Origin of the sequence: Novosphingobium sp. (assembly GCF_039595395.1) — a bacterium.
Lineage (GTDB): Bacteria > Pseudomonadota > Alphaproteobacteria > Sphingomonadales > Sphingomonadaceae > Novosphingobium.
Genome location: NZ_JBCNLP010000006.1, coordinates 5,001 through 62,671, shown reverse-complemented (window position 1 = coordinate 62,671; position 57,671 = coordinate 5,001). Strand labels below are relative to the sequence as shown.

The following is a 57,671-nucleotide window of genomic DNA, read 5'->3' as shown; positions in this document are numbered from 1 at the left end:
TGTGCTCTATGGCATGGGTTTTCAGACCGCCTGCGCCCCCGCCACACTTGCCCGGCGGGACGCGGCCATGGATGCCTTCGCGCAGAACACGGCGATGAAGCGCAAGCTGGCCAGCATGATGCCCACCAACCGCGCGCTGCTCAACAAGCTGCGCGACTACCGCTTCCCTCCGCTGTGAAAGGCCGGCCTTGACCATCGAAACCCTGACCCGACAGGCCCACGCCCATCTGCGCATCGACCCGGCCAGGGCCGCAACAGCCGCCGCTTCGGTGCATCTGGTGCCGCTGGTCGCCAGTGAGATCAGGACCGTGGCCAGCCAGTTCCCCATTTTCTTCGCCAAGGATGGGGAAACCGGGCAGTTCTATCCTGCCGCGCTGATGGGGCTGGCGCCGCACGAAAACCTGTTCTGGAACGGTGAGACGCTCGATGGCGATCATCTGCCGCTCAACCTGTTGCGGCTGCCCTTCTTTGTCGGTGAGGGCGGCGCGGTCTGCATTGATACGGCCAGCCCGGCGATCACGCCCGATGGGCCCTGCACCATCACGGCGGCCGATGGCAGCGACAGTGACTACTTTGCCGCCATTCAGGCCATGCTGGCGCGCTTGCTGCAGGGGCAACAGCCCACCCGCAGCCTGATCGACCTTGCCCTGGCCCGCAAGCTCATCACCGAGGTCAAGCTGGACCTCACCTTCAACGATGGCTCCACCAGCCTGCTGACGGGCCTGTACAATGTGGATGAAAACGCTCTGGCCCGCGCTCATCACGAGATCGAGGATTTCGCCACGGTGATGGATCTGGCCGCGATCGCCCTGTCGCTGAACCATGTGTCGGGGCTGGTCCGGCGCAAAAACGCGCGGCTGGCGGCCCATTCGCAATGGTTCACGGTCGCCGCGAGCTGAATTATGCCTGCCGCCACCTGCCTGCGCATGGGGAACGAAGGGGTGCCGCTCTGGCTGATCGATGACGCGCATCCTCACCCGGCACAATTGGTCGAACACGCGCTCGATCAGACCTTTGCGAAGGCCGAGGGAGACCTCTATCCCGGCATCCGCGCCGAGACACCGCCCGCCTATCCGAACTGGCTGCATGACCTGCTGACGCCCATTCTGAACGCGCAAACCATACAGATCCTGCGGACCAGCTTCGCCGTGACGACCTGCGCCCCGGCAAGCCTGCTGGCCATCCAGCGCATCCCCCATTTCGACACCGTGGACAGCTCGATCCTGGCTGCCGTTCATTACCTGTGCGAGCCGCCCCACCAAGGCACCAGCTTTTACCGCCACCGCGCGACCGGCTTCGAAACCATGAGTTCCGCCAGAACGGCAGCATGGCAGGGGTCTCTGGCGGCGGATGCCGCACGCCATGGCATGCCCCCGGCCCGCTATCACGCCGCCAGCACCGCCAGTTTCGAGCAGATCGGGGCAGCCGATCTGCGCTACAACCGGCTGGTGCTCTACCCTGCCAATTGCCTGCATTGCGGCGATATCGGTGAGTCATGGTCGCGCGATACCCTCAGCGAGGCGAGGCTGACGATCACCTCCCTGATCCGCCTGTAAAGCCTGTCATTCCCGCATGATCCGGCTGACCAGCGCTTCCATGGCCTCCTCGATGCCGATCCGGCCCTTGCGATGGTCCGGCTGGGTACCGGTGAAGTCGATCCAGCCTTCGTTGAAGCCGTCGATCATCCGCATGCGCGGTTGCGGATTGGCCATACCCTCGGCGCGGAAGATGCCCTCCCACTCAACCTTGGGAACGGCCCGAACGCTCACCGGATGACCGATCGCCTTGGCCAGCGCCGCCGCAATGTCCTGCGGGGAGACGCGCTGCGCTGCCTCAAGCTCGACAATGCGGTGGCCCGCCCAATCCTCCAGCAGCAGATCGGCGGCGCAACGCCCCACATCATCGGTGGCGATCATGGCGATCTTGCGGTCGAGCGGTTGCAGATAGCTGGCGATCAGGCCCTTGTCCCGCGCCGCCGCCACATCCCACTGCGCATTTTCCATAAACCAGGCCGCGCGCAAAGAGGTGATCGGCAGATCGACATTGGCCAGCGCCTCTTCGAGCAGGCGCAGGGCGGTCAGCAGATTGGGCTCCATCGCATCCGCCCCGATGGTGGAGAGCACCACCACCTTGCCCGGCTTCGCGCGCAGCAGAGCCTCACGAAAGACAGCGATGCGCGCCTTCACATCGGAAAAATCCGGCGCCGGGTCGAAATTGGGCGGCAGCAGCAGGAACACGCCCTCGGCGCCCGACAAAGCTGCGGTCAGGGCATCGGCATCATCGGCATCGGCCAACGCCACCTCGGCACCGCGCGCGGCCCATGGCGCGCCCTTGGCCGCATCGCGCAGGATGGCGCGGACGGGCTGGCCCTGCTCCAGCAGCCGGTCGGCCAGTGCGCCGCCGACACGGCCGGTTATCGCGGTGATGGCATACATCGTCATTCTCCTGCTCGGGGGATTGGGGGCACGCTTCTGCCGAAGCGGCCTGCCCTTCCGGGATAGTCCCTTGCAGGTCCTGAATCGAACGCCATTTTGGATCGTCACTACGGACTCAAAATCAGAAATGCGGAGATGATCTGTGACACCCACTCGGACATGACGTTGGCCGAGGCGGACCGGGCCTATTTGAGCGACAGAAGATAATCGATCACCTGTCGGCGCTTCTCGGCATCGGCATAGCCGGCAAAGGGCATTTTCGTGCCGGGGACCTTCCTTTGCGGCGAGGTCAGCCAGCTATCCAGCTCCTCGCGCGTCCATGTCAGCCCGGAGGCCTTGAGGGCCGAACTATAGGCATAGCCGGGCAAACTTGCCGCCTTGCGCCCGCCGACACCCCGCAGATTGGGGCCAAAGGAAGTCTTGCCCGCCTCGGTACTGTGGCAGGCCGAGCAGACGCCGAAAGCCGGGGGCGGCGCCTCTGCCCGCGCGGAGAGAGGAAGCCCGGCGCAAAGCAGCACAAGGCCAGCGGCTGAAAAGCCGTTCTTCGTCATGCGGATATCCATGATCGCGGAATGTTGAGCCCACCGTCCCGGAAAGGGGGATCGGAACGGTGGGCTCCGGGAAGGACCGGAGGACGCTTAGAAGCGGTCGAGATCCATGACCTTGGTCCAGGCGGCGACAAAGTCCTTCACGAACATCTCGCGCGCATCATCCGAGGCATAGGTCTCGGCCACGGCGCGCAATTCGGAATTCGATCCGAAGATCAGATCCACCGGCGTCGCGGTCCATTTGGGCTTGCCGCTGGCACGGTCGAGGCCATCATACAGGCCCGCCGCCTTGTCCGATTTCTTCCAGGTGGTGTCCATGTCGAGCAGGTTGACGAAGAAGTCGTTGGTCAGCGCCTGCCGGGCCGCGGGGTGAACACGCCGTGCTGCGTGCCGCCGACGTTGGCACCGAGCACCCGCAGCCCGCCGACCAGCACCGTCATTTCCGGCGCGGTCAGGGTCAGCAGCTGCGCCTTGTCGACCAGCAGCGTTTCGGCCGGCACGCGGTATTTGCCCTTCAGGAAGTTGCGGAATCCGTCGGCGAGCGGCTCCATCGCTTCGAAAGAGTCCACGTCGGTCTGCTCCTGCGAAGCGTCCATGCGGCCCGGCGCGAACGGCACCGTCAGGGCCAAACCGGCGTTCTTCGCCGCCTGTTCCACGCCCGCGGCGCCGGCCAGCACGATCAGGTCGGCCAGAGAGACCTGCTTGCCGCCGGTCTGCGCATCGTTGAAGGTGCGTTGGATGCTCTCCAGCTTGGCCAGCACCTCGGCCAGCTGCGCCGGCTGGTTGACCGCCCAGTCCTTTTGCGGCGCCAGGCGAATGCGCGCGCCGTTGGCGCCGCCGCGCTTGTCGGAACCGCGGAAGGTCGAAGCCGAGGCCCAGGCGGTGGAGACCAGCGCCGACACCGGCAGGCCGGAAGCCAGCACGGCGTTTTTCAGCGCGGCGATGTCATGCTCGTCGATCAGCGGATGATCGACCGCCGGGATCGGATCCTGCCAGATCAGCTCTTCCTGCGGCACTTCCGGGCCGAGGTAGCGCGCACGCGGCCCCATGTCGCGGTGGGTCAGCTTGAACCAGGCGCGGGCGAAGGCGTCGGCCAGCTCCTCCGGGTGCTCATAGAAGCGGCGCGAAATCTTCTCGTAGGCCGGATCGAATCGCAGCGACAGGTCGGTGGTCAGCATGGTCGGGCGGCGTTTCTTGTTCGGATCGAAGGCGTCGGGAATGGTTTCACCGATGTCTTTCGCCACCCACTGATGCGCGCCGGCCGGGCTTTGGCTCAGCTCCCATTCGTATTCGAACAGGTGGCGGAAGAAGTCGTGGTTCCACTGGGTTGGGGGGGGTGGTGGTCCAGGTGACTTCCAGGCCGCTGGTGATGGCGTCTTTGCCGACGCCGGTGCCGAAGGTGCTGTGCCAGCCGAGGCCCTGCGACTCCAGCCCGGCCGCTTCAGGATCGGCGCCGACGTTAGACGCCGGGCCGGGCGCCGTGGGTCTTGCCGAAGGTGTGGCCGCCGGCGATCAGCGCCACGGTTTCTTCGTCGTTCATCGCCATGCGGGCGAAGGTCTCGACGAATGTCGCGCGCGGCGGCCACCGGATCGGGGTTGCCGTCCGGGCCTTCCGGGTTGACGTAGATCAGGCCCATCTGCACCGCCGCCAGCGGGTCTTCCAGGTCACGGTCGCCCGAGTAGCGGCTGTTTGGCCCGCCGCTCAGCTCCAGCCAGATCTTCTCCGAACCCCAGTAGACGTCGTCCGGCTCCCAGGTGTCGGCGCGGCCGCCGGCATAGCCGAAGGTCTTGAAGCCCATCGATTCCAGCGCCACGTTGCCGGTCAGGATAATCAGGTCGGCCCAGGAGATATTGCGGCCGTATTTCTGTTTGATTGGCCACAGCAGGCGGCGCGCCTTGTCGAGGCTGACGTTGTCCGGCCAGCTGTTGAGCGGGGCGAAGCGCTGCTGGCCTTCGCCCGCGCCGCCGCGGCCGTCGCCGATGCGGTAGGTGCCGGCGCTGTGCCAGGCCATGCGGATGAACAGGGGGCCGTAGTGGCCGAAGTCCGCCGGCCACCATGCCTGGGAGGTGTGAAGCACCTTGCGGATGTCGGCCTTCACCGCTGCCAGATCGAGCGTGCCAAAGGCCTTGGCGTAATCGAAGTCCGCGCCATAGGGATTGGCGCTGGCGTCATGCTGGCGCAGCGGCATGAGGTCGAGGCGACTGGGCCACCAATCCGCGTTGGACATGGCGCCGGGCTGGGCGGCATGCGCTGCCGCCGCATCCTGCGCGTGAAGCCGGGCAACCCCCAAGGGGCATGCTGCCAGGGCAAGGATGGCCGCGAGGGATGTTGAATGTTTGATCATGATGGCAAACCCCTGTCGTTCTATCTTGATATGCGGGGGTCTAACCAATGGGATGGAGGCACAGAAATTGATCGGCCTGATCACTGTGATCGACGTTTCCTTATAAACATCAGTAAAATCCCCGAAAATGCGATCAGCGCCGGGCATGCCGCATCAAGGCTGGGGTCGCACCTCTGCTTCGGCATCATCGGCCCATCCGGCCCGGCGCCCCAATCGGGGGACAAGGAACAGCACAGGCAGCTTCAGAAACAGCAATTCGGCGTGGATGAAGCCGTCGATCCTGCGCTCCCACCAGCTTGAAACATGCCGACCGCGCCGGGCCAGCCAGCCCTCGTAAGGCGCCCAGTGGCTGGGTTCATCCCGCTCGATCACCCGGAAGATGCGGATCAGCGTGGCATCGCTGCGCACAATTGGATGGCGCAGCAGGATCTCGACCTGACGGAAGCCGCGCCGCTCGGTCAGCGCGATCACCCGGCAGAGGCGTTCGAACAGGCGGTCATCGGCGATCAGTTGCGCCGTATCGAGGCCGTCGATGGTCGTGCCGAACATGAGTTCGACAAATCTGTCGATGTGGCCAAAGGTCCGGTCCACCGCATAGGGCATCACCCCGCGCCGCAGGAACCAGCGGCGAAACATCTCATAATGCCTGCGCTCATCGGCGCGGTGCTTTTCCAGCGTTGCGATAAAATCCCTGTCCTCGGGCGCCCGGCGACGGACGGCCTCGATCACCCGATCCAGCGCGGTGTAGCCGCGATGCTCGTTGTAGAGATAGATCGACCCCAGGATTTCGAGGTAGCGACGACAAAACCAGTTGAACATAACGTCCATCTTTCGACGATCGGAAGCGGAACGGCCCCTGCGTGGGGTGGTTCAGGGGCGGCCTTCCCTTGCGCCGCATGCCTCTTCCACCAGCCTCACTGTATGACACACATCGAAGACCTCATCGAGGCACTGTGAAGCCTGCGCCGCATGGTGAGCGTCCCCATTTCGGTCACTCAACCGCTCCAGCGCATCATGGAGGAGCTGCGGCGCGCCAAAGGGCACCGCCTCCCCCACACCGTAACGCCCCAGCAAGGCCGCCAGCATCTGCTCAAAACCGCGCCCCTCCACCCATTGCCCGTCGAAAACCGCAACCGGCGGCAACGGGCTGGTCTCGCACCAGATCGGGGTGACCAGCATGCGCTGGTCGGACTCGACCCGGTATCGTTCACGCAGAAAGCGGCATTGCCGGGCATGGTGCTGCTGCTCAAGCTGTCAGCCAGTCCGCCTGCCGGTGGGCGGCGTGCAGAATGCGCTGGTGCGCCAGTCGGCGGCGGCCCCGGACATGGATGCGCTGAGCCACACCTATCGCGCCGCTTTCACCATCTGGTGGCCGCCATGCTTCTGGCGCCGCCCATTGCCATGGCATCCGGGCTGATCTCGCATCTGCTGATCGGCGACGACAGCGCCTGGTCCACGGTGACGGCCATCGGCCTTGCCGCGCATCGGCTGGTCCATATGTTCCTGTCCGACGCCTATCTGCCCGCCATCCCGGCGATCCGCATCTATATGGTGGGCGACATGCTGTGCGTCTGGACGCTGATCGCCATGTACAGCGCCTTCGCGCGGGGCCAGCCGGTCCGCTATGCGCTGATCGAGATGGCCGCCCTGACCCTGATGCTGATGCTGGTTCCGCTGCTGAGCCCCGTGGCGGGGGCGAAAGCGCCCTATCTCGCCTATACGGCCAGCTTCGCGATCATGGCGGTCGCGATGGCCTGTGCATGGCTGCGGGATGGTGCCCCCGTTACAAGGGCGCATGATCCAGCGCGGGCAGAACATGCCGCGCGAACAGATCCGCCTCCGCCGCATGCGGATAGCCCGAAAGGATGAAGGCATCGATGCCCATCTCGCGATACATGGCGATCTTGGCCAGCACCTGATCGGGATCGCCGACAATCGCCGCGCCGCAGCCCGAGCGCGCCTGCCCGATCCCCGTCCAGAGATTGTCCTCCACATAGCCATCGACCGCCCGTTCCCGCAGCGCGGCCTGCGCCTGCACGCCCGCCGATTGCGAATCCAGAGATTTTGCGCGAATGGCCGCGCCTTGTGCCAGATCGAGCTTTGACAGCAGGCGGTCCGCGGCGGCGCGGGCCTCTTGCTCGGTTTCACGCACCACGACATGGACGCGGTAGCCGAAGCGCAGGGTGCGGCCATGGCGCTCCGCCCGCTCCTTCATGTCCGCGATGATCGCCGCGATCTCTCCCTGCGTACCGGGCCACATCAGATAGACGTCGCAGCCCTTGGCGGCGGTCTCGCGCGCATCGGGCGACAGGCCTCCGAAATAGAACAGCGGGGCCTTGCCCGAAACCGTGCGGATGCGCGGCGGATCGAGCTTCAGCTTCCAGAATTCGCCATCATGATCGATGGATTCGCCATTGAGCAGGCTGCGCAGGATGGTCATCGCCTCGCTCGTGCGGGCGTAGCGCTCACGCGAGCCCAGCGTCTCGCCCGGCATCTCCGAGGAAATGATGTTGACCTTCAGCCGCCCGCCCAGCATCCGGTCGATGGTGGCGATCTGCCGGGCCAGTTGCGGCGGCCAGCTTTCGCCGATGCGCACCGCCATCAGCAGGGCAAGGCGGCGCAGCATGGGGGCAATCCCGGCGGCAAAGGCCGTGGTGTCGATCCCCAGATTGTAACCCGAGGGCAGCAGGATGTTGTCGAAGCCCGCGCTTTCGGCCTGCAGCACGATGTCGCGGCAATGCTCCCAGCTCGATTGCAGGCGTTCATCAGGCACGCCGAGGAACTCGTAATCATCGTCGCACAGAGCTGAAAACCAGCTCACTTCGCAGGGGTTGCTCATGGTTTCTTCTCCGTGGCGGCGCGGGCTTCAGGGATGCAAGGCGCGATCATCTCCAGCGCGGCTCCCGGCAAAAGCACGGAGATCCCGCCGACAACATTTTCCGGCTTGCGCTCAGGCACCAGATGCATGGTAAGAGATGATGACATCGTTATCACCTATAGGATCACTAGTGATGGTAGAGCAAGTGCGTTACGGTCTCGTCGGCACCGGGATGATGGGGGCAGAACATATCACCAATCTTGCCATCACCCCCGGCGCGGTGGTGACCGCCATCGCCGATCCTGTGGAGACCTCGCTGGGCTGGGCACTCATGGCGCTGGGCGATAAAGCCGAGGGCGTAAAGGCTTTTTCGGACAGCGCGGCGCTGGCGCAAAGCGGGTTGGTCGATGCGGTGATCGTGGCCAGCCCCAACCACACCCACCGCCGCGTGCTGGAGCCTCTGTTCGATGCGGGGCTGGCCATTCTGTGCGAGAAACCGCTTGCGACAACGTTGGAGGATGCCCGCTGGGTGGTGGAGCAGGCCGAGGCCTCATCGCGGCCCTTCTGGACGGCCATGGAGTATCGCTACATGCCGCCCGCCGCCGCATTTATCGATCAGGTGCATGGCGGGCGCGTCGGCAAGCTGCAGATGCTCTCGATCCGCGAGCATCGCTTCCCCTTCCTGCCCAAGGTGGGCGACTGGAACCGCTTCAGCCGCAACACCGGCGGCACGATGGTCGAGAAATGCTGCCATTTCTTCGATCTGATGCGGCTGATCGTGCAATCCGAAGCGGTGCGCGTCTATTGCTCGGGCGCGATGGATGTGAACCATCTCGACGAACGCTATGATGGGCAGACGCCCGACATCATCGACAACAGCTTCACCACCGTCGATTTCGCCAATGGCGTGCGGGCCCTGCTGGACCTCTCGATGTTTGCCGAAGGCGCTGAAAATCAGGAGGAAGTCACCGCCGTGGGTGACAAGGCCCGGCTGGATGTGCTGATCCCGGAAGGCGCGCTGGTCTACAGCCCGCGCGTGGGCTTCCTCAACCCCAAGCAGGTCGAGCGAAGCGTGGTCGAGGTCGACAGGCAAGCCCTGCAGGCGGGCAGCCATCACGGCTCGACCTTCTATCAGCACCAGCGCTTTATCGCCGCCGTGCGGGGCGAGGGCCCGGTGGAGGTGAGCGCGCGCGATGGTCTGATGGCCGTGGCCATCGGCACGGCGGCGGAGATCAGCGCCCGCGAACACCGCGTGGTGGAGATGGCCGAACTGGGCTTTTAACGGCGCCCCTATCGACGCGGCGCACCACCCGTCGATTCCCGGCGGATCAGTTCGAAAGGCACCTCGCGTGAGGCTTTGTCCTGCGCCGGGGCCAGCAGCAGATCCGCCGCCTGAAAGCCCATCTGGCGAGTCGGCTGACGGATGGTGGTGAGCGGCGGCCAGACGAAGCTGGCCAGCGCATCGTCGCCAAAGCCCGCGACCGAAAGCGCGCCGGGCACCGCCATGCCGCGCCGATGCGCCACGCTCAGCACGCCCGCCGCCATCTCGTCATTCGAGGCGAAAATGGCGGTGGGGGCATCGGCCAGCGCCAGCAAAGCCTCCGCCGCCGCCGCGCCCGAGGCAAAATCATAACCACCCTCGCGCACCAGCTTCGGATCGGGCGTGCGGCCCGATTCCACCAGCGCCGCGACATAGCCGGCATGGCGCGCCACGCTGCCCGCATAGCTGGGATGGCCCATCACAAAGCCGATACGCTGATGGCCCAAAGCCAGCAGATGGCGCGTCATCGCATTGGCCGCCGCCTGATTGTCGATGAACACCGCCGAGGTCTCCACCGTGCCGGAGGGCGTGACCCGGACATAGGACACCTCGCGCCGCGCCAGCAGGTCGAGGATATCCTGCCGGTCGGAGATCGGCGGGGTGAGGATCAGCCCGTCGATGCCGGTGGTGTCGATCAGGCTGGCGATCTCCTCGATCAGCCCTTCGGCGCGGTGATCATAGGGCTGGGCGATCATCCGCACGCCGTCCTGTCGGCAGCGTTCGTGGATGCCCGCCTGCATCTCGTGCACATAGAAGGGGCTGGGGTTGTCGCAGGCCAGCGCGATCTGGAAGGTGCGATGGCCGACAAGGCTGCGCGCGGCGGCGCTGGGCCGGAAATTGAGCGTTTCGATGGCCTGCTGCACACTCTTGCGCGCTTTCTCGGAGACGCGTGGCTGCTTGTTGAGGACACGGGACACCGTCTTGATCGAAACGCCCGATGCCTGGGCAACATCCTTGATCGTGGCGCGCAAGATCGGCTCCTCTGTGGCGGCGTGATCGCCTTGGCGCCGCCATCTGTGCCATGCGGCAGGCCGAAGCGGAACCGGGCCCTTATGATTATGTCTTATACCCGGTGCCCAGCATGCCCCGCGATAGCCTACGTTGTCACCCCCGTGACAAAAACTCTCTTCTCTATGGATTTTGTAGAGTTTAAGGAAAGCCCACCATTCAGGGAGGCTTTACGGTGAATCGATCAATCTCAGCCCTCACATTGTTGAGCGGAACGGTGCTGGCCAGCGGATTTCTGGCCATCGGCGTCGCTCACGCGGACACAGCGGGGGCCAGGACCGACGCGCCCGCCGCCGAGCAGGCCTTGCCCGAGGATGCCTCGGCCGCCGGTGGCATCGTTGTCACCGCGCGCTTCCGCAACGAGCAGCTTCAGAATGTGCCCATCGCCATGTCCGTGGTGAGTGGCAGCAGTGCCCAGTCGCGCAACCTCAACACCATTCAGGATATTGCCGCCACGGTTCCCAGCCTCGATTTCCGCAACGGGGCCTCGAACAAGGACCGCAACATCTTCATCCGCGGCATCGGCACGATCACCACCTCGCCGGGCGTGGAATCCTCAGTCTCGACCGTGCTGGACGGCGTGGTGCTGGTGCGCCCCGGACAGGCGACCTTCGATCTGGTCGATCTGGAGCGCATCGAGGTGCTGCGCGGGCCACAGGGCACGCTCTTCGGCAAGAACGCCTCGGCGGGCGTGGTGAACATCATCACCAAGGCCCCCTCCGACCATCAGACCGGCGTGATCGATGTCGGCTATTACGAGGGCAATGAGGAGCGCATCCGCGCCGGGCTCTCGGGCCCCATCAACGACTGGCTGGGCTATTCGATCAGCGGGCTCTACGGCAATTATCAGGGCAATGTCCGCAATCTGGGCACCAACCACTGGGTCAATGGCTATGAGCGCTGGGGCGGTCGCGGCAAGCTGGTGGCCAAGCCCGCCAGCAATCTGACCATCACGCTGGCCGGCGACTATCTGCACAACAAGGACACCACCCCCAACGGCGTCTATGCCAGCACGTCGCAGACCGCTTTTGGCGGCGCCACCACCAACAGCGCCGCGCTGGCCGGCCTGCTGGCGCAGGAAGGCGTGACCGCCAGCGCCAACAACAAGACCGTCAACACCAATTTCGACACCTATGTGAAGGATGACAATTACGGCGGCTCGCTGACGGCGGAGTGGCGGCCGGGCGACTACACCGTCACCTCCATCACCGCCTATCGCGAATGGAAGAACCGCCAGGTGCCCGATTGGGACCAGCGCTCGATCTTGGCCAGCGGCTTTCCGCAGGGGGCCGACAATGGCTATGTCAACTTCAACCAGTTCAGCCAGGAGTTGCGCCTCGCCTCACCGCAGGGCAAGCTGATCGACTATGTGGTGGGCGCCTATTACCTGCATGCCAACACCAATGAGATCTATCAGCGCACCGTCACCCAACTGACGTCGCCCACCACCACCCAGACCAACACCGGCGTGGCCACCTACGGCACGCAGGCCGACAATCTGGCGCTGTTCGGCGAGGCCAATTTGCATGCCGGCGAGAAGCTGACCTTCATCCTGGGCGGCCGCCTGATCTATGACAAGCTGACCTATTACCATCAGCGCAATGCCGATACGGCAACGGGCGTCACCGGCATCCGCCCCTCGATCGCCTACAGCACCGGCAGCACCGACCGGGTGGACGGCAGCGGGCGCGTCGGCGTGCAATACCGGCCTGTGCCGCAGGCGACGCTTTATGCGACCTATTCGCGCGGCTACAAGGGCCCGGCCTATAATGTGTTCTTCAACATGCAGGCCTTCGACCAGATCGCGCTCAAGCCGGAAACCTCGAACAGCTATGAGGTCGGGCTGAAGGGCGGCACGCGCGGCGGCGCCTTCACCGGCAGCATCGCGGCCTATTGGACAGACTTTTCCGGCTATCAGGCCAATTATCAGGACAGTTTTCTGGGCTCACCGGTCACCCGCCTGATCAATGCGGGCACGGTGCGCACGCGCGGCATCGAGATCGACGCCGCCGCTCACCCCACTGACCGGCTGACACTGAACTGGGCGGCGGTCTACAGCAATGCGCGCATCCGCCATTTCAACTGCCCGGCGGCCACCGTCTGCCCCAATTACGATGGCGCCCCCCTGCCCTTCGCCCCCGACTGGAAGCTGAGCGGCGGCGGCGCCTGGCGCCTTCCGCTGACCGACACGCTGGGCGTCGAACTGCAGACCGACTGGACCTTCCGCAGCGCCACCCAATTCGCCCTGACCCAGACGCCCAGCACCATCCAGCCCGCCTATGGCATCTGGAACGCCAGCGTGGCCCTGATCGACAAGCGCAATTGGGAAATCCGTGGGGTGGTGAAGAACCTGCTCAACACCCATTACTCCAACCTGCTGAGCAACGGCACGACCGCGGGCACGCTGCGCTTCGTACCCCGCGACAATGACCGCTATGTCGGGGTGAACGCCAGCTACCATTTCTGAGAAGGCGATACGGGGCGGCGGGTTTTCAAAGGCCCGCCGCCCTTTTTGCGTTCAGGCCACGCGAGCCCGGCCCGGCACCATCAGCTTCAGCCACAGCAGCGCCAGAAAATAGCTCGAGACGCCAAAGGCGAACAAAGGCGCATAGCCAAGCCCGGCGGTCAGCACCAGACCGGCCACCTTGGTCAGCACCATGCCGCCCAGATTGCCGCACAAGGAGCCGAAGCTGGTCACCCGCCCGATCTGGCGCGAGGGCACGATGTCGGCGATCAGGGCAAACAGGCTGGTGGAAAAGCCCTGATGCCCCACCAGCGTCAGGGCCAGCAACAGCACCGCCCACCAATAGCTATGGACCGCCAGGGTGAGCGGCAGCGGCAGCACGCAGCAGGACGAGATCAGCATGATGGTCAATCGGGTGCGATGCGCGCTCCAGCCCCGGCGCTGCAACGCCGTCCCGGCAAAGCCCGACAGCATCGATCCCGCCGCCGATCCGCAATAGGCCACGGCCAGCGGCGGCCCCAGCTCCAGCCCGGTGAGGCCGAACTGGCGGTTGAAATAATCCGGCATCCAGAACAGCATCAGCCACCATGTCGCGTCGGACAGGATCTTGGCCACGGCGATCACCCATGTCCGCTTTTCGCGCAGGATCGAGCGTTGCGGCACCTCTGCTTCGGCGGGCCCATCATGACGTTCGGGGATGGTGACGCCGCGCGTGATCGCCAACCACAGCGCCGCCCAGACCAGCCCGACCAACCCCGCCGCCACGAAAGTCCCGCGCCACCCCCATGCCACGGCCGCCGCCGGAATGGCCAGCGGGGCCAGAATGGCGCCAAGGCTGGTGAAAGCGTTGGACAGGCCGATGGCGGTCGAGCGCTGATGCGGCGCGAAGATGGTCGTCATCGTCTTCATGCCCGCCGGCGTGCCCATGGCCTCGGTGGCGCCCAGCGAGATGCGGCAGGCGAGGAATTGCGCCATGGAGCGCGCCCCGCCATGCGTCAGCGCGGCCAGCGACCATGTCGCCACCCCCACCGCATTGGCCCATTTCCAGCCCAGCCGGTCCACAATCCAGCCCGCCAGCAGCAGGCCTCCGGCCACGCCTGCCTGAAACCAGGCGGCCAGCGTGCCGTAATCATTGTCGCTCCAGCCCATATCGGCGGAGATGGTCGGCTTGAGCACCGAGATGATCTGCCGGTCGACAAGGTTGAGCACCCCGGCGGTCAGGGCAAAGCCGAAGAGCAGATTGCGGCGGCGTGATGACAGGTCCACGAAGACGTCCGATCCGTTTGAAATCACATGCCGCTGGCCGTGCGCGGCCTGATGGCCAGCCGGAAGACGGGCAAAGCGGCATGGGTCCGGGGCCCGAGAGGTGTGGCGGCATCGGCAATCGTCATGGGGCGGCCCGGATATGCGAGAGTGACAACGCTGGCACAGTAGCAAATTCTACCATTCCGATAGAATATTTTTTATATCCCCGTCCGAAGAAAATTCAGCCTCGCGGACAAGCGAAAGCCCGGCGCATCATCGCTGATGCGCCGGGCCGCGCCCGCCCCTGTCAGGGCCGCGCCATCACGGCACGATCACGAAATCCGGGTTGGCGACGGCAAAGACGGCCTCACGATCGGCGGCAGGCGGATAGATCCACACGCCATTAATCTCCTGCTTGACCTTCTTGCCCTCGGCCCGCGTCAGCTTGACCTGACGGTCCCAGCCCTCGGTGTACATGGCGCCCCATGCGCCCAGATCGAGGCAGGTGACATATTTGGGCTGGCTGTAGGGGTGCAGGGGCAGCCCCACCAGGTCCGCCGCGGCGTTATAGCCTGCCACCCGGCCAAGGCTGAGCGCATGCTGGCAGGTCATCAGGTTGAAATTGCCCGCATCGTCGGTCGCCGCCTTGACGGTATCGCCGGTGACGAAAATCCCCGGAGCCCCCGGCGCCCGCAGGAAAGCATCGCCAACCACGCGCCCGGTGGCGTCATGCTCGCCCGGCACCTGCGCGGCCAGCGGATGAGCACGCACCCCGGCGGCCCAGACGACCGTGGCCGCATCGATCCGGCTGCCATCGGACAGTTGCGCGCCGCCCGCATCAACCGCGCTGAGCCGCACCCCCGCCCGCTGTTCGATGCCGATCTCGGCCAGAGCCTCGCGCACCGTGCGGCCCGCCTCGGCGCCAAATTCGGCGCCGATCTCCGGCGCGGGGTCGACGATGACCACGCGCGGTTGCTGCGGCGCGAACATCACGCGCAGGCGCTCATGCAGTTCGGTCGCCGCCTCCAGTCCGGTAAAACCGCCACCGGCGACCACCACGGTATGGCGCGCAGCGCTTTGCGGCCGGGCGGGCAGTGCCTTGATATGCGCGTCGAGGTGCTGCGCCTGATCGAGCTGGTCAACGGTGAAGGCGTGTTCGACCAGACCCGGAATCGGCGGCATGGCCACGCGGCTGCCGGTGGCAAGCACGAAACGGTCCCAGCCGATGGTCTCACGCGAGCCGTCGCCGCGCAGGATCGCTGCTTGGCGCGTGTCCGCACCGATGGTTTCGACGATGCCGTCGACGAAACGCGCGCCGACGACCTTCAGCAGTTCGGAAACATCGGGGTCCATGTTGTCGAGAACCGCCTCGTAAAAGCGCGGGCGGATCGCCAGCCGGGGCTGCGGTGCCACCATGACAAGATCGATATGGTCTTCGCGCCCTGCCAGAGCGATGGCCCGCGCTGCCGCGAGCACCGCCCAGACACCGGCAAAGCCGGAACCGGCGACGAGGATGGTCTGCTTGGTCATAAGTCTTTCCTTGAAGTTTGCCGGGCACGGGTCATCGCGCCGCCAGACGCGGCAGCCGCGCGCATCAGGCGCGAGGCGGCTTCCCCGATCGCGCCCGGTGGGCGACGGGAAAGAAACGGAAATCTGCGGGGGAATGCGCGGCGCTACGCCGGGGCGGCGCCGCGATTCAGAGGGGTTAGCTGGGGCCTTCGCGGCGCGGGCGGCCGGTGCGCGCGGTGCGCTGGTCATGGCGGTCGCCAAACCAACCTTGCAAATCGGCGGCGAAGCTGCCGGGCGCCTTGCGGTTGAAGCGCTGCGACACCTCGCTCAGGGTCTGGGCTGCCAGCACGTCGCGCATGGCCTTTTCGGCCTGGATCATGACGGCGTGAACCGCGCAGGTGCCGCTGGTCGCCCAGGGCGGAGGGTTGCCGCCAAACAGGGCGCAGCGCCCGCGCACCTCCTGGCAATCGAACAGCGGCTTGTCGCCTTCGACCGCATCGACCACGTCGAGGAAGGAGATCTGTTCCGCCGCGCGCGCCAGGCGATAGCCGCCGCGCACGCCCTCGCTGGCCGAGACCAGCCCCGCCTTTTCCAGCCGGGGGAAAATCTTGGCGAGGAAGCTGGGCGAGATGCCCTGCAACTCGGCGATTTCCCGCGTGCTGAGCGACTGATCGCTGTCAACCAGCCAGAGCAGGCTGTGAAGCGCATATTCGACGGAGGTGGTCAGATGGGCCATGAACTCGGATATACCGAGTCGGCGTTATTTGGTCAAGAGATTAACGCAGACTATATTAGTCCACGTTTTAATCTGGACGACAGGGCTGGCCCCCGATGTCAGGGCAGGCAAGATCCTGCGGTTACAACAAGGGTTTGGCCGTCCTTTTTATGCGCATCGCCGGGCGCGGTGGCAGAACAGGCTGCGTCATTGCGGAACTCCAGACTGCCCTCTGGCGCGGGAGGCATAAAGCTGGGCAGCACCAGGCTTGGCACCACGCCAGGGGCGATCACCGGCGTCCCCACCACGAGAACGCTGGGCATAAAGTTCAGCCGATAGTTCCCCCCGGCAGACAAGGTGCCAAGCCCGATCGGATAAAGCCCGGCAGGAGCGCTGATCGTCGCACTGGTCGCCAGCACCCCGCTCAGCCTGTCGCCCGGCGCGAGACCATCGCCGGCGAGGGTATAGGTCAGGGCGGGATTGAGCGTTCCGACCGGGCGGAATGCGGGATCGGCAGTCACCAGAAGCGAACGCAGGCCCACGCTCAAAGTGGCGGAGCCATAGGCGATCGCATAATTGCCGCTCTGGAGGCCGGACACGGTCAGACCATAGGTTCCCGCATTCACCGCCTCCTGCGCCGAGCCACCATAGGTCAGCGAACCACCCAGCACCGAAGCCGTCTCGCCATTCACGAAACCGGCATAGTTCACCCCATTGCCGCCAGCATACGCCAAGCCATCATAGGTCTTGGCCGCATCATTGGCCGTCACCGTCAGAGCGGCTTTGTTTACCGTCAGCATGCCCGGCGCATAGGTGATCGTGTAATTCCCGCTGCTCAAGCCGGACGCCGTCAGCCCATAGGCCCCGACATTCACGGCCCCCTGCGCCGAACCACCATAGGCCAACGAGCCGCCCAACACCGAGGCCGTCTCGCCATTCACGAAGCCAGCATAATTCACCCCATTGCCACCGACGTAAGGCAGGCCATCATAGGTCTTGGCCGCATCATTGGCCGTCACCATCAAAGCGGCTTTGCTCACCGTCAGCATGCCCGGCGCATAAGTGATCGCGTAATTCCCGCTGCTCAAGCCGGACGCCGTCAGCCCATAGGCCTCGGCATTCACAGCCCCCTGCGCCGAACCACCATAGGCCAACGAACCGCCCAACACTGATGCCGTCTCGCCATTGACGAAACCGGCATAGCTCACCCCATTGCCGCCAACATAAGCCAGGCCATCATAGGTCTTGGCCGCATCATTGGCCCTCACCATCAGAGCAGCTTTGCTCACCGTCAGCGTACCTGGCGCATAAGTGATCGTGTAATTCCCGCTGCTCAAGCCGGACGCCGTCAGCCCATAGGTCCCGGCATTCACTGCCCCCTGCGCCAAGCCACCATAGGCCAGCGAACCACCCAAAACCGAAACCGTCTCGCCATTGACGAAACCGGCATAACTCACCCCATTGCCACCGACGTAAGCTAGGCCATCATAGGTCTTGGCCGCATCATTGGCCGTCACGGTCAGAGCGGCTTTGCTCACCATCAGCGTACCCGGCGCATAAGTGATCGCGTAATTCCCGCTGCTCAAACCGGACGCCGTCAGCCCATAGGCCCCGGCATTCACCGCCCCCTGCGCCAAGCCACCATAGGCCAGCGAGCCACTCAACACCGAAGCCGTCTCGCCATTCACGAAACCGGCATAACTCACCCCATTGCCACCAACATACGCCAGACCATCATAGGTCTTGACCGCATCACTGGCCGTCACCGTCAGCGGCGCCCTGTTCACCGTCAAAACGCCATCGGCCAGCGCCAGTTGATAGCCATTGAGCCCGACCAGCGTCCCCTGCCCCATAGCGATGGCATAGGACCCGCTGCCCACCCCCGCGCTCGCCACCGCCCCGCCGGACGTCAGCACCGGAGACCCCGACAGCGCACCCGCCAGCGTATCCGGCAGAAAGGCGCCCGACACACCGTTGCTCAGCCCGCTCACTGTATAATCCGTGCCGAGCGTGGTGCCGAAACTCACCGTATCGCCATAGGTCTTGGCGCGATCGAGCGCAGCCACCGTCAGAACCGGCGCCTGCGCGAAGAGGTAGCGATTGCCCGAGGCCGAGACCGATCCCATGCCCGACACGCCCCACAGCGCGGTGTTGCCGCTGTCCAATCCACCGAAGGAAGAGGTCGCCGGGCTCGCCGCATAGATCAGCCAGCGGCCATTGGGCGTGATCACCCCGCCCGCTCCCGCCTGATTGACGAAGCGCTGCCCGGCCAGCAGGCTCACCGCATCACCGCCCGCCGCGGAGGACACCACCGCGCCCGAGGCCAGGGTCAGATCGCTCCCCGCCGCCGTGACCCGCACCGCGCCGGTGGAGGCCAGCGAGCCCAATGTCAGCGCATCGAGAGTGTTCACCGTGACCTGCCCCACCGGCGCCGAAGCCGACAGGCCGGCGATATGGTTCGCCCCGGTCAGGCTGTAGCTGCCCGTGTCGTTCAGCAGCAGGCTACCCGCCGTCACGGCGCCACTCGCCACAAGACTGGCGCCGCCGGCGACATTAAGCTGAAGCGATGCCCCGCCCGCATTCCATGCCCCGGTCAGATCGATGGTGCCGCTGCCCAGCGTCACCGCCCCCGTGAAGCTGTTCGCGCCCGCCAGGGTGAGCGTCGAACTGCCCGTATCCTTCACCAGCGAACCAGCCCCGGACAGGCCACCGGACAAGGTCTGGTCCGCCGTGGAGGACATTTGCAAGGTTGCGCCGCTGCCCAGCGTGATCGCACCGGCATAGGCGCCCGATCCCAGCGTGCTGCTGCCCGCAATCTGCAGAATGCCGCCATTGACCGCCGTCGGCCCGCTGTAGCTGTTGACGCCCGACAGGCTGAGGGTTCCGCTCCCCACCTTGGTCAGGCCCAGCGTGCCCGCGCCATCCTGCAGCGTGCCGGTGAAGCTGGTGGATGTGTTCAGCCCCCCCGTGGTGAGGATCGCCCCGCTCGCGGCGCCATTGGTCACCACGCCTGCCCCGGACAGCGATCCGATGGTGGTCGAGACGCCTTGCAGATCGAGCACACCGCCGCCCGCTATGCTGACATCCGCAGGGCCGCCAAGCGCGCTGGCCGATCCGGCCAGCAGCGTGCCCGCCGCGATGGTCGTCGTGCCCGCATAGCTGTTGCTGCCCGAGAGGGTGACGGCGCCCGCGCCCATCTTGGTCAGGCTCGACGCGCTCGCAATCGCGCCCAGCAAGGTGCCGGTCGCGGTGGCGCCTTCGGTGTCCAGCGTCAGCGATCCTCCGCCGGAGATCGTTCCGGCGGCGCTGCTCGACAGGCCGGTCGGCCCCAGTGCCGTCAGCGCGTTGGCGCCGCTTGCGGTCAGCGGCGCATTCAGCGCGATGCTGCCCCCCATGATGGCGACCGGCCCGGCCACGGACAGGGCATTGCTCAGGGTCAGCGCGGCGGTGTTGCCCGCCTTGCCCAGCGTCAGGCTGGAAAGCGTGTTGCCAAAAGCCCAATCGCTGCCGAAACTCAAGGCGCCCGATCCGGCACGCAGATAGGTGAAGCTGGTGCCCGAAGGCTGAATTGTCAGCGCCCCCTGAGTCTGGACACTGATCGAGCCTGCTATGGCATTGCTGTTCGACTGGCTGATCGAATTGGCGTTGACCGTCACCGCGCCGACCGCGCTTTGCGTGCCGTCGTCACCGATGCGGATGCTGCCTGCGGCGTTGGCGGCAGACAGGATCAGCCCATTGGCATTGGCGCCCGCCGCGTCCAGCGAGTTGCTGCCGTTGAGGGTGATGGTGCCGCGTTGCGATACAACCCCCACCTGCCCGGTGGCGGTATCGCTTTCCAGCCTGATCCCCGCCGTGTCACCATTGGCATAGTTGTTGTTCGAGAAGGTCGCCGCGCCGTTCAGGGTGATGGCGCCGCTGGTGCTGCGCACGATGGTCTGGTCGCCCGGCGCATGAGCGGTGAGCGTCAGCGCGTCGCGTTGCCCCGTGCCGCCGCCCGCGCTGTCCATGCCGGTGCCGGTAAGGGTGATCGCACCGCTGCCGCTGGTGATCAGCACATTGCCCGCAGCGCTGCCCGCCCGTCCGCCCAGCATCACCCCCGTGCCGCTGGAGAATTTGTTCAGCACATCGCCCGCCACCGTGATGGAGCCACTGGTGGTGGTCAGCGCAGTGCCGGTGTCGAGCCAGATGCCGATGTTCTTCGTGCCGGTGGTGACGGTGCTGGCATTGCTCTGCCCGCGCAGGCTGATGTTGCCCGCGCCGGTGCTGATGCTGGTGGTGCCGAGATAGATCGCCTGCTTGTCGCCCGTATAGGCGGTGGCCGGATTGGCGCCCACCGTCAGCCCGTTCCATAATTGCGAGGCCTGCCCCCCGCCCCCCATCCAGACATGGCCGCCATTGGTGGTGATGGTCGATCCGGTTATGGAGATCGTCCCTTCGCGCCCCGTGGTGTTGTAGCGCGTCCACAGCACCAGATTGAGCGCATTGCTGGTGGAGGTGATCGTGGCACCGGTCAGGGTGATGGGCGAATTGCCCGCAGCATTGCCCGCCTGCAGGGTCAGCGTGGCATTGCCCCCCGAGACCTTGATCAGGCTGACCCCGCTTTGCCAGGTGATCCCGCCCGTCACCGAATTGAGCACATCGGTGCCGCCGTTGAGCGAGGCGGCATAGCTGTTGGCGGTGGCCTGATCGATGATGCTGTCCGCCGGATCGATCAGCCATGTGCCGCCCGCGCCCAGCGGCGCCCCGGCATCGACCAGCCCGCCCGCGCTGTCGACCCGATGGCCCGAGGTTTCGACCATGCCCCCCGCCCCGGAGCCCGCGCCCCGCGCCCGGATCGTGCCCGAAAAGCGGGTCTGCGATGCCGCATCGACGACATTCGACCACAGGACGGCGGTGCCGCCATGGCCATCGCCTGTGGCGCTGACATCGATGCTGCTGCCCGCCACCATGGTGACGCTGGTGGCCTGGGTCAGAGTGCCCTCGCCATGCAGGCCGCCGCCGACCAGAACCGTGCCCCCGGCGCTGCCTCCGGTGGCGGTCAGCTTTGCGCCGCTCTCGAGGCTGATATCCTTGCCGGTCAGCGTGATCGCCCCGCCTTGCGTCGCGCCCGAGGCCTCCACCCCGCCCGCCAGCCGGACCGCGCCGCCAGCGCCACCATCGAGAACGACCACCCCGCCCTCGGCATGCGCGCCCTGTGCGGCCAGCTCTCCGGGCACATTGACGGCGTTGCGGATGGCGTCGGACACCGTCGCGGCGCGCAGCTCGATGCGGGCGCCGGACAGCCGGCCTGCCATCGCCACCAAAGGATCGTCGCCCGAGGCCGGCGCGGGCAAGGCGACCTGCAGGAAGCCGTCTCCGGTCAGGTCCAGCGTGGCCTGCCTCCCCGATCCCAGCCCGATGCGGCCCAGCGGCGCGGCGATGATGCCGCTGCTGGCCACCCTGCCGCCGAGCAGCGCCGCAAAGCCACCGCTGCCCACGCTGATGGCCCCGCTGTTGCTGACGGTGCCGGTGCCGCTGCCGTTGAAACCCAGCGTGCCCTGGGCGAAATCCCGGTCGCTGATGTCCAGCGTGGAGGCGACAAAGCCGCCGCCCATCGTCACCGTGCCCGATGCGGTGATGGCAATGCCGTTGGGGTTGACCAGAAACATCTGCCCGTTGCCGCTGACCGCCCCCGCGATGGTGGAGGCCGTCGCCCCGGTCACCCGGTTGAGGATCGCCGCGCCCGCATTCGGCTGGTTGAAGGTGACCGCTGCCCCCTGCCCCACCGAAAAGCTGTCCCAATTGACCACGGCGCGCTGGCTGGTCTGATCCACGGTGATGGCATTGCCCCCGCCATGGATCGCCGCATTGCCCAGCGCCACGCTGCCACCTTGCGGCAGGCTCTGCGCATGGGCGAGCGAACTGCCTGACAGCAGCACGGCGATCAGGGCGATAGAGGCGGGAGAACGGACCATGCTCAGAACCTCACCGCTGTCGAGACATTCACCCGCGCGCCATCGGGGCGGGCGTGGCCGCCGGTGATGCCCAGCTCGACATTCAGGCTGGCGCCCGGCTTGCCGGTCAGGGCGAAGCGCGCGCCCATGCCGAAAGCGTGAAGCGTGGTGAAACGCGGCTCGACCGCGCTGGCCGCGTTGAGCCAGCCCCAGCCCTGCGCGGCAAAGAGGTAATGCTCGATCACCGCGCCGCGCAGGATCGGCGGCAGCGTGTGGCCAGCTTCGGCGCGCAGGGTCAGGCCCTGATCCACGCTGGCGCTGCCCGAGGGCAGGGTGGAGGCCGCCTCCGGCCCATCGAGGGTGAACTGTTCGGAAAGCATCTGGGGCTGGCCGAAAGCCGCCTGCCCACGCGCAACAAGGTTGAGATGCAGATCCTGAGGCAGCCCCACGCCGACCCGCGCCGTGGCGGCCAGAGTGGTGAAATGACTGTCGGCGCCCTGCCGGGAGAGCGGCAGGGCCAGCGTGCCGTCACGCCCGCCCAGCCCGTGTGAAAGGAGAAGATCCAGCCCGGTCTGGACGCCCGGCAACTGATGATGCCATTCCGCGCCGATGCGCAGCGCGCGATAGCTGTCGCGGTTCAGGGCCAGATCGAAATCGGGCGCGCGCAAAGTCTGGCGGATGGCGGCGAAGGTGCCGGTCAGGCGCAGGGTTTCGCGGCGCGTGCGCACCACCGGCACCGCCAGCCGCAGTTGCAGCCGCGTGAAATTGCCCACCGTCACCGGCACGCCGGGCTGCGGCGCGGGCTGGGTGCGCGACACCACCGCCTCGCCATTGAGCGTCACCCCGCCATGGCCGAGCGGCACGGTCAGCCCGCCGCCCAGCACGCCGAAGGGGCTGTTGGGGAAGCCGTAACGCCCCAGCGCGGGTTGCGCCCCGGCAAAGCCGTAGATTTGATCCCCAAGCCCCAGCAGGCCATTGGCGGCAAGGCTGGCATTCACCGCCCATGTCCCCAGCGAAGCGGGCAGCGTGTTGTCGATGCCGAGGGCGCCGTTGAAGCGGTCAAAATGACCCTCGACGATCAGCCTTGCGCCGCCGCTCTGGTCGCCGCGTGTCAGGGCGCTGCGCAGATGGGCGCCGGGCAGATCGCTGGCGAGCAGCAGGGCCCGCTCGATCGCCGCCTGCGTGATGTGGCGGCGCCCCACCAGAAAACGCAGGCGGGCCATCACCATGCCGCGCCGGGCGGGCGACAAGGCCGAGACATCCACCGCCTCGATAAAACCGTCGGTGATCACGACGCGCAGGGGCCGCCCCGGCGCAAGCTGCTGCGGCGGGATCGTGACGCGCGCCAGAACATAGCCATGGCGCGCATAGGCCTGTTCCAACCGCAGCGCCGCATCGAACAGCCCGCCCACGGTCATCGGTCGGCGCGCAATCTGGCGGGCGAAAGCGGCATTGGCCCTGGCCATCTCCGGAAAGGCGCCCTCCAGATCGGGACGCCCCGGATCGACCGGAAGATCGGCACCCCGGTCCGTGACAGGGGCGCCGGTCGGCCCTCCATCGGGCAGGGTCAGGGGAGGCGGTGTGTCGGTGCGGGGCGGCGGGGCAATATCGCGGGGGGTCACCTGACTTGGCGCCACCTGAGGCGCCGCCTGAGCCCCAACCCCCGGCGCATAAGCCAGACCTGCAAGGACAGGCACGCCCAGCCAGATGGTATGACGGCCTGTTCGGGCCTTGGAGAGGAGGGCCGTTGGCAAAAGTCTCTCTATGGATCGCGCTGTCGATGCTGATCCGCAGATGTATCAGGGGGCTGTTGAGACCTCTTTAAGCATGTGACCGTGTTTTCTCTGATGGGGCGGCGTCAGCCGGGCCTGCGCTGCTCCAGCTCCTCGGCGATCAGGGCGGTGATGAAGTCCACAAAGACCTGCACCTTCGCAGGCCGATGGCGGCGTGACGGATAGATGGCGTAGAGCGGAAAGGTCTCATCGCTCCAGTCGGGGAACAGCTCGATCAGATCGCCCTTGTCGCGCAGCGCCTGCGTGCCGAAAGCCAGCACCTGGGCGATGCCGCCGCCCGCCAGACAGGTTTCCAGCATGGTGCGCGCGTCGGAGGTGACGAGGCGCGGCTGCTTCTCGATCTCGACGATTTCGTCGTCGCGGTGGAATTCCCACTCATAGGGGCGGCCGCGCAGCGCATCCCAAAAGTCGAGCACATCATGATCGGCGACATCGCGCGGATGGGCAGGCCGTCCGCGCCGCGCGATATAGGACGGCGCCGCCACCGTGATCACGCGGGTTTCCATCAGCTTGCGGGCGGTAAAACCGCTCGACGGCGACTCGCCATAGCGCAGCGCCAGATCGAAGCCGTCAGCGATCAGATCACCGATCCTGTCGCGCATGATCAGCTCGGTGGAAAGCTCCGGGTGGGCCGCGACAAAGTCCGCGATGCGGCCGGGCAGCGCCACCTGCGAGAAGAAGGGATCGACATTGACCCTCAGCCGCCCCCGCACCACCGTCGCCGTGCCCGAGGCATCGAGGGCAGCTTCCTCCAGTCCGTCGAGCAGCGGCAGCGCCCTTTCGTAAAAGCGCCGCCCCTCATCGGTGAGATGCATGCTGCGCGTCGTGCGCTCAAGCAGGCGGACGCCCAGCCGCGCCTCCAGCCGGGCGATGGCGCGCCCTACCCCCGATGCCGTCAGACCCAGCGCATCGGCGGCGCGCGTCATGGAGCCGGCATCCACCACCGCGACCAGCACGGTCACGCCCGAGAGCAGGCGGGTATCATAGGGCAAGGCGCAATTCCTGATTGTGAGTCCGTTTGGCCAGATAAGCACGGCGCTCAATTCAGGGAAAGCGGCAGGGGCGGAGCAAAGGTTTGATGGGCGGACGCTGCCGCCCTGATCCGGCGTGAAAAAATCTTCCGAAAAGCGCGACGGGAAGTCTCAGGGCCTGCGTTCAAACAGGGTCGGCCAAGAGACAAGGGCCGCTGCAACATTGGAGGCATCCATGAAGAAAACCATCCTGCTGGCCGCGCTTGCCGTCAGCGCCGCGCTTTGCTCCATCACGCCCGCTCAGGCGGCGCAGGGGTGTGGTCGCGGCTTCCATCGCGGTCCTTATGGCGCCTGCCACCCCAATTATGGACCGGCGCCCGTCGTGGTCGCTCCCGGTCTGGCCGTGGGCGTGTTCTATCCCGGCCACGGCTATTGGGACGGTCACCGCTATTGGGGCCATCGCTATGGCTGGCATGGCGGCTGGCGCTATCGCTGAGCGATGAGGGGCGGGGCCAGAGTGATGGCCCCGCTTTTATGGCCGATTATCGCTTGAGCCCCGCCAGATAGTCGGCCACCACGCGCTTCTCCTGAGCGGTCAGCGTGGTGGCCACCTGCTTCATCTGCGGGTTGTGGCCGGAGGGCCCGGCATAATGGTCCAGCCGCGCGAGGATATAATCGGCGGTCAGCCCGGCGATCGCCGGGCTCTTGAGCGCGGGCGTGCCTTGCAGGTGCTCGCCATGGCAGGCGGCGCAAGGCGGGGCGCCCGATGCCGCGCCCTCAAAGGCGATCCGTGCGCCCGGCGAAGCGGCGGCCTGGGCCGGTCCGGGCATCAGCAGCAGGATGGTCAGAGGCAGCAGATGCTTCATGGTGCGACACCCTTCGTTGCGACGTTTAGCCTCACGATGACAGGCCGGCCACGAAATCATAGACCGCCAGCACCGCCAGCAGGCCGAGAAAAATGCGCATGCCAATCAGCAGACGCCGCTGGGACAGGGTGAGAGGCATGAGGGGCAGGGTTTGTGGCAAAGTTCGTGACTGCGTGTTCATGGGGGTTCTCCCGAATGAAAGGGGTTCAGGCCAGCCAGTGGCTCGCCGCCTGCCAGCTTGAGGCCAGCACGCAGGCCGTGGCCGCCAGCGAAACGCCGATGGTGATCGCGATGCCGAGGATGTTGGCCATGCGGCCATTGACCTGATCCCCCATCAGCGCGCGGTCATTGGCCATCAGCAGCAGGAAGGTGAGCGCGGCGGGCATCAGGATCGTCGCCAGCAGATTGGCATTGAGCACGATGGCCATCAGCGGCACGCCGGGGATCAGCACGATGGCCCCCGCGATCACCACCATGCCGATGTTGATGCCGTGGAACAGGGGCGCGGCCTTCGGATCGGCATCGAAGCTGGCGACGCAGCCCTTGATCGATTCCCCGGCGGCATAGGCGCTGCTGGCCGAAATGGTGAGCATCGCTACCGCCCCCGCCTCGATCAGGCCCAGCGCGAAGAGCGCTCCGGCCGGGCGGCCCAGCAGTTGCGCAAGGGCCTGCGCGAAACCGGCGCCCTGCTCGAAGCTGCTCAGATCGATATGATGGATGAACAGCGGGCTGGCCGCGACCAGCGCGCCGCATCCCGCCAGTGCCGCCACGACAGCGCCCAGCATGGTGTTGATCCGGCTCTGGCGCAGGGCGGCGGGGCCGGAGAGTTGTTTGTCAACCGAGGCGCTCTGCTGGAAGAACAGCATCCATGGCGTGACCGTGGCGCCAACGTTGGAGGCGATCACCAGCAGCAGTTGCGCCACGCCCGATTGCGGCAGAGGTGTCCATGTGGCCGTTGCCAGCGCGATCTGCGCCATGGAAGGATGCGCCAGCACCGCCACCACGATAAACAGCAGGTTGAAGACGGCCAGCCCGGCACAGACCGCCTCCCAGCGCGCATAGCGCCCGGTCAGCGAACTGCACAGGATCAGCGCCACAGCGCACAGCATCGCGCCCCAGGCCGGTATGCCGAAAAAGCCCATGCCGATGCGGATGGCGATCACCTCGGCCAGAATGGTGACCAGATTGGTGCCCAGCAGGTCGATGGCGGAAACCCAGCCCCAGCCTTGGCCGAAGCGCTGGAACATCAGCGCGCCATAGCCCCGCCCGGTGACCACCGCGATCCGCATGGCCATCTCCTGAATGACATAGGCGGCGGCGAAAGTGACCAGAATGAAGGGCAGGAAAAAACCGATGCCATAGCTGGCGCCGGTCGCGGCATAGGAGAGCATGCTGGGCCCGTCATTCTCGCCCAGCATGGCCAGCATGCCCGGCCCGATCAGCAATCTGGCCCAGGTGGCCGCCCGGCTGCGGGATGATGCGGCAGAGGTATAAAGCGCCGATGGCGCATAGGGCATCGAGGACGTCTGCGACATGGTCGGTGCTCCTTGGGAATGGTCGGGATGATGAGCCCGGCAGCCCTCGTTTGGGGACAGGGTGGCTGCCGGGCTCGCCGGGCGTTCAGGCCGGCAACACGTCCCAGCGGGCCTTCGAGAACTGACGGATCAGCGAAGGGTCCATATTGGTATGCTGGGCAACAAGTTCGGGCGGGGTGCAGGCCAGCCACTGCGCCAGCGACACCTCCTGAAAGCGGTCGGCCTTGAAGATTTCCAGAAAGACCAGATCCTCGGTCCCGGTGTTCTGGACATAATGGCCGAAGCTTTTCTTCACATAGCCAAGATCGCCGGCGCGGAAATCGGCGGTCATGGCGCGCGGGCCGGTGTTGAAGACCGTCATGCGCGCCTGGCCCTTGATGTAATATTGCCATTCATCGGCATTGGGATGCCAGTGCAGCTCACGCAGACCGCCCGGCTTGATCGTGACCAGCGCGGCGGCGATGGTCTTGGAAATCGGGAAGTTGCGCGTGTCGACGATCTTGACGCTGCCGCCCTTGGTGACCTTGTTGGCCTTCATCTCGCCCATCGAGAAAGTGAACTCGAACTCGGGCTCGCCCAGCGGAGAGGCCACGGCGCGCTGCGCCTCGGCCAGCGGAGGGACAGGGTCCTTGGCCTGATAGATCCAGAGATTGTCCATGGGGATGTTCTGGAAGACGCGCTCGGGCATGCCGAAATTCTGCGCCAGAATCTCGGGCGGGGTATGCGCCATCCATTCGGTCAGCATCAGCGTGTTGAATTCCGACGCCCGGCCATTGTCGAACACCAGCGTGAATTCCGCGCCGCTCGAGCCGATGCCCTGAAGCGAATGCGGCAGGCCCGGCGGGAAATACCAGAGGTCACCCTCCTTCACGTCGCGCACGGCGGCCCGGCCATCACCATCGAGCACGGTGATGCGGCATTTGCCGTCGGTCATCACTGCCCATTCGGCCTGCTGGTGCCAGTGCAACTCGCGCACACCGCCCGGCCCGAGGCGCATGTTGACGCCGGAGACCGCCTCGGAAATCGCGAAATCGGCCTGCGTGACCTCGCGCGCCCAGCCGCCAGACTGGATGCGCTTATGGGCATTGCTGAAGGAGGCCCAGAACAGGTCCATCCCCGCCACATCGGTGGCCGGCGGGTCCTGAAAGGAGGGGAACTGCCCGGCCAGCGTCGGATTCTGCGGCCCCGGATCCTCTCCTGCAATGGCATTGGCCAGGTTGCGTCGGCCCTGAGGCGGCCGGTCGGGGTTGCCGAAACTGGCGGCATGGGCCGCCGTGGCGGCGGAAGCGGCAGCCGCCATCGCACCGGCCGCAATGATGTTGCGACGGGAATAATCACTCATGGCAATTCTTCCAATAGTTGGAGATGTGTCAGGATCTTGCCAATATTAAAAATAATTAAGGTGGAAGTGGCTCGTTCCTGTGAAAGACATCTTCGCCATGGGGTGATTTTGATCAAGCGATAACAATCATTGCGATTTCGAATGGACCACCAATGTTTGACACCAACCTGCTGAAAACCTTCCTTGCCGTGGTCGATGCCCGCCAGTTTACCGCGGCGGGCCATGTTCTGGGCATCAGCCAGTCCACCGTCAGTCAGCATATCCGGCGGCTGGAACTGGCCTGCGGACGCCCCCTGCTGGAGCGTGACACCCATGCCGTCAGCCTGACGCCGGATGGCGCGGTGCTGGCCGATTTCGCGCGCAAGATCGTCGACGCCAGCCGTCAGGCGGTGGATTTCTTCGCGGGCAGCGCGCCGCGCGGGCGGGTGCGTCTGGGCATTTCGGAAGAGATCACCCTCACCCGCCTCTCCGCGCTGCTGCGCGAGATCGGGCAGGCGCATCCGCTGCTCAGCATCGAGCTGACCGTGGGCCTGTCCTCGGCGCTGTTCCAGAAGCTGGATGGCGGCGGGCTCGATCTGGTGCTGGCCAAGCGGCCTGCGGGTGACGATCGCGGCATCGTCGTCCATCGCGAGCGTCCGCTGTGGATCGCGCATCAGGATTTCCGCCTTGGCGCGGGGGACGCGGTGCCGCTGGTGATCTATCCCACCTCCTCCATCACCAGTTCGCTGGCGATGGAGGCGCTGGTGAATGCCGGGCGAAACTGGTTCGTCGCCTGTTCGAGCGAGAGCCTCAACGGGCTGCGCGCCGGGACTTTGGCGGGGCTGGGCATCATGGCGCAATCGCGCCTGCTGCTGGGCGATCCGGAAGGGCAGTTGGTGGCCATGGGGCCCGAGGCGGGATTGCCCGAACTGGCCGAGTTCGACTTCGTCGTCGTGGGGCGCAGCGCCCGCATGAGCGGCGCCATCGGCACGCTGGCCGATCTGATCGTGGAAAAAAGCCCGGCGCTTTGGCCATGAAGCATCGTGCGAAAAAGTGGGAACCGGTTTTTCGTATAAAACGATGCGGCAACAATAAACTGGCACACAAAACCGGCCCGGAAAGATTCCGGACCGGTTTTGTAGTGCGTTGGCGTGATCAGGTCAGCTTGTAGGACTTCGCGCCCGTGCCGGCCAGCACGCCGGAGTCGACGATCAGATATTCATCGCGGATCGGCGTGCCCTCGAAGTAGTTTTCGAGGATTTCCAGCGTGCCCGCCGCATAGCGCGTCTGCGCCGAGAGCGACGTGCCCGAGATATGCGGCGTCATCCCGTTGTTGGGCATGGTGCGCCAGGGGTGATCGGCAGGGGCGGGCTGCGGGAACCACACGTCTCCGGCATAGCCTGCCAGTTGCCCGCTTTCCAGCGCGCGGACGATGGCATCGCGGTCGACCAGCTTGCCGCGCGCGGTGTTGATCATATAGGCGCCGCGCTTCAACTGGCTGAGCTTCCTGTCGTCGAAGAAATGCTCGGTGGAGGGGTAGAGCGGCATCTGCAGGTTGATGATATCGACCGCCTTGATCAGCGATTCCGCGTCCTCATGGAAGGTCAGGCCCAGTTCCTTCTCGACCTCGGGGCTGAGGCGATGCGGGTCGGTGTAGTGCAGATGCAGGCCGAAGGGCTTCAGGCGGCGCAGCACCGCAAGGCCGATCCGCCCGGCCGCGATCGTGCCGAAATGCATGCCTTCCACATCATAGCTGCGCGCCACGCAATCGGCGATGTTCCAGCCGCCCTTCACGGCGTACTCATGCGAGGGCAGATAGTTGCGCACCAGCGAGAGCACCATCATCACCACATGCTCGGCGACGGAAATGCTGTTCGATCCGGTGACTTCGGCCACGGTGATGTGGTTGCGGGCAGCCGCCTCCAGATCGACATGGTCCGAGCCGATCCCGGCGGTCAGCGCCAGCTTCAGCTTCTTGGCCTTGGCGATGCGCTCAGGCGTCAGATAGGCGGGCCAGAAGGGTTGGGAGATCACCACCTCGGCATCGGGCAGATGCTTTTCGAACTCGCTGTCGGGGCCGTCCTTGTCGCTGGTGACGATCAGCTCGTGGCCCAGCCCTTCCAGATAGGAGCGCAGGCCCAGCTCGCCCGAAACGCAGCCGATCAGATCGCCGGGGTTGAAGCCAAGCGCACCCTTGGGGGTCGGCGCGGTCTGGCCATTGGCGTAACCGGAAATCACCGGAATGTCGTCACGCGCATAGCGCGGCGGATAGGAGGTTTCGGGATCGGGATAGAGAACGCAGAGAATCTTTGCCATGATTTCAGTCTCCTGCTCGCTGCCTTTTCTGGGGGGAAGGATCTGTGCAGCGGTGAGACCGGGATGGGCGCGGGAACCAGATGGGTCCAATCGTTTGATCTGACTGGATCATAAGCGAAATCTATCAGGCGGGCGGAACACGCCTGTTTTCGGCGAAAACCGCAGGGTCCAGCCGCCGCGACAGCGCCCACAAAGCCTCCGACAAAGGCGGTTGCACCTTGCGCGCCTGCCGAATCAGCCCGACGGCGGAGGTCTGTTGCGGATGGATGGCATGCTTATGAATGTTGTCCCCCAGTCCCTCGCCCGGCAGCGCGCCTTCGGGCAACACGCTGACCAGCGTCCCCTCGCGCACCTGCGAGAGCAGCACCTCCACCGCATTGGTTTCCAGCACGATGTCCGGCTTCACCCCCACGCCGGCGAAAATCCGGTCGATGATGCGACGGTTGTGCATCTCCCCGCTCAGCAGGCAGAGCGGCAGGCTGGCCACCTCCTTCCAGCCGATGGGGTCGGGCAGGGTCACGCCATCATGGGCAATCAGCACATGGCGTTCGGTGAAGAGCGGCAGATAATCGAAGCCATCCTCCTCCTGCGCATCGGCATAGACCACCGCGAGATCGATCTCGCCCTTCTTGATGCGGCGGTAGAGTTCGGGCGTGCTGAGCGCATGCACCTCCAGCGTCAGGGCCGGAAAGCTCTCACGAAAGGTGCTGACCAGAGCGCTGAGCGGCGCCACCGCCGAGGGAATCGTGCCGATGGAAACATGCCCGCCCGCCACCTGCCGCACCAGCGCGGCCTCTTGCTTCAGGCCATCCAGGGAAGCCAGCACCTGATGCGCCCAGGCCAGCACGCGCTCGCCTTCCGGGGTGATGCCCTGAAAGCTGCGGTTGCGCTTGATGATGGTGATGCCCAGCTCGCGCTCCAGCTCGGCCAGCCCGGCGGAGAGCGCCGGCTGCGAGACATGGCAGGCCTCCGCGGCGCGCGCGAAATGGCGATGCCGGTCAAGGGCAACGAGGTAAACCAACTGACGCATGAACATGGGGGGAGGTGTTCCTGATCCCGGAAACGCGCTGCATAGCAGCGGCGCCCGCCCGCGCCAATTCATACAACCGGATGGTTGGTGGCCCGCCAATGGGCCCGCTGTGCATCCGGGCGAACACGACCCGACCCGGATGCACATTGGCCCGCTCCGTCATGACAGGAGGGTCATTCACGGGATCGGACAGCCTTGGTATACTGCAAAATGCAATCGTTCTCCATGCCAATCGGCGCAGGATCGGCGAAAAATGTCCCCTTATGGGACAGCGCCCTTATGCCACGGGCCACAAGCGCACCGGCTCATCCCGCGCTTGGCTTCACCTTTCCGCGCGCTATGAAGGCCTTATGGACATGTTCGCGGCGCTCGGGGCCTTTGTGGCCGTGGTGGAGGAAGGCGGCTTTGCGCCCGCCGCGCGCCGGGCCGGACAGGCCGCCTCCTCCTTCACCCGCCATGTCGATGCTCTGGAGGCGGCGCTGGGCGTCACCCTGCTCAACCGCTCCACACGGCGAGTCTCCCTGACCGCGGCGGGCGAGGCTTATTACCCGCAGGCCAGCCGCCTGCTGGCCGATCTGGCCGAAGCCAACCGCAGCATCCACGAGCGGGATGGTCCGCCGCGCGGGCTGCTGCGCATCAGCCTGCCCGCCTCCTTCGCCCGCATGCATGTCACGCCTTTCCTGCCGCGTTTCATGGCCGAATATCCTGCTGTCGAGCTGGATTTGCTGGTGAGCGACGCCGTGGTCAATCTGGTCGAGCAGCGGGTGGATGTCGCGGTGCGTCTGGGGGTGCTGGATTCCTCCAGCCTGATCGCGCGGCGCCTTGCCCCGCATCGCCGCATCGTCTGCGCCAGCCCGGCCTATCTGGCGCGGCATGGCGCGCCTGCCGCGCCCGGCGATCTGGCCGATCACGCCTGCCTGACCTTCGCCTTTGCCGATGGTGAGCGGCGCTGGCGCTTCACACAGGGCGGGCGTGTCGAGCAGATCCGCGTCACCGGCCCATTGCGCGCCAATCAGGCCGAGGCGCTGAAGGAAGCCGCGCTTGCCGGTTTCGGGCTGGTGATGCTGCCATCATGGCTGGTGGGCGAGGAGATCGCGCAAGGCGGACTGCGCCCCATCCTCACGGAATGGCAGGCCGAAATCGGGCGCCCCGGCGTGAGCCCCTCGGCGGAGGGCGGCATCCATGCCCTCTATCTGCCCGACCGCAAGGGCTCGCCCAAGGTGCGCGCCTTTGTCAATTTTCTGGCGGCCCGGTTCGGCACCCCGCCCTATTGGGATCGCGCACTCTGATCTTTGCGCATTCCGCAAAGATCATCACGATAATGAGCTGATTATCATCCAAGCCAATCAGGCCCAGATCATGCACACCAACCCGGACGCCGCCAGCAAGGCCCCGTCCCAACGGAGTGCCCCCTCATGACCGACCCGATTTCGTCCGATCTGCTTTTCGCCCCCACCCGCATCGGCGCGCTGGATCTGCCCAGCCGGATCGTGATGGCGCCGCTCACCCGTTCGCGCGCGGCAGAGGGCAATGTGCCCGCGCCGCTGGCCATTGACTATTACCGCCAGCGCGCCTCCGCCGCGCTGATCATCACCGAGGCGACCCAGATTTCCCAGCAGGGTCAGGGCTATGCCTGGACCCCCGGCATCCACACGCAGGCCCAGATCGAAGGCTGGGCCAAGGTGGCCGATGCCGTGCATCAGGAAGGCGGGCGCATCGCCATGCAGCTCTGGCATGTGGGCCGCGTCTCGCACACCGTGTTCCAGCCGGGCGGCGCCCGCCCTGTGGCCCCCACCGCCATGCCGGTGCCCGCCAAGGCCTTTATTCCGGGCGAGAACGGCCAGGGCATCTATGCCGACATTCCCGATCCGCAGGAACTGACCATCGCGGGCATCCAGATGATCGTCGCCGATTATGTGCAGGCCGCGCGCAATGCCATCACCGCCGGGCTTGACGCGGTGGAGATCCACGCCGCCAATGGCTATCTGCTCGACCAGTTCCTCAACAGCGGCAGCAACTGGCGCACCGACCGCTATGGCGGTTCGGTCGAGAACCGCGCCCGCCTGCTGCTGGAGGTGGTCGATGCCGTCAGCGCCGCCATCGGCAGCCAGCGTGTGGGCCTGCGCCTCTCGCCCATGGGCAAGTCCTTCGGCATGGATGAGGCCGATCCGGAAGCCCTGTTCCACCATGTCATCGCCGAGCTGAACAAGCGCGAGCTGGCCTATCTCCATCTGGTCGAACCCACGGTGAAGGGCCGCGAGATCGCCACCGAAATCGATCCCCGCGCGCAGGCCCTGATGCGCGACATCCGCGCCAGCTTCTCGGGCCCGATCATTCTGGCGGGCGGCTACACGCGCTGGAACGCCGAGCAGGCGCTGGCCGATGGTCGCGGCGATCTGATCGCCTTTGGCCGCCCCTTTATCGCCAACCCCGACCTGCCCGAAAGGCTGCGCCTCGACGCCCCGCTCAATCAGGGCGACCCCGCCAGCTTCTTCGGCGGCGATGCCCGTGGTTACACCGATTATCCCACGCTGGCGGAGCTGGCCGAACGCGAGCTGACAGCGTGAGCGCCCCCGCAACGCATTCGCTGCGCCCCGCCCTCACCCTGACCATGGCCGCCGCCACCGGTCTGGCGGTGGCCAACATCTACTACAACCAGCCGATGCTCGGCCTGATCGAGCGCGATCTGCCCGGCACCGCCGCCGGCTTCGTGCCCACCGTGACGCAACTGGGCTATGCGCTGGGCCTGTTCCTGCTGGTGCCGCTGGGCGACCTTGTCGAGCGGCGCCGCCTGATCGTCGCCCAGTTCCTCGCTCTGGCCGTGGCGCTGTCGGGGGCGGCGCTGGCCCCTTCGGGATCGGTGCTGCTGCTGGGCTCGCTGATGGTCGGGGCGCTGGCCACTGTGGCGCAGCAGATCGTGCCGCTGGCCGCGCATATGGCCCCGCCCGCAAAGCGCGGCGCGGTGATCGGCAAGGTGATGGCCGGACTGCTGCTGGGCATTTTGCTGAGCCGCACGCTGGCGGGCTTCGTGGCACAGCAGGCCGGATGGCGCAGCATGTTCTGGCTGGGCGTGCCGCTGGCCATCGTGGCGGGCGGGGTGCTGCGGGTGGCGCTGCCGCACTCGCGGCCTGACCACAAGACGCCCTCCTATCCCGCCCTGCTCGGCTCGCTGTGGCATCTGTGGCGCGATCTGCCGGTGCTGCGCCGCTCGACCCTGACGCAGGCCCTGCTCTTTGCCGCCTTCAGCGCTTTCTGGAGCATTCTGGCGCTTTACGTGCAGCAATTGGGCCATGGCTCTTCGGTGGCGGGCATGTTCGGAATCGTGGGAGCGGCGGGGGTTTTCGCGGCCCCTCTGGCGGGCCATCTGGCCGACCGGCGCGGACCGGGCGCCGCGATCACGGCGGGGACGGTGCTGACCATCCTTGGCTGGGCGATCGCGGGCCTGTCGCATGGGCTGGTCGGGCTGGCGATCGGCTGCATCGTGCTCGATCTCGCGGTGCAGGGCGCGCTGATTTCGCATCAGCATGGCGTCTATGCGCTGCGGCCCGAGGCGCGGGCGCGGCTCAACACGCTGTTCATGGGCGGCATGTTTCTGGGCGGCGCGCTGGGCTCGGCTCTGGCCATGGCGGCCTGGCAGGCGGCAGGGTGGCATGGCGTGGGCCTGCTGGGTGGCGGCCTCGCCGCGCTGGCCCTGGCGGCCCAGTGGTCCGGCCGGTCGGCGGATCAACCGGCCGCAAGCGCGGTGGCCTAGGGCGTTTTCATGCCGGGTGGAAACACCCGGCTCAGAAAGCCTGCTCGATCCCCGCATAGATGCCGCGCGGCGTGCCCCATTGCGCATTGCCTCCGGCCAGCGAGGTGCCATCCTGCAAGGCATAGCGCGCGCCCAGCGCATTGAGCACATCGAGCCGGGCCGTGAGCGGGCGATGTCGCAAGCCCTCCAACCGATAGGTCGCCGCCAGATTGACCTGCGCATTGGCCGCCATCCTTGCGCCATTGGGGGCAGCGCCCGCAATGGTCCGGGGCAGACCGCTGCCGACCACGCCATCGGCGGAGAGCCGCAGCTTGCCGCTATGCCAGGCCGCGCCCAGCGATCCTGTCACGCGCTGGTCGGCATTGGTGGCCACATCATGCGTGGCGATCCATTGCAGTTGCGCCGCCGTGAAAGGCGCCTGCCCGGCGATGATGGTGCGCCCCTCGATCCGCGCCACGGCCAGATTGCCCCAGATGGAGAGCGGGCCCTCGCTGTAGGTCGCGGTCAGTTCCACGCCCCAGGCCTTGCCCCTTTCATAGTTGAAGGGGCGCGACAGCACCGTCGAACCGATCCGCACCGCATCGAGCAGATTGCGCGCATGGCGCCAATAGGCATCGACACCCAGGGTCAGATCCTCCAGCTTCTGCTCCACGCCCAGATCGAGATAGTCGTCCCTTTCGGCCTTGGCCGCCGTCTCGGTTCGGGTCGGCCATGCGCCGGTGGTGCCGGCCAGCAGACCGACGGCGGCGGTGCCGGTGTCTTCGGAGGCGGGGACGAAATAGCGGGCATAGCCCAGATGGGCTGTCGTGCCGCTGGCGGGCTTCCACACCGCATTGGCGCGGGGGCTCAGCGCATGGCCGCCGCCACTGTTGGTGGTGCTGTCGAAACGCAGGCCGGTGTTGATGGTCAGGCTGTCGCCCAGCAGCCATTCATCCTCGAGATAGGCGCCCAATTGGCGCCGCGTCTCGGCCTCCAGGCCGGGGATGGTGAGCAGCGTGGTGGAGGTCTGCTGGCCGGTGCCATTGACGGGCAGCACCGCATAGTCGATCCGGCTGCGGTCGCGCGACCAGTTGAAGGTGATGCCGCCCCGCAGGCGATGGGCCGGTGACAGCTCATACAGACCCTCGGCCTGCAGGCCGGTCGAGAGATTATGCTTGGAAACCGCCTGAGCCAGACCGGTGAACAGCACATCGCCCACCACATCGGGGGTGATCGCCAGCGCCGAGGCCCGCAGCGTGGCCGAAAGCTGCATGGTCAGCGCGCCCGCGCTGCGCTGGTAGGACAGGATGCCATATTGGCTGGCCACCCTTTCATGCCCGCCCCATGCCTCGCTGGGATAGGCGGTGGTGGTGCCGATCGTCAGCGGGCGCTGGAAGGTGGCGGCGGCCGTGGAACCGGCCGCATTGATTCCGCGCGCATGGGGCAGATCATAGGCATCGTTCGAGATGCCCACGATCAGCGACAGCCGCGATTGCGCATCCAGAATACGGTCGAAATAGGCAAAGCCGTCGATCTGGTCGGTATGGTCATGCAGCGGGCTGGTCGAGCGGTCGGGCGCGCTCAGCCCGGCATCGCTGCGCAGATAGGAGCCCGAGACATAGTAGTTGGTCTCCCCCAGCGAGCCCATCGCATCGAAGGCGCCCTCGAAACGGCCCAGCGTGCCGCCGCTCAATTCGACCTCGCCGCCCTGGCCATAGACGCCGCTCTTGGTGGTGATGTTGACCACGCCGCCCGTCTGCAGGCCATATTGCGCGGGCAAAGCCCCGGTCACCAGCTCCACCTTGTCGGCAAAGCGGGCGCGCAGAGTGTCGGCCAGATCGGTGAAGCCATCGGGGATGATCACATTGTTGATGCGATATTGCAGCCCCTGCGCGCCCCGCACATGCAACTCGCCCGAGCCGCCCTGACTGACACCGGGCATCTGCAGCAGCACATTGACCAGATTGGCGGCCTCGCCGCTGGGGCGCTTTTCGATGACGTCATTGCTCAGCGCATAGGTCGAGGCGCCAAGGCTGGCGCTGACCCGCGCGCGGGCATTGTCGAGCTGATGGGCAGTGACGACGATCTCGCCGGTGCGCCGGGGGCCATCATCGCCATCGCCGTCATCATCGTCGTCGTGATCCCCGGCCTTGGGCGCCGCCTTCGTCTGATGCACGGGCTTGCGATCATCATCATCGTCATCCTCATCGCGCGCAGCATGCGCCTGCGGCTTCGGCCCGCTGGCCCCCGCCAGAGCCTGATGCGGCACCAGCCCCGCCATCAGCCCGGCCAAGGCCACCCCGAACGTTACCGACTGCCTGATCGCCACCTGTTACCGCCTTTTCTCAAATCTGTTGGCGGCCCCCTGTGGCGCGAAGTTTAAGTGAATATTAGGAGGGGGCTTCGGGAAGGGGATTTTATGCGTTTTCTGGTGGTCGAGGATGAGCCGAGGATCGCCGAGCTGGTCGCCGGCGCCCTGCGCAAGGCCGGTTTCGTCGTCGATGTGCTGCAGAGCGTCGAGGATGCCTGCCATGCGCTCGACCTGTTTCCCTATGACGGCATGGTGCTCGATCTGGGGCTGCCCGATGGCGAGGGGCTCGATGTTTTGCGCGCCACCCGCGCCAAAGGCCAGCGCCTGCCCGTGCTGGTGCTGACCGCCCGCGATGCGCTGGAGGACCGCGTCGGCGGCCTCGATGCCGGAGCCGATGACTATCTGGTGAAACCCTTCGCCAGCGAGGAACTGGTGGCCCGCGCCAAGGCCTTGCTGCGCCGCCCCGGTCTGGCGCTGGGCACGGTGCTTCAGGCGGGCCGTCTGGCGCTGGACACGCTGGGCCGCGAGGCGCTGGTCGATGGGCAGCCGCTGATGCTGGGGCGGCAGGAACTGGCGCTGCTCGAACATCTGATGCGCCGCCTGGGTCGCGTGGTGCCCAAAGCCGTGCTGGAGGACAAGCTCTATGGCGAGGGCGACGAAATCGCCTCCAACGCCATCCCCGTCCATATCCACCACCTGCGCCGCAAGCTGGCCGAAGCCGATGCCCGCTGCGGCATCCAGACGGTGCGCGGCATCGGCTATTTCCTGACCGAGGAGGCACAGCCATGATGGCGCATTGGCGAACATCGCTGGAAAGCAAGCTGATCCTGCGGCTGGCGGGGATTCACGGATTGGCCTTGCTGATCGGCTTTCTGGCGCTGGCGCGGCGGCATTATCTGCTCAGGCACGGCATTTCCGACACGATCGTGGTCTGGGCCTTTCCGCTGTTCGCGCTGGCCGTGCTGGGGGTGGTGATCTACACCGTGCGCGCCAGCCTGCGCCCCTTGATCGCGGCGAGCCGCCAGGCCGCCGCCATCGTGCCGGGCAAGGCGGGCGCGCGGCTGGAAGCGGGGACGGCGCCCGCCGAGATCATGCCCTTTATCCATGCCGTCAATGAGGCGCTGGAGCGGCTGGATCAGGCCTTTCAGGCACAGCGCCGCTTCACCGCAGATGCCGCGCATGAATTGCGCACCCCGCTGGCGATCCTGACGGCAGGCATCGAGGCCCTGCCCCCCGGCGATGCGGTGACCCGACTGGGCGAGGATGCCGCGCGCATGAGCCGCCTGGTCAACCAGTTGCTGCGCGTGGCCCGGCTGGACGGCCAGCCTTTGCCCGACATGCAGGTGGTCGATCTTGGCGCTCTGGCCGCCGAGGTGGTGGGGCATATGGCGCCATGGATCTACCGGCAGGGGCGGGAAGTGGCGCTGGAGGCCCCGAAACCACCCGTGACGATCCCCGGCGATGCGGAAGCGCTGTCCGGCGCGCTGCGCAATCTGATCGAGAATGCCGTGCATCACGCCCCGACGGGAACGGAGGTGCTGATTGCGGTCTCGGCGCAGGGCTCCATCAGCGTGATCGACCATGGTGCCGGTGTGCCGCAAGATCAGCGCGCGCAGCTCTTCGAGCGTTTCTGGCGCGCGCCCGGCACAAGGCGGCAGGGCGCCGGGCTGGGCCTGTCGATCGTCGCGGCGGTGGCGCAGGCGCATGGCGCCTCCATCGCGGTCGAGGACACGCCGGGCGGGGGCGCAACCTTCGTGATGGCCTTCACAAGGCAGGAGAGGCCCTGACCCGGCCTTTCGGTCAATCCGGCGCATTCCATCGCGTCATCAGGGATCGTTCATCGTGGCCATGGCGTTGTCATGGCTCATCCTCGGGAGAAGCCATATGATGCGACTGCCCCGCTTTGTGCTGTTTGGTCTTACCGCGCTGATCGCCTCATCCGCCATGGCCGAGGTCGATCGCTCGCCCAGGCCCGGCGGGGTGTACAGGCTGAAGCCCGGCCTGTTCGTCGCCAGCGGCGCGCGCTGTCAGGACCCCGCCAATGCCGCGCTGCGCCGCTATGACGGCAAGGGCATCAGCACGGCCCATACGCGTGCCTGCGTTGCCCGCGTCCTGTCGAAACGGCGCAGCGGCTATGGCTATCGCTACAGCGTCACCCAGTCCTGCATCGATGCGGGCAGCGGGCCGGGCAAGCGTTTCACCGAGCGCCAGACCATCGATGTGCCCGATGCGCTGACCTTCAGCATGCCCGCCAAAGGCGGCACGACCTATCGCTATTGCCCGCTCGATCAGCTTCCGCCCGAACTCAGATCGGCGGCGCCCGCTTCGCATCCATAGGAAGGTTAGGACAGTTTACAGAAATTCGATAAACTGACATAAGCTTCCTATGGATGCCCGCCGCAACCCCTTCGCTCCCGGTGCCGGAACGCCGCCGCCCGAACTCGCGGGTCGCGAGGATCTGCTGGAACGCAATGCCGTCGCGCTGGACCGGATTCGGGTCGGCCGGGCCGCGCGCCCCAGCATTCTCTATGGTCTGCGCGGCGTGGGCAAGACCGTGCTGCTCTCGCGCATGCGCGATGCGGCCGAGGGCGAAGGCTTTACCATCGTCTCGATCGAGGCGCCGGAGAATCGCTCGCTGCCCGGCATTCTGGTGCCCTCGCTGCGCGCGGCGCTGCTCCGGATGGACCGGATGAAGCAGGCCACGGCAGGCGTGACCCGCGCCCTGCGCGCGCTGGCCGGTTTTGCCAAGCTGAAGGTCAAATATGCCGATCTGGAGGTCGCGCTCGATGTGAAACCCGAGCCCGGTCTGGCCGACAGCGGCGACCTCGACGCGGATCTGGCCGATCTGATCGTGGCGGTGGGGGAGGCCGCGCGCGAACGCGACAGCGCCATCGTGCTGGTAATCGACGAGCTGCAATATGTGCCCGAGGAACAGCTCGCCGCGCTGATCAGCGCGCTGCACAGGGCCAATCAGAAGCAGCTGCCGGTCACCATGCTGGCGGCGGGCCTGCCGCAATTGCTGGGCCAGATGGGCCGCGCCAAATCCTATGCCGAGCGATTGTTCGAATTCATCGAGGTCGGCCCGCTCGATGCCGATGCCGCCCGCACCGCGATTCGGCTGCCCATCGAGCGCGAGGAAGAGACGATTCAACCCGAAGCGCTCGACGCCGTGTTTGGGCAGACTCAGGGCTATCCCTATTTCCTGCAGGAATGGGGCAAGCATAGCTGGGACACCGCCGAAAGCTCGCCGATCACGGTCGAGCATGTGGAACTGGCCACGCGCAGCGCGCTGGCCGAACTCGACGCCAGCTTCTTTCGCGTGCGTTTCGACCGGCTGACCCCAGCGGAAAAGCGCTATCTGCGGGCCATGGCCGCGCTGGGCGCCGGCCCGCATCGCTCGGGGGACATTGCCGAGCAGCTTGGCCTCAAGGTGTCCAGCGTCGCGCCCACCCGCAACAGCCTGATCACCAAGGGCATGCTCTACAGCCCGGCGCATGGCGACACCGCCTTCACCGTGCCCCTGTTCGACGCCTTTATCCATCGGGTGATGCCCGAAGGCTGATTTTTGCCCCGCCCCCCGGTTCCGGGCCTATCCATCTTGACATATGCACCGGCCGGCCTGACCCCAGGCAGCGACACCGGTCCATTCGAAGGGTCAAGCTTGCAACATCATCGGGAAGAGCCTCGCCATGCGCATCCTGCTGGTTGAAGATGATGCTGCCCTGGCCTCCGCGCTGACCGGCGTGTTCGACAAGGCCGGCTTTGCGGTGGACCATGCGCAGGCCCGCGAGGATGCCGCGCTGATGCTGCGCGCGGGCCATTATGCCGCGCTGATCCTCGACCGGGGCCTGCCCGATGGTGACGGGCTGGAGCTGCTGGGGGACCTGCGGGCACGGGGCAGCACCATGCCGGTGATCGTGCTGACCGCGCGGGGCACGCTGGATGCGCGGATCAGCGGGCTGGACAAGGGGGCGGACGATTACCTCGCCAAGCCCTTCTCGCCCGATGAGCTGATGGCCCGCCTGCGCGCGGTGCTGCGCCGCAACGGCAGCTTTCAGGGGCGCGAGGTGGTCTGCGCCAACCTCAGTTTCGATATCGACAACCAGGGCCTCAAGGTCGACGGTGAAAGCGTGGCGCTGTCCCAGAGGGAAGGCGCGCTGCTGGCCCTGCTGATGCGCCGCGCCGGGCTGGTGGTGACCAAACGCCTCGCCGAGGATCAGCTTTTCGGCGCGGGCGACACGCTGGGCTCCAACGCCATCGAGGTCTATGTCCACCGCCTGCGGCAAAAGCTGGATCAGGCGGGCAGTCTGGCCGAGATCGTCACCGTGCGCGGCGTGGGCTATCTGATGCGGGCGCGCCAATGATCCCGCGCCTGCGCCACCTCTCCGGCGCTCTGCTGACGCGCATTCTGCTGGTCGAGGCGATCACCATTCTGGTCGCCTGCGTGCTGCTGCCGCTGCTGGCGCAATCGGTGATGCGCAGTTCGGTGGCGACAATCGAGAAGGATATGCTGCGCCAGCAGGCCCAGATGCTTGCCTCCGCGATGCGGCCTGCGCCCGACGGCACATGGCGCATGGCCCTGCCCGCCACCGAGCAGCCGATCTACGCCTCGGGCTATGACGGGCGCGCCTATGCGGTGCTGGACGCGCAGGGCCGCACGCTGGCCGCCAGCCGCTTTGCCCAGCCCGCCAGTTGGCCCGCCGATCTGCGCGGAGCCACGCCGCACCGGTTCGAGATCGGCCCCTTGGTCGGGTTGAGCCTGCCCATCCGGCAAGGTGAGCAGCACCTCTGGGTGGTGGTCACGCAGGATCAGACCCAGCCCGGCGCCGTGGTGGACGATGTGGTGCGCAAATTCCTCGGCACCTATTGGGTGGTGCTGGTGGGGCTGCTGGCGCTGATGCCGCTGGTCAATGGCATCATCCTGTGGGGATCGCTGCGGGGTCTGCGCCGCGCCGCGCGCAACGCCGCCGCCATCCATCCCCGCACGCCCGGCGCGCGGATCGATGAAAGCGGCCTGCCCGCCGAGGCGCGTGTGCTGGTTCATGCCACCAATGATCTGATCGAGCGCCTCTCCGCCGCGCTGCATCAGGTGGAGGAGTTTGCCGGCAATGTGGCGCATGAATTGCGCACGCCGCTGGCCACGATGCAACTGCAGGTCGCCACGCTGGGCGATGCGCCCCAGCGCGCGGGGCTGGAGGGGGAGATCGCCCGCATGACGCATGTGCTGGCGCAATTGCGCGATCTGGCCAGCATGGAGAATGCCGCCAAGGCCTCGCTGGCCCCGCTCGATCTGGGCGAGGTCGCCATTGCCACCGTGGCCGAGATGACCCCGCGCGTGCTGGCCGAGGGGCGCACCATCGCCGTGCTGGGCGGTGAAGCTGCGGTGATGGTGACCGGCAATGCGGGCCTGCTGACCATGGCGCTGACCAATCTGATCGAGAACGCCCTGCTCCACACGCCGGGCGGCACGGTGATCGAGGTGGCGCTGGCCCCCTCCGGCAGCGTCAGTGTGGCCGATGACGGCCCCGGCATCGCTCAAGCCGATCACGGCAAGCTGGCCCGCCGCTTCTGGCGCGCCGACCACCGCCGCAGCGACGGCGCCGGGCTGGGCCTCTCCATCGTCCAGCGCATCGTCGAGGTGCATCGCGGACGGCTGGAAACCGGGGCCTCGCCGCTGGGAGGGGCCTGTTTTACGCTGCATTTGCCGCCAGCCTGAGCCCCGTAAGGTTCATGTAAGCAAGCCCGCCTAGCCCGGCCCGATTGTTTGCAATCGGGGTCGCAGCGCATGGATCATATCGCCACGGATGGACAGGACACGCCCGTGCCCGTGCTGGGCAGGCACCGGCAATGGTGGATCACGGGCGCCTTGCTGGCGGTGGTGATCGCGCTGTTCTGGCTGGTGCCGCTGCTGTGGCATGCGATCATGCCGCCGCCGCCCCCGCCGCCTGCTCCCCCGCAGGACGGCACCTTCGCCGCCACCGACCGCGAATGGGCGACCTTGCGCTTCGAGACCGTCCACGCCAGCAACTTTACCGATGCCGCCACCAGCGACGGCAAGATCGCGGTGGACGATGATCTGACCACGCCGGTCTTCTCGCCCTATACGGGGCGGGTCGTGCGGATCATGGCCAAGGCGGGCGATCTGGTGCATGCGGGCACGCCGCTGTTCACCGTGGTCGCCAGCGAATTCGTGCAGGCGCAAAGCGATCTGGTCAGCGCACGCGGCGCCATCGCCTCGGCCGAGGCGCAATACCGCCAGAGCCACGATGCCGAAGCGCGCCAGCACGACCTCTATGACCACAAGGGCGCCGCGCTGAAGGACTGGCAGCAGAGCCAGACCGATCTGGCCAGCGCGGACGCCGCGCGCCGCAATGCGCAGGCCGGGCTGGTCGCGGTGCAGAACCGCCTGCGCATCCTTGGCGCCGATGGCGCCGGTGCCAGTGGCCATGGCGAGGCCATCGTGCGGGCGCCGGTCGACGGGATCGTCACCCAGCGGCTGATCGGTCTGGGCCAGAACATCGGCAGCGTATCGGGCGGCGGCAATGCCACGCAGGCCTTCACCATCTCCGACTTCCGCAAGGTCTGGCTGGTGGGCAATCTGCGCGAGGAGGATGCGCCGCGCGCCCATATCGGCCAGATGGTTCAGGTGCGGCCCTATGTCGGGCAGGCCTTGCAGGCGCGGCTCACCTATGTCGCGCCCAGCATCGACCCTGCCTCCCGCCGCCTGCTGGTGCGCGCCGAAATCGCCAATCACGACGGCCATTTGAAGCCGGAAACCTTCGCCACTTTCTCGCTGCTGACGGGCAGCGAGCGGCAATCGCTCTCCGTCGACCAGGAGGCGGTGATCTATGAGGGCAACACCGCCCGCGTGTGGATCGCTTTGCCCCGCACGCATCGCCTGGGCCTGCGCCCTGTCACCACCGGCGCCACGGTGGATGGCCGCGTGGAGATCACCGGCGGGCTGAAGGATGGCGACACGGTCGTCACCGCGGGCAGCCTGTTTATCGACCGCGGCGCCAAAGCCGATTGAGGGGTAACGCGGATATGAACCCCATCGTCGCCTTTGCCCTGCGTCAGCGCATCATGGTGCTGATCGTGCTGGGCGTGTTTCTGGCCGGGGGCGCTGTCGCCTTCCGTCTGCTCAACATCGAGGCCTACCCCGATCCCGTGCCCCCCATGGTCGAGATCGTCACGCAAAACAGCGGTCAATCGGCCAGCGAGATCGAGCGTTCGATCACCATTCCGGTCGAAATCCAGCTGGCGGGCATCAAGAACGTCAAGAAGGTGGAGACGATCTCGCTCTTCGGCCTGTCCGACGTGCGCGTGCAATTCACCTTCGACTATGATTACGAGCAGGCCAAGCAGCAGGTCATCAATGCCCTGTCGCAATTGCCGCCGATGCCCAATGGCGCGCAGCCGGGCATCTCGCCCACCAGCCCCATCGGCGAGATCTATCGCTATCGCATTCGCGGGCCGAAGAATTATTCGGTCACCGATCTCAAGACCATTCAGGACTGGATCCTGCAGCGCCGCTTCAAGGCGGTGCCCGGCGTGATCGACGTCAATGGCTGGGCCGGCAAGAGCAAGACCTACGAAGTCACCGTCGATCAGCGCAAGCTGGTGAGCTATGGCCTCTCGCTGGCGCAGGTGCTGACCGCCATCAACAACGCCAATGGCAATGTGGGCGGCCAGACGATCCAGCTTGGCCCGCAGGCCGCCGTGGTGCGCGGCGTGGGCCTGATCCACACGATGGACGATATTCGCGACACGCTGGTGGCCACGCCCGCCGGGGGCCGCCCGGTGCAGGTGAAGGACATCGCCACGGTTTCGGTGGGGAATGAACCGCGTCTGGGCATTGTGGGTCAGGATGAGGATGACGACATCGTTCAGGGCATCATCCTGATGCGCCGGGGCGAGGCCAGCCTGCCAACCCTGAAAGCCGTGGAAGCCGAGATCGACAAGGTCAACAAGGAGGGCATTCTGCCCCCCGGTGTCCATCTGGAAAAGATCTATGACCGCACCGATCTGATCGATGTCACCACCCATACCGTGCTGGAGAACATGATCTTCGGCGTGGTGCTGATTTTCCTGGTGCAATGGGTGTTTCTGGGCACCTTGCGCAGCGCTGTCATCGTGGCGGCGACCATTCCTTTCGCTTTGGCCTTTGCCATCATCATCATGGTGCTGCGCGGGGAGTCGGCCAATCTGCTCTCGGTCGGCGCCATCGATTTCGGGCTGATCGTGGATGCCACGGTCATCATGGTGGAGAACATCTTCCGCCATCTGGCGCAGCCTCCGAAGCAGCGTTTTGCCGCCACCGGCGCGCTCGACCATCAGGGCGGCATCCAGAGCTTCTTCGGCAAGCTGGGCATCATCGAGCTGTCCGCCACAGAGGTGAACCGGGCGATCTTCTTCGCCGCCGCGATCATCATCGCCGGGTTTCTGCCGCTCTTCACCCTGTCAGGCGTGGAGGGGCATATCTTCGGGCCGATGGCCAAGACCTATGCCTATGCCATCGTCGGCGGGCTGATCGCCACCTTCACCGTGGCGCCGGTGCTGTCGGCCCTGCTGCTGCGCGAGCATGAGGAGGAGAAGGAAACGCTGATCGTGCGCGCCATGCGCCGCGTCTATGATCCGGCGATCCGTTTCGCGCTGGCCAACCGCATCGTCGCGCTGGGCGGGATGGGCGCGCTGCTGCTGGCGGCGGGGATCGCGGTGGGTGGCCTGGGTCTGGAATTCCTGCCCAAGCTGGAGGAGGGCAATTTCTGGATCCGCGCCACGCTGCCCCCCTCGATCAGCCTTGAGGAAGCGCAGGGCCATGTGAACCGCATGCGCCATATGCTGATGAAATATCCCGAGGTTAAGACGGTGATCTCGCAACTGGGCCGCCCCGATGACGGCACCGACACCACCGGCTTCTTCAACGCCGAATTTTACGTGCCCCTCAAGCCCACCAGCCAGTGGCCCAGCGGCATGACCAAGGACAAGCTGACCAAACAGGTCAATGAGGAGCTGGCCGCGCCCTTCCCCGGCGTGGAGTTCAATTTCTCCCAAAACATCGAGGACAATGTCGAGGAAGCCGCCAGCGGCGTGAAGGGCGCCAATTCGGTGAAGCTCTACGGCAATGATCTGGAATCGCTGGAAAAGACAGCCTATCAGATCAAAAACATCATGGCCGGGGTGCGCGGCATCACCGATCTGTCGGTCTTCGATGCGCTGGGCCAGCCCACGGTGAACATCAAGATCAACCGCGACAAGGCGGCGCATTACGGCCTCGCCCCCGGCGATATCAACGCGGTGGTGCAGGCGGCGATCGGCGGTCAGGCGGCGGGCAACCTCTATGAGTATGGGTCGGATCGCAACTTCCCGATCATGATCCGTCTGGCCCCCCAGTTCCGTGATCGGCTCGATGCTATTCGCGCCATTCCTGTGGCCGTGCCTAATTCCACTGGCGGGGTGGCGCAGGTGCCGCTTTCCACCGTGGCCGATGTGAACCTCGTTTCGGGCTATTCCTTTATCTATCGCGAGAACCAGTCGCGCTACATCCCGATCAAGTTCAGCGTGCGCGGGCGCGATCTGGGCGGCGCGGTGCTGGAAGCCCAGCAGAAGATCGACAGGCAGGTCAGCCTGCCGCCGGGCAGCCGCCTCGAATGGGTGGGCGAGTTCGGCGACCTTCAGGCCGCCATGGCCCGCCTTGAGGTGGTGGTGCCGATCAGCCTGGCGCTGATCATGCTGCTGCTGTTCCTCAACTTCGGCTCGCTGACGGATATGGCGCTGGCGGCCAGCGTGATGCCCATGGCGCTGGTGGGCGGCGTGCTGATTCTGGCCTTTACCGGCACGGCCTTCAGCGTTTCGGCGGCGATCGGCTTTATCGGGCTGTTCGGGATTTCGGTGATGGAGGGCATTCTGGTGCTGGCCTATTTCAACCAGTTGCTGGGCAGCGGCATGGCACGTAGCGAAGCGGTGCTGCATGCCGCGCGCACCCGCTTCCGTCCGGTGATGATGACCTGCATCGCGGCCTGTGTCGGCCTGCTGCCCGCCGCCTTGTCCAGCGGGATCGGCTCTCAGGTGCAGAAGCCGCTGGCGCTGGTGGTGGTGGGCGGCATTCTGCTGGCCCCGGTGCTGATCCTGATCGTGCTGCCGGTGATGATCGACCTCTTCTCCAAGCGCCAGCCCCACCCCGTCCGGCATCAGGAGGACGTGGCATGAAGCGCGCCTCGCTGGGCCTGATTCTGCTGCTGGGCGGCTGCGCGGTCGGTCCCGATTTCCACCAGCCCGCCGCGCCCAAACAGCAGGCCTATACGCCCGAGCCCATCACACCGATGGCCGCGCCCGAGGGTCTCGCCGGTGGCACGCAGCAAGTGCATGACGGCGCGCCCGCGCAGGATTGGTGGCGCCTGTTCGGATCGGAGCAGCTCGATGCGCTGATCACCCGCGCTTTGGCCGCCAACAGCGATCTGGCCGCTGCGCGCGCCGCTCTGGATCAGGCCAGGGAAAGCTGGCGGGCACAGCGCGGCGTGCTGTTCCCCTCGGTGGATGCCGGGGCGGGCAGCAGCCGCAACAAGAGCTCGCAATATCTCTCGGCCGTGCCAGGGGACAACAGCTATACCTACAGCCTGCAGACCGCTCAGGTGACGGTGGGCTATACGCTCGACCTCTTCGGCGCCAACCGGCGCGGGGTGGAGCAGGCCCATGCCCAGTTCGACGCCCAGCGCTTCCAGACCGAAGGCGCGCGCATCTCGCTGATCAACACCGTGGCCGCCACCGCCTTTCAGGAGGCCTCCCTGCGCGGCCAGATCGCCGCGCAGCAACGCATGATCGCCATCCAGAGCGAGACCCTGGAGATCCTGCACCGCCAGCAGGCGCAGGGTCAGGCGGCGGGCGCCGATGTGCTGGCGCAGGAGGCGTTGCTGGCCCAGAGCCGCGCGGCTTTGCCCCCCTTGCAGCGTGCCTTGGCGCAAAGCCGCGATCTGCTGGCCTACCTGACCGGCGGCAGCGCGGGAGATGGGCCGGTCGCCGGGATCGATCTCGATCAGGTCACCCTGCCCCGCGATCTGCCGCTGTCCCTGCCCTCGGCGCTGGTAAGGCAGCGCCCGGATGTGCGCGCGGCGGAGGCCAATCTCCATGCTGCCAGCGCGGGTGTGGGCGTGGCCATCGCCAACCGCCTGCCGCAACTGACGCTGAGCGCCAGCGCAGGCGGCCAATCGGGGGGCTGGAGCAATCTGCTGTCCGTGGCCAACAGTTTCTGGTCCGTGGGGAGCGGGATCACACAGCCGATCTTTGCGGGCGGCAGCCTGCTTCACAAACAGCGGGCGGCTCAGGCGGCTTACCGGCAGGCGGATGCGCAATATCGCTCGGCGGTGCTGGGGGCGTTTCAGAATGTCGCCGATGTGTTGCAGGCGCTGCAGAGCGATGCCGCCGCGCTGGATGCCGCGGTGCAAGCCCAGCGCAGCGCTGAGGCCAGCCTGATCATCGCCCAGCGCCAGTATCAGCAGGGCCAGATCGCTTTTGCCACCATGCTGGCCGCGGAACAGACGCTGCGTCAGGCCGAGCAGGCGCTGGTGCAGGCACAGACCGCGCGACTCACCGATACGGCCGCCCTGTTTGAGGCATTGGGCGGCGGGTGGTCTTCCTAGATGTCGGCGGGAGGCGGCCGGAATTTGGGGCTGTCTGGTCAGCGGAAACGCAGCTTTTGGCCCTGAGAGGCCCAATGTTCTTGATGGGGCGGCTCACTTTTGTAAAATCTATTGCCACTTGAACCAATTTCTGAGATTGGAGTAGCTGAAAGCTTCAATTTTTCAGGCGGGTGCGGCAATGCATTCAGATACTCCCGATTCTTCCCCCATGCACCCCATCGTCAGCCAGATCGGTGATCTGGCCGCCGCCGGCGAAAAGATGATCGAGCGCTTGCGGCGCAAGGCCTTCCTGCCGGACAGCCGCAAAGCGCTCAATGTCCGTTTCGGCATTGCCGAGGCCGCGCAATTGCTGGGCTGCTCGACCAACCGCATCCGCATGGCCGAGGATGACGGGCGCCTGCCCCCTGCCCCGCAGGGCGAAAACGGGCGCCGAATCGGCTATTCGGTGCAGGATATGCTCAACATGCGCGAGGTGCTGGGCGCCTCTCCGGCCCGCGCGCCGATGGATGTGCCCGCGATGATCGCGGTGCAGAACTTCAAGGGCGGCGTCGGCAAATCGACCGTCACCACCCATCTGGCGCATCATTTCGCGGTGCAGGGCTATCGCGTGCTGGTCGTCGATTGCGACAGCCAGGCCACCACCACCACGCTGTTCGGCTTCAACCCGCATTTCAACATCACGCGTGAGGAAACGCTATACCCCTATCTGTCGATCGACCCGACTCAGGCCGATCTGCTCTATGCGGTGAAGCCCACCGCCTGGCCCAATGTCGACCTGATCCCGTCGAATCTGGAGCTGTTCGATGTGGAGTACGAACTGGCCGCTGCAGGCGCCGACGGGCAATCGGTGCTGGCCGCGCGTTTCCGCAAGCTGAAGCAGGGTCTGCTCGATCTGGCGCGCAATTACGATGTGGTGCTGCTCGATCCGCCGCCGGCGCTGGGCACGATCTCGCTGGCGGTGATGCAGGCGGCCAATGCGCTGCTGGTGCCGCTGGCCGCGACCACGCCCGATTTCTGCTCGACGGTGCAGTTCCTCTCGATGATGGATCAGGTGATCGGCCAGTTGGTCGAGGCGGGAATTACCGTTGATTACCAGTTTGTTCGCCTGATCTGTTCGAAGTTCGACGGCAACGATCCCAGCCATGCCATGGTCCGCTCGATCATGGAGCAGGCCTTTGGCCCCGCCCTGCTGCCGGTGCCGATTCTGGAAAGCGCCGAGATCAGCCATGCCGCCCTGCGCATGATGACGGTCTATGAGCTGGAAAAGCCGGTCGGCACCGCCAAGACCCACAAGCGCTGCAAGGCCAACCTCGACGAGGCGCTGGCCCAGATCGAGCAGTTGATGCGCCAGGGCTGGGGCCGAGTGACGCCGGCGCGTGAGGAGGATGTGCTCCATGCCGCACTGTAAGTCTCTGGCGAAAGCTTGCCTACATATCGCCGTTCGCGATATGTTCAACCTTTCCCTGACTCGCTCGCATACGGACCGGAGCTGATATGGCGCGCAAACAATCCGACTATCTCGCCGCCCTTCTTGCTGATGACGAGAGCGTTCCCGAAGTATCGACGGAAGAGGTGCCGACACAATCCGCCCCCTCCCCTGCTCCGGATTTGCGGGCTCAGCGCGCGCGCGGCACAACCCTGCTCGGGCGTGAGAGCGCTTTGGCCCGTGTGGCCAGCGGCGAGGTACGTCAGGTCACGCAATTGCTGCTGGACCCGGCCAAGGTCCGGGTGTGGAGCGGCAATGCCCGTTCCTATGAGCATCTGACCGAAGCCTCCTGTCAGGAGCTGCTCGATTCCATCGTCGCGGAAGGGGGCCAGAAAGTGCCCGCGGTGGTGCGCCGGATCGAGGGGGACCCGAATTACGACTATGAGGTGATTGCGGGCACGCGGCGCCACTGGTCGATCTCGTGGCTGCGGGCGCACTCCTATCCGGAGATGATGTTCGTCGCGCAGGTGGCGCAGCTTGATGACGAGGCGGCCTTCCGTCTGGCCGATCTGGAAAATCGCGCGCGCAAGGACGTTTCGGATCTGGAGCGGGCGCGCAATTATGCCGCCGCGCTGAAATCACATTACGGCAATCACCAGAGCCGCATGGCCGAACGGCTGAAGCTCTCCAAGGGTTGGCTGTCGAAAATGCTGAAGGTGGCGAGCCTGCCCGATGCGGTGGTGGCGGCCTTTGCCTCCCCCGCCGAGGTGCAGTTGAAGCCCGCCTATCCGCTGGCGCAGGCGATGGATGACAGGCTGGCAGCCGCATCGATTTTGAAGGCGGCCAAGGGGCTTGCCTCCGAACAGGCAACGCGGGTGCGGACCGGGGCGCCTGCCCTGCCCGCCGCCGAAGTGCTGACCCGCCTGCTGGCAGCGCCCCATGCCGAGACGCCGCCGGCCGGTCCGATCTACAATTGGCTGTCGCCGCATGGGCGCTCAGGCCTGTCGGTGGTTTCGACCAATCGGCAGGGCGCCACCGTGCGGGTGCATGCCGGGTCTGGCGCGCATATCGACGAGCTGGTCGAAGCCTTCCGTCAGGCTTTGATCAGTCTGGAAGAGCAAGGCAAGGGCGTTCGCCCCTGACCGCAAGCTGCGGGTTAGCCCCTGCCCTCAAACCGCCGTGTTTCCCCGGGGAAACATGGCGGTTTTTTGTTTCCCCGGGGAAACCGGGGCCGGGATGGATCAGGTGTCGGCGGGTGATCCTGTGCCATGAGGTAGTGCGGCCGGTTTGCTGGAAAGCCTCTTTGTTTCACAGCCTTTGCCCTGCGGATGAGCCTTCCGCGCAAGACCATGTCGATCAGGCAGACTTTAGGCCTCCCTCAGCGCCAGTCGGCAGAAAGCGCAGAGAAAACCGTCTGGGTCACCGGCAGATCGGCAGCATTCGCTTGAGCCCATGTTTCACAAACCTTTCCTGAAGCATCCTCCTGCCAAACCCAACAGATCTCGCTCTCCCATAAGCTGTGTCAGAGTGGGCGCTATAAAGGCACGAGCCGCAAACACAGATCATCCATACGTTGAGGTGGCAGGACGCGCTCGTCTCCTCGTAAGACGTCTGAACATGCGGGTGCCAAGGCTGCTAACCCGCACTTTGCATTCTGCCAGCGATCACCTCGAGATAGCCGCACTAGAACATAACGCATGCCGCCCCCTCACCAAAAGCTCTCCATTCAAATCGGTCACGTTTGATGCCGGGAAAGCGTCAGCAGGGCGCAAAACTGCGTGAACATGCCATAAGGCACTTGCTAGGCAGCAGCCGTACTCTGTCGAGATGCTCTGATCAACGCCGCGCTGACGCCACCGCATAAAGGCTGATCGCGGACCTTGCACGCTGGTATCGTCAACGCGAGTTGCCCAAGGTGAAGCCTCCCCGGTACATGACGATCGCGTCAATCGACCAGAAACAGACCAGACCCAGCGGGCCTTGAACGATCCGATTTCAGAGCCCCCATGAAAGACAGCAGACCCTGTCGCGGCTCACCCCATTCCAAGACGGGTCAGGCCAAGCCTGCGCTGCCCCCTCCCCAACCTTTATGGCATTTTCGAAAACCATATCTGGAGCCCGGCATCCCCGCGCAAAATCGCGGCAAGTTCTGCTGCCGGCCTTGCCACTATGCTGCAAAGATATCGGCGATCGACATCTCCAACAGGCAAAAGGAACACGCCGCCCGTTTCCACTGTTCCAAACTCATCGCCAGTGGTTTCCCCAGGGAAACTTCGCTAAGAAACGCTGGTGACCAAAGCCCGTAAACAACCCATCGCGGATCAGTTCGACCTGTTCCTGCCCTATATCTCCGACCTCGCCTTGCGCGATCAGCGGGAGATGATGGAGCGCCCGTTCTTTAGCCTGGCCAAGTCCAAGCGCTCCAACCCCATCGACTACACCAGTCCCGATGGCAAGCTGTGGGTGCATGTCTCGGCCAATGCCGATTATGGCATGGCCACGATCTGGGATGCGGACATTCTGATCTATTGCGCCAGCGTGCTGGCCGATATGGCGCGGCGGGGCACCAATGATGTGCCACGCAAGCTCAACATCATGCCTTATGATTTGCTGCGCGCCATCGGCCGTCCGACGACAGGGCGCGCTTACGAACTGCTCGGGCAGGCGCTCGACCGTCTGGTGGCCACCACCATCAAGACCAACATCCGCGCTGAAAACCGCCGCGAGGCGACCTTCAGCTGGCTCGATGGCTGGACGCAATTGGTCGATGAAAAGACCGAACGTTCGCGGGGCATGACCATCGAACTGTCGAACTGGTTCTGGGAAGGGGTGATGATGAAGGGCGGGGTGCTGTCGATCGACCGCGCCTATTTCGCCATCACTGGCGGGCGCGAGCGCTGGCTCTACAAGGTGGCGCGAAAGCATGCGGGCGGGGCAGGGGAGGCCGGCTTTGCCATCTCCATGCCGGTATTGTTCGAGAAGTCGGGCGCCGAAGGGCAGTATCGCCGCTTCAAATTCGAAATGCTCAAGCTGGCCGAGAAGAACGATCTGCCCGGCTATGCGCTCTCGATCGAGACGAGCCGCGAGGGCGAACCCATGCTGCGCATGCGCCGCGTGGATGGCAAGGATGGCGCGGAAAAGATGCGTGACATCGAGCCGACCATGTCCGCCGGGCAGGGGGAAGGGGAGAGGGAGGAGTTGCCGCCCGTTCCCGTCGCTTCCAAACCCAAGGCAGCCAAGAAACCCGCAGCGCAGCCAGAGCCGCTGATCGACGCCCGCGCGATGGTGCGGCAGGCTGTCGCGGGCCTGTCGGATGCCGCGACGCGCGGCTTCATGACCGACGAGACCATCGACCATCTGCGCTCGACCTGCCCAGGCTGGGACCTCTACACCTTGCACAGCGAGTTCGAAAGCTGGGTCGCTGGCGACGCTCAGCGCACCCCGGTCGACTGGCAGAAGGCCTTCATCGGATGGGTGAAACGATACCACGAAAAGCACAAGCACAGCCTGCGTTGAGCGACATGTGCCGTCGATGGGCAGGGGGCGTTCCCGAAGTGTCGGGCGAGGTCGAAGCATCATCCAAAAATGGAACGACAATTTACGGAGATCACGGAGCCCTCGCCAATCACGCATGAAGTTTGAAGCTTGTTGAACGAGAAGGTGTGCAAACTGATTCAAAGCGACGGACAATCATGGTGCTTTGGCAGCACCTTCGACACTCCGGGAACGCCCGTAAGCCAGGCTTCGACCTATCGGGAACGCAATCTCGATCCATCGGGAACGGCGGGTCGATCTTTCAGGAACGCTTCTTCGACATTTCAGGAACGGGCCGATCCGGCTATCCCGCGCAATCCCGCGAGTCACGTTCCTTACGGCGAGCCTTAACTTATCTAACCTAGATTTAACCCCTCTAACCCTGCAGATGGCTATTTTTGGGGTGAGATAAAAGGATGAAGGCAGGGGAGAGCTTTGCGCTTGTATCCGGACCTTTCAGCCGCGCCGATCTGACTGGTCACGCTTACAACGCCGGAAGCGTCGCTATGGGTGGCTTGGGAAGCCGATCCTCGTATTCCAACCACAATTCTCTCGCTCAGGCATGCATCGAGCCCAATTTGCCGCACCCAGCCCTTTTTGACAGGCATTCCCGGCGCCAGATGATTCGAAATGACAAATTTTGCCCTGAGAAGCCCGTAGAGCGCGAAGGAAGACGTCAGGCCACAGCCCCCTATCCCACTCTTGTTTTCGCGCTGTAAGCCCCCTCTGGATCGATCGCTTTTTCGCGGCGAAAAAACAGTGATTTACGCGATAATTCGGGCGAAACGGGCCTTTCCGGTCCCATTTTTGCGCTTTTTCAGCCCAATCAGGCCCTGTCGGAGCAGGCCAAATGCTTTCAGCGGCATTGCATCCAAATTTGCGCAAAGAGGTCTAGGCACACAGAGCCCGATCAGCTTGCGCCTGCCTCTGAACAAGAGGCCATGCTCGGCTCGTCCAGATATCTTGCCTGATGCTCGGTTCAGATATCCGTGTCCGGATGCTTCATGACGCCAATGCCGAGGCGCTCAAGACGAGCATTGAGTTCGTCCATCTCCGCATCGAAACTGGCCAGCATTGCATCGAGGGCAGGCGAGGGCTCAGCGGCAAGACGCGGGCGCCCTCGATCCGGAGAGGTCAGGCCAAGGGCGAGAGCGATGTCGCTTGTGACATAGGAACGCCATGTCTCGCGCCCCGATATCTCGACCAGCAGTCCCAGCCTCGCCGCACGTTCAAGCAGCTTCCCCGCACCCGAAATGGTGAGGCCAAGGTGAGGGGCCAGCGACCGGGCGGCAAGGCAGGGGCGGGTCAGCGCGATCCGGCCCAGATCCGGCAGCTTGCCGGGGCGATGCTCGGCAGCAATGGCTTCAGCGTTGCGCCGGGCACCATCTTCCAGACGCTCGAGCCGGACGAGACCATCCTCGGCATGGCGCCGCACCTGCTTGAGGAGCCGCTTGAGCAGGGCGGGGCGTGGATCGAGCGCAAAGCGCTGAGCGGCATCGCCAGCGACCAGACAGGGCAGGGCGCAGCCGGTCAGCCCCATACGCTGCAGAACGGTCGGAAAGGCGAGCCAGGGCGAAAGCGAGCCATCCGCGCGGGCCCAGTCATCCAGCAGGGTCAGCGCGCGGATCAGGGCAGGGGCCTCGCTCCATCCTTCCGGCGGATCGAAGGTGAAGGGCAGATCCTCGCGCCAATGTCGGCCGCCGCTCTGCGCGAGGGTCGCAAGCCAGCCATCATAGGCACCGAAAGGATCGCTAGCCGTCACGGGCATGGGCCGGCCGGCCAGACGGATGGCGCATTGATGGGCAATAATGTCGATTTCTTCCAGCGCGAATTGCTGGAGTCGCAATGCGGTGGCATAGCCGGACCAACTGGCCCGCAAGCGCCAGGCGGGGGCGAGGGAACTGGCGGAAACACGGGCATCAAGCCGGGCGATCGCGGACCATGCTTCCCCGAAGGCATCGACAAGATCTGGTGTCCAGGGAAGGGATGAAAAAGGAGAAGAGGGGCCCGCCATGGGGTGTTTATAGACGGAAATGCCTATTTCAGTCCACGATGAATGACATACGCTGATCATGGCGATGGCGAGCGCATTTTCACGCGATATCGAGAGGGCCGAAAGAGCCTTATCCCGCGCCGAAACACCGCGCAATTCGGCGATTTAGCGGGCGGGATGGGCCTCCGCACCATCAGGTGTACCGCTGGGCGCGGTGAAGCCCGGCATGGCGGGCAAGGGTACCTCGACAATTTCGTTCAGACCGGTAGATTGCGGGCATGATCTTCCTTGCTCACATCGCAGCCGCAAGCAGCGAACGATTTAACCGCCCGGCCTGATACGTCAGGTCGGGACCATCTGCGTGAATGCAATGATGCCGTCAGGCATCGTCCGACGTCGATATTCGGGAAATTTTGCGCGAGGCGCGTGCCCTGTCTCACCCGGACAAATGGTGAAGCGGCGGCTGCGCCTTGCTCGAAGAGGGGGCATGGTCCATGACGCTGCCTGCAATCGTTCAAACCTACCTCGATGCCTACAACAGCAAGGACGTTGCCGCGCTGGTGAACTGCGTGGCTGATGATGTGGTTTTCGAGAATGTCTCCAACGCGGGCCAGAGCATGAAGATCGAGGGACGCTCCGCCTTTGCCGAGCTTGCGACGCAAGCCGCCGCGATGTTCACCACCCGGCTGCAAACCGTGAGGACGTCTGTTGTCGATGGCGATCGCGTCGCTTTGCAGGTCGATTGGGCAGGCATCCCGGCCGTCGATCTCGGACCGATGAAGGTTGGCGAGCCCCTTGCCATGCGCGGCGCTTCGTTCATCACGATCGTGGATGGCAAGCTCGCCCGGATCGTGGATCTGAGCTGATC

General features: G+C 65.7%; 45 protein-coding genes and 1 pseudogene (1 of these 46 only partly in view). 25 read left to right on the top strand and 21 right to left on the bottom strand.

Going from position 1 to position 57,671, the window contains the following annotated elements; translation table 11 throughout:
* The 3 genes in view from ABDW49_RS20560 to ABDW49_RS20550 are tightly spaced (at most 10 nt apart) and all read left to right on the top strand, a layout consistent with a single transcriptional unit that may run on beyond the window.
* Positions 1-178 carry the 3' portion of a tryptophan halogenase family protein gene (locus ABDW49_RS20560; RefSeq protein WP_343614793.1) on the top strand. It extends 1,358 nt beyond the left edge of the window, so 178 of the gene's 1,536 nt are visible here — the last part of the coding sequence; the start codon falls outside the window, past its left edge; it ends in the stop codon at positions 176-178.
* Between the two features lie 10 nt (positions 179-188).
* Complete coding sequence (locus ABDW49_RS20555; protein ID WP_343614792.1) at positions 189-899, top strand: SapC family protein; 711 nt, start codon at positions 189-191, stop codon at positions 897-899.
* A 3-nt stretch (positions 900-902) separates the two neighbouring features.
* Entirely contained in the window at positions 903-1,556 is a 654-nt protein-coding gene (locus tag ABDW49_RS20550; protein WP_343614790.1) for a DUF6445 family protein, read from the top strand.
* A gap of 6 nt (positions 1,557-1,562) precedes the next feature.
* On the opposite strand, the gene ABDW49_RS20545 is transcribed toward ABDW49_RS20550, so the two are convergent.
* The 5 genes and pseudogenes from ABDW49_RS20545 to ABDW49_RS20525 form a co-directional block, all read right to left on the bottom strand.
* The gene (locus ABDW49_RS20545) at positions 1,563-2,435 is read right to left on the bottom strand and encodes an NAD(P)H-binding protein (protein WP_343614788.1); all 873 of its coding nucleotides are present in this window, start codon (positions 2,433-2,435) and stop codon (positions 1,563-1,565) included.
* Positions 2,436-2,620: 185 nt separating this feature from the next.
* The gene (locus tag ABDW49_RS20540) at positions 2,621-2,986 is read right to left on the bottom strand and encodes a c-type cytochrome (RefSeq protein WP_343614786.1); all 366 of its coding nucleotides are present in this window, start codon (positions 2,984-2,986) and stop codon (positions 2,621-2,623) included.
* Positions 2,987-3,073: 87 nt separating this feature from the next.
* A pseudogene (gene katG, locus ABDW49_RS20535) lies at positions 3,074-5,211 on the bottom strand (catalase/peroxidase HPI).
* 270 nt (positions 5,212-5,481) lie between these two features.
* Entirely contained in the window at positions 5,482-6,147 is a 666-nt protein-coding gene (locus ABDW49_RS20530) for a ferritin-like domain-containing protein (RefSeq protein WP_343614784.1), read from the bottom strand.
* Between the two features lie 51 nt (positions 6,148-6,198).
* Positions 6,199-6,507 carry a hypothetical protein gene (locus tag ABDW49_RS20525; RefSeq protein ID WP_343614782.1) on the bottom strand — a complete coding sequence of 103 codons (309 nt, stop codon included), beginning with the start codon at positions 6,505-6,507 and terminating at the stop codon, positions 6,199-6,201.
* Between ABDW49_RS20525 and ABDW49_RS20520 the strand changes: the two genes are divergently transcribed.
* Positions 6,506-6,745 (top strand): hypothetical protein, encoded by a 240-nt coding sequence (locus tag ABDW49_RS20520; protein ID WP_343614781.1) that lies wholly within the window; start codon positions 6,506-6,508, stop codon positions 6,743-6,745. The genes ABDW49_RS20525 and ABDW49_RS20520 overlap by 2 nt on opposite strands.
* Complete coding sequence (locus ABDW49_RS20515) at positions 6,706-7,197, top strand: hypothetical protein (RefSeq protein WP_343614780.1); 492 nt, start codon at positions 6,706-6,708, stop codon at positions 7,195-7,197. The genes ABDW49_RS20520 and ABDW49_RS20515 overlap by 40 nt, the downstream gene beginning before the upstream one ends.
* Here ABDW49_RS20515 and ABDW49_RS20510 read toward each other — a convergent pair.
* Positions 7,112-8,167, bottom strand: a complete 1,056-nt coding sequence (locus ABDW49_RS20510; protein WP_343614778.1) for an LLM class flavin-dependent oxidoreductase — start codon at positions 8,165-8,167, stop codon at positions 7,112-7,114. The two genes, ABDW49_RS20515 and ABDW49_RS20510, sit on opposite strands and share 86 nt — an antisense overlap.
* A gap of 172 nt (positions 8,168-8,339) precedes the next feature.
* Between ABDW49_RS20510 and ABDW49_RS20505 the strand changes: the two genes are divergently transcribed.
* Positions 8,340-9,428, top strand: a complete 1,089-nt coding sequence (locus ABDW49_RS20505; RefSeq protein ID WP_343614776.1) for a Gfo/Idh/MocA family oxidoreductase — start codon at positions 8,340-8,342, stop codon at positions 9,426-9,428.
* A gap of 8 nt (positions 9,429-9,436) precedes the next feature.
* Here ABDW49_RS20505 and ABDW49_RS20500 read toward each other — a convergent pair whose 3' ends face one another.
* Positions 9,437-10,438, bottom strand: a complete 1,002-nt coding sequence (locus tag ABDW49_RS20500; protein WP_343614774.1) for a LacI family DNA-binding transcriptional regulator — start codon at positions 10,436-10,438, stop codon at positions 9,437-9,439.
* A 212-nt stretch (positions 10,439-10,650) separates the two neighbouring features.
* On the opposite strand from ABDW49_RS20500, the gene ABDW49_RS20495 reads away from it, so the two are divergent.
* Positions 10,651-12,942, top strand: coding sequence for a TonB-dependent receptor (locus ABDW49_RS20495; protein WP_343614772.1), 2,292 nt, complete (start codon positions 10,651-10,653; stop codon positions 12,940-12,942).
* Between the two features lie 51 nt (positions 12,943-12,993).
* Here ABDW49_RS20495 and ABDW49_RS20490 read toward each other — a convergent pair whose 3' ends face one another.
* From ABDW49_RS20490 to ABDW49_RS20465, 6 genes are all read right to left on the bottom strand, one after another.
* A complete protein-coding gene (locus tag ABDW49_RS20490; protein ID WP_343614770.1) occupies positions 12,994-14,205 on the bottom strand; it encodes an MFS transporter in 1,212 nt (403 codons plus the stop codon).
* A 300-nt stretch (positions 14,206-14,505) separates the two neighbouring features.
* Complete coding sequence (locus tag ABDW49_RS20485) at positions 14,506-15,714, bottom strand: FAD-dependent oxidoreductase (protein WP_343614769.1); 1,209 nt, start codon at positions 15,712-15,714, stop codon at positions 14,506-14,508.
* A gap of 175 nt (positions 15,715-15,889) precedes the next feature.
* Positions 15,890-16,429 (bottom strand): Rrf2 family transcriptional regulator, encoded by a 540-nt coding sequence (locus ABDW49_RS20480; protein ID WP_343614767.1) that lies wholly within the window; start codon positions 16,427-16,429, stop codon positions 15,890-15,892.
* A 98-nt stretch (positions 16,430-16,527) separates the two neighbouring features.
* Positions 16,528-22,362: an MBG domain-containing protein gene (locus ABDW49_RS20475; protein WP_343614765.1), complete on the bottom strand. Its 5,835-nt coding sequence runs from the start codon at positions 22,360-22,362 to the stop codon at positions 16,528-16,530.
* Between the two features lie 2 nt (positions 22,363-22,364).
* On the bottom strand, positions 22,365-24,095 hold the full coding sequence (locus tag ABDW49_RS20470; RefSeq protein WP_343614763.1) for a ShlB/FhaC/HecB family hemolysin secretion/activation protein: 1,731 nt from the start codon (positions 24,093-24,095) through the stop codon (positions 22,365-22,367).
* Positions 24,096-24,199: 104 nt separating this feature from the next.
* On the bottom strand, positions 24,200-25,126 hold the full coding sequence (locus ABDW49_RS20465; protein ID WP_343614761.1) for a LysR family transcriptional regulator: 927 nt from the start codon (positions 25,124-25,126) through the stop codon (positions 24,200-24,202).
* Between the two features lie 214 nt (positions 25,127-25,340).
* Between ABDW49_RS20465 and ABDW49_RS20460 the strand changes: the two genes are divergently transcribed.
* Complete coding sequence (locus ABDW49_RS20460) at positions 25,341-25,601, top strand: hypothetical protein (RefSeq protein WP_343614759.1); 261 nt, start codon at positions 25,341-25,343, stop codon at positions 25,599-25,601.
* Between the two features lie 46 nt (positions 25,602-25,647).
* Here the strand turns inward: ABDW49_RS20460 and ABDW49_RS20455 are convergent, their stop codons facing one another.
* From ABDW49_RS20455 to ABDW49_RS20440, 4 genes are all read right to left on the bottom strand, one after another.
* Complete coding sequence (locus ABDW49_RS20455) at positions 25,648-25,971, bottom strand: c-type cytochrome (protein WP_343614757.1); 324 nt, start codon at positions 25,969-25,971, stop codon at positions 25,648-25,650.
* 31 nt (positions 25,972-26,002) lie between these two features.
* Positions 26,003-26,152 carry a hypothetical protein gene (locus ABDW49_RS20450; RefSeq protein WP_343614755.1) on the bottom strand — a complete coding sequence of 50 codons (150 nt, stop codon included), beginning with the start codon at positions 26,150-26,152 and terminating at the stop codon, positions 26,003-26,005.
* 25 nt (positions 26,153-26,177) lie between these two features.
* Entirely contained in the window at positions 26,178-27,506 is a 1,329-nt protein-coding gene (locus ABDW49_RS20445) for a divalent metal cation transporter (RefSeq protein ID WP_343614754.1), read from the bottom strand.
* Positions 27,507-27,591: 85 nt separating this feature from the next.
* Positions 27,592-28,848: a cupin domain-containing protein gene (locus ABDW49_RS20440; RefSeq protein ID WP_343614752.1), complete on the bottom strand. Its 1,257-nt coding sequence runs from the start codon at positions 28,846-28,848 to the stop codon at positions 27,592-27,594.
* Between the two features lie 152 nt (positions 28,849-29,000).
* On the opposite strand from ABDW49_RS20440, the gene ABDW49_RS20435 reads away from it, so the two are divergent.
* Positions 29,001-29,864 (top strand): LysR family transcriptional regulator, encoded by an 864-nt coding sequence (locus ABDW49_RS20435; protein ID WP_343614751.1) that lies wholly within the window; start codon positions 29,001-29,003, stop codon positions 29,862-29,864.
* Between the two features lie 118 nt (positions 29,865-29,982).
* Here the strand turns inward: ABDW49_RS20435 and ABDW49_RS20430 are convergent, their stop codons facing one another.
* Both ABDW49_RS20430 and ABDW49_RS20425 read right to left on the bottom strand, forming a co-directional pair.
* On the bottom strand, positions 29,983-31,143 hold the full coding sequence (locus tag ABDW49_RS20430; RefSeq protein ID WP_343614749.1) for an NAD-dependent formate dehydrogenase: 1,161 nt from the start codon (positions 31,141-31,143) through the stop codon (positions 29,983-29,985).
* A gap of 124 nt (positions 31,144-31,267) precedes the next feature.
* Positions 31,268-32,179, bottom strand: coding sequence for a LysR family transcriptional regulator (locus ABDW49_RS20425; protein WP_343614747.1), 912 nt, complete (start codon positions 32,177-32,179; stop codon positions 31,268-31,270).
* Between the two features lie 350 nt (positions 32,180-32,529).
* On the opposite strand from ABDW49_RS20425, the gene ABDW49_RS20420 reads away from it, so the two are divergent.
* From ABDW49_RS20420 to ABDW49_RS20410, 3 genes are all read left to right on the top strand, one after another.
* Positions 32,530-33,462, top strand: coding sequence for a LysR family transcriptional regulator (locus ABDW49_RS20420; protein ID WP_343614745.1), 933 nt, complete (start codon positions 32,530-32,532; stop codon positions 33,460-33,462).
* 126 nt (positions 33,463-33,588) lie between these two features.
* Complete coding sequence (locus ABDW49_RS20415; protein ID WP_343614744.1) at positions 33,589-34,740, top strand: alkene reductase; 1,152 nt, start codon at positions 33,589-33,591, stop codon at positions 34,738-34,740.
* Between the two features lie 44 nt (positions 34,741-34,784).
* Positions 34,785-35,924: an MFS transporter gene (locus ABDW49_RS20410; protein ID WP_343617335.1), complete on the top strand. Its 1,140-nt coding sequence runs from the start codon at positions 34,785-34,787 to the stop codon at positions 35,922-35,924.
* 31 nt (positions 35,925-35,955) lie between these two features.
* On the opposite strand, the gene ABDW49_RS20405 is transcribed toward ABDW49_RS20410, so the two are convergent.
* Entirely contained in the window at positions 35,956-38,232 is a 2,277-nt protein-coding gene (locus ABDW49_RS20405; protein WP_343614743.1) for a TonB-dependent receptor, read from the bottom strand.
* A gap of 90 nt (positions 38,233-38,322) precedes the next feature.
* On the opposite strand from ABDW49_RS20405, the gene ABDW49_RS20400 reads away from it, so the two are divergent.
* The 12 genes from ABDW49_RS20400 to ABDW49_RS20345 all read left to right on the top strand — a co-directional run bounded on the left by ABDW49_RS20400 (position 38,323) and on the right by ABDW49_RS20345 (position 54,792).
* Positions 38,323-39,003 (top strand): response regulator, encoded by a 681-nt coding sequence (locus tag ABDW49_RS20400; protein ID WP_343614741.1) that lies wholly within the window; start codon positions 38,323-38,325, stop codon positions 39,001-39,003.
* Positions 39,000-40,001, top strand: a complete 1,002-nt coding sequence (locus ABDW49_RS20395) for a HAMP domain-containing sensor histidine kinase (protein WP_343614739.1) — start codon at positions 39,000-39,002, stop codon at positions 39,999-40,001. Before ABDW49_RS20400 ends, ABDW49_RS20395 begins: the two co-directional genes overlap by 4 nt.
* Before the next feature lie 97 nt (positions 40,002-40,098).
* Complete coding sequence (locus ABDW49_RS20390) at positions 40,099-40,551, top strand: hypothetical protein (protein WP_343614737.1); 453 nt, start codon at positions 40,099-40,101, stop codon at positions 40,549-40,551.
* Positions 40,552-40,600: 49 nt separating this feature from the next.
* Positions 40,601-41,776 carry an ATP-binding protein gene (locus ABDW49_RS20385; RefSeq protein WP_343614735.1) on the top strand — a complete coding sequence of 392 codons (1,176 nt, stop codon included), beginning with the start codon at positions 40,601-40,603 and terminating at the stop codon, positions 41,774-41,776.
* Positions 41,777-41,903: 127 nt separating this feature from the next.
* Positions 41,904-42,578: a response regulator transcription factor gene (locus ABDW49_RS20380; RefSeq protein ID WP_343614733.1), complete on the top strand. Its 675-nt coding sequence runs from the start codon at positions 41,904-41,906 to the stop codon at positions 42,576-42,578.
* Positions 42,575-43,930, top strand: a complete 1,356-nt coding sequence (locus ABDW49_RS20375; protein ID WP_343614731.1) for a HAMP domain-containing sensor histidine kinase — start codon at positions 42,575-42,577, stop codon at positions 43,928-43,930. The genes ABDW49_RS20380 and ABDW49_RS20375 overlap by 4 nt, the downstream gene beginning before the upstream one ends.
* 69 nt (positions 43,931-43,999) lie before the next feature.
* Positions 44,000-45,244 (top strand): efflux RND transporter periplasmic adaptor subunit, encoded by a 1,245-nt coding sequence (locus ABDW49_RS20370; protein WP_343614729.1) that lies wholly within the window; start codon positions 44,000-44,002, stop codon positions 45,242-45,244.
* A 14-nt stretch (positions 45,245-45,258) separates the two neighbouring features.
* Positions 45,259-48,423, top strand: coding sequence for a CusA/CzcA family heavy metal efflux RND transporter (locus tag ABDW49_RS20365; protein ID WP_343614727.1), 3,165 nt, complete (start codon positions 45,259-45,261; stop codon positions 48,421-48,423).
* Positions 48,420-49,850, top strand: coding sequence for an efflux transporter outer membrane subunit (locus ABDW49_RS20360; protein ID WP_343614725.1), 1,431 nt, complete (start codon positions 48,420-48,422; stop codon positions 49,848-49,850). The genes ABDW49_RS20365 and ABDW49_RS20360 overlap by 4 nt, the downstream gene beginning before the upstream one ends.
* A gap of 208 nt (positions 49,851-50,058) precedes the next feature.
* The gene (locus ABDW49_RS20355) at positions 50,059-51,258 is read left to right on the top strand and encodes an AAA family ATPase (protein WP_343617333.1); all 1,200 of its coding nucleotides are present in this window, start codon (positions 50,059-50,061) and stop codon (positions 51,256-51,258) included.
* A gap of 86 nt (positions 51,259-51,344) precedes the next feature.
* Positions 51,345-52,418, top strand: coding sequence for a ParB/RepB/Spo0J family partition protein (locus tag ABDW49_RS20350; protein ID WP_343614723.1), 1,074 nt, complete (start codon positions 51,345-51,347; stop codon positions 52,416-52,418).
* A 1,147-nt stretch (positions 52,419-53,565) separates the two neighbouring features.
* A complete protein-coding gene (locus tag ABDW49_RS20345; RefSeq protein ID WP_343614721.1) occupies positions 53,566-54,792 on the top strand; it encodes a replication initiator protein A in 1,227 nt (408 codons plus the stop codon).
* A gap of 997 nt (positions 54,793-55,789) precedes the next feature.
* Here the strand turns inward: ABDW49_RS20345 and ABDW49_RS20340 are convergent.
* A complete protein-coding gene (locus ABDW49_RS20340) occupies positions 55,790-56,578 on the bottom strand; it encodes a hypothetical protein (protein WP_343614720.1) in 789 nt (262 codons plus the stop codon).
* Between the two features lie 719 nt (positions 56,579-57,297).
* Between ABDW49_RS20340 and ABDW49_RS20335 the strand changes: the two genes are divergently transcribed.
* Positions 57,298-57,669, top strand: coding sequence for a nuclear transport factor 2 family protein (locus tag ABDW49_RS20335; protein WP_343614718.1), 372 nt, complete (start codon positions 57,298-57,300; stop codon positions 57,667-57,669).
* The last annotated feature ends 2 nt before the right edge of the window (positions 57,670-57,671 follow it).

Excerpts from the sequence above, each read along its gene's own strand:
- ABDW49_RS20545 (WP_343614788.1), bottom strand. The coding sequence starts at position 2,435 with ATGTATGCCATCACCGCGATAACCGGCCGTGTCGGCGGCGCACTGGCC.
- ABDW49_RS20510 (WP_343614778.1), bottom strand. The coding sequence starts at position 8,167 with ATGAGCAACCCCTGCGAAGTGAGCTGGTTTTCAGCTCTGTGCGACGAT.
- ABDW49_RS20395 (WP_343614739.1), top strand. The coding sequence starts at position 39,000 with ATGATGGCGCATTGGCGAACATCGCTGGAAAGCAAGCTGATCCTGCGG.
- ABDW49_RS20430 (WP_343614749.1), bottom strand. The coding sequence starts at position 31,143 with ATGGCAAAGATTCTCTGCGTTCTCTATCCCGATCCCGAAACCTCCTAT.
- ABDW49_RS20445 (WP_343614754.1), bottom strand. The coding sequence starts at position 27,506 with ATGTCGCAGACGTCCTCGATGCCCTATGCGCCATCGGCGCTTTATACC.
- ABDW49_RS20485 (WP_343614769.1), bottom strand. The coding sequence starts at position 15,714 with ATGACCAAGCAGACCATCCTCGTCGCCGGTTCCGGCTTTGCCGGTGTC.
- ABDW49_RS20435 (WP_343614751.1), top strand. The coding sequence starts at position 29,001 with ATGTTTGACACCAACCTGCTGAAAACCTTCCTTGCCGTGGTCGATGCC.
- ABDW49_RS20340 (WP_343614720.1), bottom strand. The coding sequence starts at position 56,578 with ATGCCCGTGACGGCTAGCGATCCTTTCGGTGCCTATGATGGCTGGCTT.
- ABDW49_RS20425 (WP_343614747.1), bottom strand. The coding sequence starts at position 32,179 with ATGTTCATGCGTCAGTTGGTTTACCTCGTTGCCCTTGACCGGCATCGC.
- ABDW49_RS20525 (WP_343614782.1), bottom strand. The coding sequence starts at position 6,507 with ATGCTGGTCACCCCGATCTGGTGCGAGACCAGCCCGTTGCCGCCGGTT.
- ABDW49_RS20415 (WP_343614744.1), top strand. The coding sequence starts at position 33,589 with ATGACCGACCCGATTTCGTCCGATCTGCTTTTCGCCCCCACCCGCATC.
- ABDW49_RS20550 (WP_343614790.1), top strand. The coding sequence starts at position 903 with ATGCCTGCCGCCACCTGCCTGCGCATGGGGAACGAAGGGGTGCCGCTC.
- ABDW49_RS20370 (WP_343614729.1), top strand. The coding sequence starts at position 44,000 with ATGGATCATATCGCCACGGATGGACAGGACACGCCCGTGCCCGTGCTG.
- ABDW49_RS20530 (WP_343614784.1), bottom strand. The coding sequence starts at position 6,147 with ATGTTCAACTGGTTTTGTCGTCGCTACCTCGAAATCCTGGGGTCGATC.
- ABDW49_RS20410 (WP_343617335.1), top strand. The coding sequence starts at position 34,785 with ATGGCCGCCGCCACCGGTCTGGCGGTGGCCAACATCTACTACAACCAG.
- ABDW49_RS20365 (WP_343614727.1), top strand. The coding sequence starts at position 45,259 with ATGAACCCCATCGTCGCCTTTGCCCTGCGTCAGCGCATCATGGTGCTG.
- ABDW49_RS20380 (WP_343614733.1), top strand. The coding sequence starts at position 41,904 with ATGCGCATCCTGCTGGTTGAAGATGATGCTGCCCTGGCCTCCGCGCTG.
- ABDW49_RS20460 (WP_343614759.1), top strand. The coding sequence starts at position 25,341 with ATGAAGAAAACCATCCTGCTGGCCGCGCTTGCCGTCAGCGCCGCGCTT.
- ABDW49_RS20480 (WP_343614767.1), bottom strand. The coding sequence starts at position 16,429 with ATGGCCCATCTGACCACCTCCGTCGAATATGCGCTTCACAGCCTGCTC.
- ABDW49_RS20475 (WP_343614765.1), bottom strand. The coding sequence starts at position 22,362 with ATGGTCCGTTCTCCCGCCTCTATCGCCCTGATCGCCGTGCTGCTGTCA.
- ABDW49_RS20355 (WP_343617333.1), top strand. The coding sequence starts at position 50,059 with ATGCACCCCATCGTCAGCCAGATCGGTGATCTGGCCGCCGCCGGCGAA.
- ABDW49_RS20390 (WP_343614737.1), top strand. The coding sequence starts at position 40,099 with ATGATGCGACTGCCCCGCTTTGTGCTGTTTGGTCTTACCGCGCTGATC.
- ABDW49_RS20420 (WP_343614745.1), top strand. The coding sequence starts at position 32,530 with ATGTTCGCGGCGCTCGGGGCCTTTGTGGCCGTGGTGGAGGAAGGCGGC.
- ABDW49_RS20450 (WP_343614755.1), bottom strand. The coding sequence starts at position 26,152 with ATGAACACGCAGTCACGAACTTTGCCACAAACCCTGCCCCTCATGCCT.
- ABDW49_RS20400 (WP_343614741.1), top strand. The coding sequence starts at position 38,323 with ATGCGTTTTCTGGTGGTCGAGGATGAGCCGAGGATCGCCGAGCTGGTC.
- ABDW49_RS20385 (WP_343614735.1), top strand. The coding sequence starts at position 40,601 with ATGGATGCCCGCCGCAACCCCTTCGCTCCCGGTGCCGGAACGCCGCCG.
- ABDW49_RS20440 (WP_343614752.1), bottom strand. The coding sequence starts at position 28,848 with ATGAGTGATTATTCCCGTCGCAACATCATTGCGGCCGGTGCGATGGCG.
- ABDW49_RS20505 (WP_343614776.1), top strand. The coding sequence starts at position 8,340 with ATGGTAGAGCAAGTGCGTTACGGTCTCGTCGGCACCGGGATGATGGGG.
- ABDW49_RS20540 (WP_343614786.1), bottom strand. The coding sequence starts at position 2,986 with ATGACGAAGAACGGCTTTTCAGCCGCTGGCCTTGTGCTGCTTTGCGCC.
- ABDW49_RS20520 (WP_343614781.1), top strand. The coding sequence starts at position 6,506 with ATGCGCTGGTCGGACTCGACCCGGTATCGTTCACGCAGAAAGCGGCAT.
- ABDW49_RS20515 (WP_343614780.1), top strand. The coding sequence starts at position 6,706 with ATGCTTCTGGCGCCGCCCATTGCCATGGCATCCGGGCTGATCTCGCAT.
- ABDW49_RS20335 (WP_343614718.1), top strand. The coding sequence starts at position 57,298 with ATGACGCTGCCTGCAATCGTTCAAACCTACCTCGATGCCTACAACAGC.
- ABDW49_RS20350 (WP_343614723.1), top strand. The coding sequence starts at position 51,345 with ATGGCGCGCAAACAATCCGACTATCTCGCCGCCCTTCTTGCTGATGAC.
- ABDW49_RS20375 (WP_343614731.1), top strand. The coding sequence starts at position 42,575 with ATGATCCCGCGCCTGCGCCACCTCTCCGGCGCTCTGCTGACGCGCATT.
- ABDW49_RS20360 (WP_343614725.1), top strand. The coding sequence starts at position 48,420 with ATGAAGCGCGCCTCGCTGGGCCTGATTCTGCTGCTGGGCGGCTGCGCG.
- ABDW49_RS20455 (WP_343614757.1), bottom strand. The coding sequence starts at position 25,971 with ATGAAGCATCTGCTGCCTCTGACCATCCTGCTGCTGATGCCCGGACCG.